The 56,924-nt window shown below is 63.8% G+C and carries 51 protein-coding genes and 1 riboswitch (2 of these 52 cut by a window edge); of the genes, 22 read left to right on the top strand and 29 right to left on the bottom strand.

All coding sequences use genetic code 11. The annotated features are described in order from the left end of the window. A protein-coding gene (locus AC1D10_RS25020) for a VOC family protein (RefSeq protein ID WP_477276591.1) crosses the window boundary here: on the top strand, positions 1-236 show its 3' portion. Its footprint begins 181 nt before the window's first position; 236 of the gene's 417 nt are visible here — the last part of the coding sequence; the start codon falls outside the window, past its left edge; it ends in the stop codon at positions 234-236. 33 nt (positions 237-269) lie between these two features. On the opposite strand, the gene AC1D10_RS25015 is transcribed toward AC1D10_RS25020, so the two are convergent. Then, positions 270-1,520, bottom strand: coding sequence for an NAD(P)/FAD-dependent oxidoreductase (locus tag AC1D10_RS25015; RefSeq protein WP_477276589.1), 1,251 nt, complete (start codon positions 1,518-1,520; stop codon positions 270-272). A 10-nt stretch (positions 1,521-1,530) separates the two neighbouring features. Next, positions 1,531-2,919 (bottom strand): aminotransferase-like domain-containing protein, encoded by a 1,389-nt coding sequence (locus AC1D10_RS25010; protein ID WP_477276587.1) that lies wholly within the window; start codon positions 2,917-2,919, stop codon positions 1,531-1,533. Positions 2,920-3,229: 310 nt separating this feature from the next. Between AC1D10_RS25010 and AC1D10_RS25005 the strand changes: the two genes are divergently transcribed. The 4 genes from AC1D10_RS25005 to AC1D10_RS24990 are packed head-to-tail and all read left to right on the top strand — an operon-like array spanning position 3,230 to position 7,565. Then, the gene (locus tag AC1D10_RS25005; protein ID WP_477276585.1) at positions 3,230-4,393 is read left to right on the top strand and encodes an ABC transporter ATP-binding protein; all 1,164 of its coding nucleotides are present in this window, start codon (positions 3,230-3,232) and stop codon (positions 4,391-4,393) included. A 6-nt stretch (positions 4,394-4,399) separates the two neighbouring features. Continuing rightward, on the top strand, positions 4,400-5,452 hold the full coding sequence (locus tag AC1D10_RS25000) for an ABC transporter substrate-binding protein (RefSeq protein ID WP_477276583.1): 1,053 nt from the start codon (positions 4,400-4,402) through the stop codon (positions 5,450-5,452). A gap of 5 nt (positions 5,453-5,457) precedes the next feature. Continuing rightward, a complete protein-coding gene (locus tag AC1D10_RS24995) occupies positions 5,458-6,735 on the top strand; it encodes an ABC transporter permease (RefSeq protein ID WP_477276581.1) in 1,278 nt (425 codons plus the stop codon). Positions 6,736-6,737: 2 nt separating this feature from the next. Next, positions 6,738-7,565, top strand: coding sequence for an ABC transporter permease (locus AC1D10_RS24990; RefSeq protein ID WP_477276579.1), 828 nt, complete (start codon positions 6,738-6,740; stop codon positions 7,563-7,565). A 156-nt stretch (positions 7,566-7,721) separates the two neighbouring features. Here AC1D10_RS24990 and epmA read toward each other — a convergent pair whose 3' ends face one another. Then, positions 7,722-8,774 carry an EF-P lysine aminoacylase EpmA gene (epmA, locus tag AC1D10_RS24985; protein WP_477276577.1) on the bottom strand — a complete coding sequence of 351 codons (1,053 nt, stop codon included), beginning with the start codon at positions 8,772-8,774 and terminating at the stop codon, positions 7,722-7,724. A 113-nt stretch (positions 8,775-8,887) separates the two neighbouring features. On the opposite strand from epmA, the gene efp reads away from it, so the two are divergent. After that, positions 8,888-9,457, top strand: coding sequence for an elongation factor P (gene efp / locus AC1D10_RS24980; RefSeq protein ID WP_027038615.1), 570 nt, complete (start codon positions 8,888-8,890; stop codon positions 9,455-9,457). 32 nt (positions 9,458-9,489) lie between these two features. Here the strand turns inward: efp and AC1D10_RS24975 are convergent, their stop codons facing one another. Beyond that, positions 9,490-10,392 carry an HNH endonuclease gene (locus AC1D10_RS24975; RefSeq protein ID WP_477276574.1) on the bottom strand — a complete coding sequence of 301 codons (903 nt, stop codon included), beginning with the start codon at positions 10,390-10,392 and terminating at the stop codon, positions 9,490-9,492. 220 nt (positions 10,393-10,612) lie between these two features. On the opposite strand from AC1D10_RS24975, the gene AC1D10_RS24970 reads away from it, so the two are divergent. Then, complete coding sequence (locus tag AC1D10_RS24970) at positions 10,613-11,155, top strand: dihydrofolate reductase family protein (protein ID WP_477276572.1); 543 nt, start codon at positions 10,613-10,615, stop codon at positions 11,153-11,155. Between the two features lie 45 nt (positions 11,156-11,200). On the opposite strand, the gene AC1D10_RS24965 is transcribed toward AC1D10_RS24970, so the two are convergent. The 5 genes from AC1D10_RS24965 to AC1D10_RS24945 form a co-directional block, all read right to left on the bottom strand. Then, positions 11,201-12,070, bottom strand: a complete 870-nt coding sequence (locus AC1D10_RS24965) for a patatin-like phospholipase family protein (protein ID WP_477276570.1) — start codon at positions 12,068-12,070, stop codon at positions 11,201-11,203. Continuing rightward, on the bottom strand, positions 12,067-13,437 hold the full coding sequence (locus tag AC1D10_RS24960; protein ID WP_477276568.1) for a M16 family metallopeptidase: 1,371 nt from the start codon (positions 13,435-13,437) through the stop codon (positions 12,067-12,069). The genes AC1D10_RS24965 and AC1D10_RS24960 overlap by 4 nt, the downstream gene beginning before the upstream one ends. 149 nt (positions 13,438-13,586) lie before the next feature. Continuing rightward, positions 13,587-14,975 carry a M16 family metallopeptidase gene (locus AC1D10_RS24955; protein WP_477276566.1) on the bottom strand — a complete coding sequence of 463 codons (1,389 nt, stop codon included), beginning with the start codon at positions 14,973-14,975 and terminating at the stop codon, positions 13,587-13,589. A gap of 120 nt (positions 14,976-15,095) precedes the next feature. Further along, positions 15,096-15,650, bottom strand: coding sequence for a 16S rRNA (guanine(966)-N(2))-methyltransferase RsmD (rsmD, locus tag AC1D10_RS24950; protein WP_027034651.1), 555 nt, complete (start codon positions 15,648-15,650; stop codon positions 15,096-15,098). Between the two features lie 30 nt (positions 15,651-15,680). Further along, positions 15,681-17,864: a pseudouridine synthase gene (locus AC1D10_RS24945; RefSeq protein WP_477276563.1), complete on the bottom strand. Its 2,184-nt coding sequence runs from the start codon at positions 17,862-17,864 to the stop codon at positions 15,681-15,683. Between the two features lie 241 nt (positions 17,865-18,105). Between AC1D10_RS24945 and AC1D10_RS24940 the strand changes: the two genes are divergently transcribed. After that, positions 18,106-18,555: a nucleoside deaminase gene (locus AC1D10_RS24940; RefSeq protein WP_477276561.1), complete on the top strand. Its 450-nt coding sequence runs from the start codon at positions 18,106-18,108 to the stop codon at positions 18,553-18,555. 39 nt (positions 18,556-18,594) lie between these two features. Here the strand turns inward: AC1D10_RS24940 and AC1D10_RS24935 are convergent, their stop codons facing one another. From AC1D10_RS24935 to AC1D10_RS24925, 3 genes are all read right to left on the bottom strand, one after another. Beyond that, the gene (locus AC1D10_RS24935; RefSeq protein WP_477276559.1) at positions 18,595-19,275 is read right to left on the bottom strand and encodes a hypothetical protein; all 681 of its coding nucleotides are present in this window, start codon (positions 19,273-19,275) and stop codon (positions 18,595-18,597) included. 209 nt (positions 19,276-19,484) lie between these two features. Beyond that, positions 19,485-22,442, bottom strand: coding sequence for an isoleucine--tRNA ligase (gene ileS, locus AC1D10_RS24930; protein ID WP_477276557.1), 2,958 nt, complete (start codon positions 22,440-22,442; stop codon positions 19,485-19,487). Positions 22,443-22,677: 235 nt separating this feature from the next. After that, complete coding sequence (locus tag AC1D10_RS24925) at positions 22,678-23,484, bottom strand: MipA/OmpV family protein (RefSeq protein ID WP_477276555.1); 807 nt, start codon at positions 23,482-23,484, stop codon at positions 22,678-22,680. A 189-nt stretch (positions 23,485-23,673) separates the two neighbouring features. Between AC1D10_RS24925 and AC1D10_RS24920 the strand changes: the two genes are divergently transcribed. Beyond that, the gene (locus AC1D10_RS24920) at positions 23,674-24,228 is read left to right on the top strand and encodes an HdeD family acid-resistance protein (RefSeq protein ID WP_477276553.1); all 555 of its coding nucleotides are present in this window, start codon (positions 23,674-23,676) and stop codon (positions 24,226-24,228) included. A gap of 93 nt (positions 24,229-24,321) precedes the next feature. Here the strand turns inward: AC1D10_RS24920 and AC1D10_RS24915 are convergent, their stop codons facing one another. Both AC1D10_RS24915 and AC1D10_RS24910 read right to left on the bottom strand, forming a co-directional pair. Next, positions 24,322-25,302 (bottom strand): bifunctional riboflavin kinase/FAD synthetase, encoded by a 981-nt coding sequence (locus AC1D10_RS24915; protein ID WP_477276551.1) that lies wholly within the window; start codon positions 25,300-25,302, stop codon positions 24,322-24,324. Positions 25,303-25,308: 6 nt separating this feature from the next. Further along, entirely contained in the window at positions 25,309-26,169 is an 861-nt protein-coding gene (locus tag AC1D10_RS24910; protein WP_477276549.1) for a TIGR01459 family HAD-type hydrolase, read from the bottom strand. A gap of 253 nt (positions 26,170-26,422) precedes the next feature. On the opposite strand from AC1D10_RS24910, the gene AC1D10_RS24905 reads away from it, so the two are divergent. Together AC1D10_RS24905 and AC1D10_RS24900 are read left to right on the top strand one after the other, a co-directional pair. After that, positions 26,423-28,408, top strand: a complete 1,986-nt coding sequence (locus AC1D10_RS24905; protein WP_477276547.1) for a TadE/TadG family type IV pilus assembly protein — start codon at positions 26,423-26,425, stop codon at positions 28,406-28,408. A 132-nt stretch (positions 28,409-28,540) separates the two neighbouring features. After that, entirely contained in the window at positions 28,541-29,173 is a 633-nt protein-coding gene (locus AC1D10_RS24900; RefSeq protein ID WP_477276545.1) for a LysE family translocator, read from the top strand. Positions 29,174-29,204: 31 nt separating this feature from the next. Here AC1D10_RS24900 and AC1D10_RS24895 read toward each other — a convergent pair whose 3' ends face one another. Beyond that, entirely contained in the window at positions 29,205-30,068 is an 864-nt protein-coding gene (locus AC1D10_RS24895) for a dienelactone hydrolase family protein (protein WP_477276543.1), read from the bottom strand. A gap of 123 nt (positions 30,069-30,191) precedes the next feature. Then, positions 30,192-31,016: a DUF2189 domain-containing protein gene (locus tag AC1D10_RS24890; RefSeq protein WP_477276541.1), complete on the bottom strand. Its 825-nt coding sequence runs from the start codon at positions 31,014-31,016 to the stop codon at positions 30,192-30,194. Positions 31,017-31,304: 288 nt separating this feature from the next. Between AC1D10_RS24890 and AC1D10_RS24885 the strand changes: the two genes are divergently transcribed. Continuing rightward, positions 31,305-32,528, top strand: a complete 1,224-nt coding sequence (locus tag AC1D10_RS24885; RefSeq protein ID WP_477276636.1) for a TadE/TadG family type IV pilus assembly protein — start codon at positions 31,305-31,307, stop codon at positions 32,526-32,528. A gap of 314 nt (positions 32,529-32,842) precedes the next feature. Continuing rightward, a complete protein-coding gene (locus AC1D10_RS24880) occupies positions 32,843-33,358 on the top strand; it encodes a CAP domain-containing protein (RefSeq protein WP_477276539.1) in 516 nt (171 codons plus the stop codon). Positions 33,359-33,400: 42 nt separating this feature from the next. Here the strand turns inward: AC1D10_RS24880 and AC1D10_RS24875 are convergent, their stop codons facing one another. The 4 genes from AC1D10_RS24875 to AC1D10_RS24860 form a co-directional block, all read right to left on the bottom strand. Next, positions 33,401-34,438 (bottom strand): isopenicillin N synthase family dioxygenase, encoded by a 1,038-nt coding sequence (locus AC1D10_RS24875; protein WP_477276537.1) that lies wholly within the window; start codon positions 34,436-34,438, stop codon positions 33,401-33,403. Positions 34,439-34,551: 113 nt separating this feature from the next. Continuing rightward, positions 34,552-36,084: a DHA2 family efflux MFS transporter permease subunit gene (locus tag AC1D10_RS24870; RefSeq protein WP_477276535.1), complete on the bottom strand. Its 1,533-nt coding sequence runs from the start codon at positions 36,082-36,084 to the stop codon at positions 34,552-34,554. A gap of 314 nt (positions 36,085-36,398) precedes the next feature. Next, complete coding sequence (locus AC1D10_RS24865) at positions 36,399-37,574, bottom strand: HlyD family secretion protein (protein ID WP_477276533.1); 1,176 nt, start codon at positions 37,572-37,574, stop codon at positions 36,399-36,401. Beyond that, the gene (locus AC1D10_RS24860) at positions 37,571-38,050 is read right to left on the bottom strand and encodes a MarR family winged helix-turn-helix transcriptional regulator (protein WP_027038640.1); all 480 of its coding nucleotides are present in this window, start codon (positions 38,048-38,050) and stop codon (positions 37,571-37,573) included. The genes AC1D10_RS24865 and AC1D10_RS24860 overlap by 4 nt, the downstream gene beginning before the upstream one ends. A 263-nt stretch (positions 38,051-38,313) precedes the next feature. Between AC1D10_RS24860 and AC1D10_RS24855 the strand changes: the two genes are divergently transcribed. Genes AC1D10_RS24855 through AC1D10_RS24830 form a run of 6 tightly spaced genes read left to right on the top strand, consistent with a single transcriptional unit; the run spans position 38,314 to position 44,111 of the window. Next, positions 38,314-38,922 carry a CDP-alcohol phosphatidyltransferase family protein gene (locus tag AC1D10_RS24855; RefSeq protein WP_477276531.1) on the top strand — a complete coding sequence of 203 codons (609 nt, stop codon included), beginning with the start codon at positions 38,314-38,316 and terminating at the stop codon, positions 38,920-38,922. A 39-nt stretch (positions 38,923-38,961) separates the two neighbouring features. Then, entirely contained in the window at positions 38,962-40,746 is a 1,785-nt protein-coding gene (locus AC1D10_RS24850) for a bifunctional alpha/beta hydrolase/class I SAM-dependent methyltransferase (protein ID WP_477276634.1), read from the top strand. A gap of 5 nt (positions 40,747-40,751) precedes the next feature. Then, positions 40,752-42,077: a phosphatase PAP2/dual specificity phosphatase family protein gene (locus AC1D10_RS24845; protein WP_477276529.1), complete on the top strand. Its 1,326-nt coding sequence runs from the start codon at positions 40,752-40,754 to the stop codon at positions 42,075-42,077. Beyond that, on the top strand, positions 42,074-42,517 hold the full coding sequence (locus AC1D10_RS24840; protein WP_477276527.1) for a hypothetical protein: 444 nt from the start codon (positions 42,074-42,076) through the stop codon (positions 42,515-42,517). Before AC1D10_RS24845 ends, AC1D10_RS24840 begins: the two co-directional genes overlap by 4 nt. After that, entirely contained in the window at positions 42,514-43,176 is a 663-nt protein-coding gene (locus AC1D10_RS24835; protein WP_477276525.1) for a lysophospholipid acyltransferase family protein, read from the top strand. Before AC1D10_RS24840 ends, AC1D10_RS24835 begins: the two co-directional genes overlap by 4 nt. Beyond that, positions 43,176-44,111 carry a phosphatidate cytidylyltransferase gene (locus AC1D10_RS24830; protein WP_379106592.1) on the top strand — a complete coding sequence of 312 codons (936 nt, stop codon included), beginning with the start codon at positions 43,176-43,178 and terminating at the stop codon, positions 44,109-44,111. The genes AC1D10_RS24835 and AC1D10_RS24830 overlap by 1 nt, the downstream gene beginning before the upstream one ends. 39 nt (positions 44,112-44,150) lie before the next feature. On the opposite strand, the gene AC1D10_RS24825 is transcribed toward AC1D10_RS24830, so the two are convergent. From AC1D10_RS24825 to AC1D10_RS24810, 4 genes are all read right to left on the bottom strand, one after another. Further along, the gene (locus AC1D10_RS24825) at positions 44,151-45,197 is read right to left on the bottom strand and encodes a FecCD family ABC transporter permease (RefSeq protein WP_477276523.1); all 1,047 of its coding nucleotides are present in this window, start codon (positions 45,195-45,197) and stop codon (positions 44,151-44,153) included. Positions 45,198-45,271: 74 nt separating this feature from the next. Next, the gene (locus tag AC1D10_RS24820; RefSeq protein ID WP_477276521.1) at positions 45,272-46,219 is read right to left on the bottom strand and encodes an ABC transporter substrate-binding protein; all 948 of its coding nucleotides are present in this window, start codon (positions 46,217-46,219) and stop codon (positions 45,272-45,274) included. Between the two features lie 46 nt (positions 46,220-46,265). Next, positions 46,266-47,054 carry an ABC transporter ATP-binding protein gene (locus AC1D10_RS24815; RefSeq protein ID WP_477276519.1) on the bottom strand — a complete coding sequence of 263 codons (789 nt, stop codon included), beginning with the start codon at positions 47,052-47,054 and terminating at the stop codon, positions 46,266-46,268. Further along, a complete protein-coding gene (locus tag AC1D10_RS24810) occupies positions 47,051-47,521 on the bottom strand; it encodes a DUF1636 family protein (RefSeq protein ID WP_477276517.1) in 471 nt (156 codons plus the stop codon). The genes AC1D10_RS24815 and AC1D10_RS24810 overlap by 4 nt, the downstream gene beginning before the upstream one ends. 24 nt (positions 47,522-47,545) lie before the next feature. Further along, positions 47,546-47,752, bottom strand: a riboswitch (cobalamin riboswitch). 283 nt (positions 47,753-48,035) lie between these two features. Here AC1D10_RS24810 and AC1D10_RS24805 point away from each other — a divergent pair. Next, positions 48,036-49,010, top strand: coding sequence for a nucleoside hydrolase (locus tag AC1D10_RS24805; RefSeq protein ID WP_477276515.1), 975 nt, complete (start codon positions 48,036-48,038; stop codon positions 49,008-49,010). Positions 49,011-49,262: 252 nt separating this feature from the next. Here AC1D10_RS24805 and AC1D10_RS24800 read toward each other — a convergent pair whose 3' ends face one another. The 4 genes from AC1D10_RS24800 to AC1D10_RS24785 all read right to left on the bottom strand — a co-directional run bounded on the left by AC1D10_RS24800 (position 49,263) and on the right by AC1D10_RS24785 (position 53,876). Continuing rightward, positions 49,263-50,246: a substrate-binding domain-containing protein gene (locus AC1D10_RS24800; protein WP_477276513.1), complete on the bottom strand. Its 984-nt coding sequence runs from the start codon at positions 50,244-50,246 to the stop codon at positions 49,263-49,265. A 68-nt stretch (positions 50,247-50,314) separates the two neighbouring features. After that, the gene (locus AC1D10_RS24795; RefSeq protein WP_477276511.1) at positions 50,315-51,364 is read right to left on the bottom strand and encodes an ABC transporter permease; all 1,050 of its coding nucleotides are present in this window, start codon (positions 51,362-51,364) and stop codon (positions 50,315-50,317) included. Continuing rightward, a complete protein-coding gene (locus AC1D10_RS24790; RefSeq protein WP_477276509.1) occupies positions 51,364-52,881 on the bottom strand; it encodes a sugar ABC transporter ATP-binding protein in 1,518 nt (505 codons plus the stop codon). Before AC1D10_RS24790 ends, AC1D10_RS24795 begins: the two co-directional genes overlap by 1 nt. Then, entirely contained in the window at positions 52,878-53,876 is a 999-nt protein-coding gene (locus tag AC1D10_RS24785) for a LacI family DNA-binding transcriptional regulator (protein WP_477276507.1), read from the bottom strand. Before AC1D10_RS24785 ends, AC1D10_RS24790 begins: the two co-directional genes overlap by 4 nt. A 466-nt stretch (positions 53,877-54,342) precedes the next feature. On the opposite strand from AC1D10_RS24785, the gene AC1D10_RS24780 reads away from it, so the two are divergent. Together AC1D10_RS24780 and AC1D10_RS24775 are read left to right on the top strand one after the other, a co-directional pair. Further along, the gene (locus AC1D10_RS24780; protein WP_477276505.1) at positions 54,343-55,917 is read left to right on the top strand and encodes an FAD-dependent monooxygenase; all 1,575 of its coding nucleotides are present in this window, start codon (positions 54,343-54,345) and stop codon (positions 55,915-55,917) included. Between the two features lie 126 nt (positions 55,918-56,043). Beyond that, positions 56,044-56,376 (top strand): hypothetical protein, encoded by a 333-nt coding sequence (locus AC1D10_RS24775; protein ID WP_477276503.1) that lies wholly within the window; start codon positions 56,044-56,046, stop codon positions 56,374-56,376. A gap of 17 nt (positions 56,377-56,393) precedes the next feature. Here AC1D10_RS24775 and AC1D10_RS24770 read toward each other — a convergent pair whose 3' ends face one another. After that, positions 56,394-56,924 carry the 3' portion of a tetratricopeptide repeat protein gene (locus AC1D10_RS24770; RefSeq protein WP_477276501.1) on the bottom strand. The gene runs 378 nt beyond the window's last position, so only the last 531 of its 909 coding nucleotides appear in the window; the start codon falls outside the window, past its right edge; the stop codon is at positions 56,394-56,396.

Genomic DNA, 56,924 nt, shown 5'->3' with positions numbered 1-56,924 from the left:
AGGTCGACGGCATCACCGTGCCGATTCCGCATTTCGGCGCCGTGCTCTTGATGCACGACTGGCAGCGACTGGCCACGCGGCTGGAGACGCGCGACGACATCGACTGGCTGGAACGGCCCATGGTCCGCTTCAAGGGCGAGCCTGGCGAACAGGCGACGCTGTTCATCCGCGACCCCTCGGGCAATGCGCTGGAATTCAAGGGCTTTCGCTCGCTGGAGCAGGTATTCGCGCACTAACGGGGACCAGCGATCGGATTCTGATCCGATTGATCAGCTTACGAAACGATCCGCCGCAAAGGGTGCGAGGCGCGCCGGGTCACCGCGCCCGCCGATCAACTCGGCGACCAGACGCGCCGTGATCGGCGCGAGCGTCAGACCGAGATGGCCGTGGCCGAAAGCATGGATCACCCTTGGGCTGCCGCGCGACGAACCGATGACCGGCCGGGAATCCGGCAGAGACGGGCGGAAGCCGAGCCATTCCGATGAAGGTGAGCTGAGCTTGGGAAAGAATTGCCTGACGCCGCGATCGAGTAGCGCGAGCCGGCGTGGATTTGGCGGCGCGGCAAGCCCACCGAGTTCGACCGTGCCGGCGACGCGCAGCCGACCAGCCATCGGGGTCATGTAGAAACCGAGATCGACGGGACAGACAGGCCGGGTCAGCAACGGAGCGTCGGTCCGGAATTCCAAGTGATAGCCACGCTCCGTCTCAAGCGGGACGCTGTCACCGGCCTGCGCGGCCAGTGCGCGCGACCATGCACCGGCGGCGATCACCACCGTACCCGCCTTGATGCCAAAGCCAGGACCGCTGAGCCGGACAGCGCCGGTTTCGACTTGCAGTCCGGTAATTGTCGTTTGCTTCATCGTCGCACCGCGGGCGATCGCTGCGCCGAACAGCCGCAGCATCACCGTCTTCGGATCGGTGACGTTCGTCGAATCCGGGAAGAACAAGCCACGCGTCCCGCTGGTCGGCAGGCCGGGTTCAAGTGTTGCCACCTCATCAGGCGTCAGAATCTCCTGGTGAACACCGAACCCGGCACGCATTGCCCGGCCACCGGCCCCGGCGGCAAAATCGCTTTCGCGGCGATAGAGATAGAGGCAGCCATTGCGGCGCAAAAGATCCTCCAGGCCGGCCTCCGCTTCCATCTCCTCCCAGGCCGGCAAGGCGTCAGCCAGCAGTCCAGCGAGCGCCAGCGCATTGGCGCGGGTGGCAGCCGGCAGCGATTGTCTGACAAAGCTGACCAGCCACGGCGCCAGTTGGAACAGGGCCGGCCAACGCAGCGAAAACGGACTGTCAGGATCGAGCAGCAGCTTCGGCAGCGCGCGCAGCACGGCCGGATTGCCGACCGGCATGCAGGCGTATTCGGCGATCGTGCCCGCATTGCCGAACGAGGCGCCGGAGCCCGGCTCATTGGGATCGATGAGCAGGACTTCGCGCCCCTCAGCAGCAAGGCGGAGCGCCGTCGCCAGCCCGACAACGCCTGCGCCGACCACGGCGATTTCGACCGTTTCTTCTGCTGCCACCGTTGGGTTCCTAAACGAAGCCAGGCAATTGCAAATGGCCGGCTGCAAGCAGTTCGGCCATCATGGTCAGCGCGGTGCGGAGATCGTCCAGCGAGCGGGCGGCACCGACGTTGATCCGCACCCCATGCTGCACCGGTTCGCGGCCGACAGCGAAGGCATCGCCGGGAAGCACGGCCACGCCGCGCTCCAGGCAAGTGCGGGCGAAACCGGCGCCCCGCCAAGGCTCTGGAAGTCGTAGCCAGGCATGGGTCGAAGTGGCGTGGCTCTGGACATCGTAGCGGCCGAGGATTTCGCTCAGCACCGCCTGGCGCTGGCGCAGTTCCTGCTTCTGGGCCTCGATGATGCGGGCGGCCGTGCCTTCTTCGATCAGCCGCGTGCCAATGAGCGCCGTCAACGGACTAATGCTCCAGCAATTGATACGCAAAGCCGCCGCGACCTGGCCGGCTATGGTGCGTGGCGCGATGACGAAGCCGAGCCGCAGACCCGGCGCCAGGCATTTCGACAAGGCGCCGATATGGACGGTCAGTTCGGGCTCGATGCTGGCCAGCGATGGTGGCGAATTGTCGGCCAGCGGGCGATAGACGTCATCCTCGATGATCAGGACGTTGTGGCGCCGGGCGACGGCGACCAGTTCGTGCCGGCGCTGTTCGCTCAGCGTTATGGTCGTCGGATTGTGCAATGTCGGCACCAGGAACACCGCGCGGGGACGAAGCTGAGCGCAGGCGGCTTCGAATGCGTCGGGCCGCATGCCGCCGCGGTCCATGCTGACACCCCTGAGATCCAGCCCATGCACGCGGCACAGCGCGTTGATGCCCTGATAGGTCACCTCGTCGGCGAGCACGACCTCGCCCTGCCTGGTCACCGCGCCGAGCACGCAGTCGAGCCCGTGCTGGGCGCCGGCGGCCAGCACCACCCGGCCGGGATCGCCGTCGCCGGCCACCGGCCGCATCCATTCGGCAATCGCCGCCCTCGCCCATAGCGGCCCCTCGGCCGGATGATAATCCTGCAGCGTCGGGTAACAGCGGTCCTTGGACAGGCGCGGCAGAAGCAGCGCCAGCGCGTCGAGATAGGCGGAGGTTGCCGGCCGGTTGACGGAAAGGTCTATGACACCGGTGTCATCGCTCGGCGCCGAGACGAAGCCCGGCCTCTCGCCGGTGTCGCGGGCAGCAACCGTGGTGCCGCGTCCGGGACGCGCTTCGAGCAGACCGCGCTGCTGCAGCGTCGACAGGGCGCGCGTCACCGTGGTGACGTTGATGCCGAGAGCGCGCGCGATCTCGCGCTGCGGGGGCAGCCGGTCGCCGACGGCGAGCGTGCCAGCAGCGATGCGTTCGGCAATCGCGTCGGCAAGGCGGCGATAGACCGGACCTTCATCCGAGGCGAGCTTGAGGTCTTGAAGCATGCGGCTTTCGGTAGGTTGATACGATCTGGCTACGGCGCATCTAGCATAAGACAACGCTCCGGACAATAGCACTTGTCTGGCCCTTAATTCGAAGTATGGCTGCTTAAAACTCACACAATCGCACAAAAAGACGCTTGACGGGCAAACTTGTCTGCATCTATGGTCTGTTAGACATAGATTGTATGAGCATACAAGTTTGGATAGCCGCCCCTTGAGCGGCCAGCGTTATGCGAGACCCAGACATGCACGGCAAACAACAGCGCGTTTCGACTCGTGGCCCCTGTAGCCGCACAAGAGAAGCCGGCCGGTGATGGCCAAAGCGGCAGCCTTGTCGATCGAAAGCGCGGGGCCCGGCGCGGATGCCGGCCGCCAGGGATTCGTCGAGTTCGTCGATGTCGAGAAATCCTATGACGGTCGTGCCTTCGCGGTGACGCGGCTGAACCTCAGTGTCGCACGCGGTGAGTTCCTCACCCTTCTCGGTCCCTCCGGCTCAGGCAAGACGACGACGCTCAACATGCTTGCCGGTTTCGAGCGGCCGACCAACGGCGTCATCACGCTCGAAGGCCGCTCGGTCGACCGGCTGCCGCCCTATGAGCGCAACATCGGCATGGTGTTCCAGAACTACGCGCTGTTTCCGCACATGAGCGTGGAAGACAACGTCGCCTTCCCACTCTCCGTGCGCAAGATCGGCAAGGCCGACATCGCCGCCCGCGTCAGCCGCGCGCTGGACATGGTGCGGCTCAGGCCGTTCGGCGACCGGCGGCCGGCACAGCTTTCCGGCGGCCAGCAGCAGCGCGTGGCGCTGGCCCGTGCGCTGGTGTTCGAGCCCAGCCTGGTGCTGATGGACGAGCCGCTCGGCGCGCTCGACAAGAAGCTGCGCGAGCACATGCAGCTCGAGATCAAGCAGCTGCACACGATGCTCGGCGTCACCATCGTCTATGTCACGCACGACCAGAGCGAGGCGCTGACGATGTCGGACCGTGTCGCCGTGTTCAACAATGGCGGCATCGCCCAGCTCGGCTCACCCGACGATCTCTACAACACACCGCAGAGCTCGTTCGTTGCGAGTTTCATCGGCGAGAACAACACGCTGGCGGGCAAGGTCGAGCGGGTGATCGGCAAGGAATGCCGCATCGCGCTGGATGGCGGCGGCGCGATCACCGCGCAAGCCATCGGCGTCGCGGACGGTGCTGACTGCCATGTTGCCATCCGCCCCGAGCGGCTCAGCCTCGCGGACGGCGGACACGCAGAAAACAGACTGGCGGCGACGGTCGATGGCCGCATCTATCTCGGCGACCACCAACGGCTGCTGGCCAGGCTCGAAAATGGACAGGTGCTGACCGTCAAGGTCGGCCCGGAAACGACCATGGCGAATGGAGAGCCGGTGATGGTTTCCTGCACGCTCGGTGATTGCCGCGCCTTTCCGGCCGATGCCGGAACGGGCGGATCGAAGTCAAAAACAACAGGGGAGTAAGATCAGATGAAAATCACAAAGACCCGGCTGCTCGCGCTCGCTGCGGCCACCGCCTGGATGGCGATAGGACATGCGGCTGTCGCCGACGAACTGTCGATCATGGCCAGCGGTGGCGCCTGGCAGGACGCGCAACGCAAGGCATGGTTCGAGCCGTTCAGCAAGGAAACCGGAACCAAGATCGTCGAGCAGGAATATCTCGGCGATCTCGGCAAAGTCAAAGCCATGGTCGACACCGGCAACGTGCCGATCGACCTGGTGACGGTGGAGACCGCGACCGTGCTGCAGGGCTGCGACGCAGGCATTCTCGAGCGTCTCGACTATTCCAAGATTGCACCGCGCGAAAAGTTCATCGAAGGGTCGGCACTCGACTGCGGTGTCGGCCTCGACGCCTATGGCGATATCCTGGCTTACGATCCGACCGTGCTGAAGGAAGCTCCGACCTCGGTGCTCGATCTGTTCGACACGAAGAAGTTTCCGGGCAAGCGCGCCATGCGCAAATTCCCGGCGCAGAATCTCGAATGGGCGCTGATGGCCGATGGCGTCGCGCCGGCCGATGTCTACAAGGTGCTGGGAACGCCGGAAGGCGTCGACCGCGCCTTCAAGAAGCTCGACACGATCAAGAAGGACATCGTCTGGTGGGATGCAGGCGCGCAGCCGGCACAGCTTCTCGCCTCGCAGGAAGTGGTGATGACGACGGCCTGGAACGGCCGCATCCAGAACGCCATCGACACCGACAAGAAGCCGTTCAAGATCGTCTGGAACAACCAGATCCTCGAATACGACATGATCGCCATTCCCAAGGGCGCCAAGAACCCGGACCTCGCCTACAAATATCTGGCCTATATCAGCCAGCCTGAAAACAATGCCAAGCTCGCCAGCTATATCACCTATGGGCCGGTGCGGACCGATGCCGCGTCCTTCGTCGCGGCCGATGCGTTGCCGAAATTGCCCAACGCGCCTGACCATCTGGCTGGCGCCTACCTCGTCGCCGACACCGAGTTCTGGGGCGACTATGGCGAGGATCTGGTCAAGCGCTTCAACGCCTGGCTGGCGCAGTAAGCAAAATGTCGGCTCTGGAGCCAACGCATCTCGACCAGTCGCGGGCAATCCGCGACCGGTCAACCACCGGTCCGGCCAAGTCGGTGGCGGCAGCACTGCGGCGCGCCGAATTCGGCGACCGGCTTCGCGCGCTGGCGCTGGCCGCACCGCTGCTGGTGCTGCTGGCGCTGAGCTTCGGCATCCCGATCGTGCTTTTGCTGTCGCGCGCCGTCTACGACCCGACGATTGCCAATGCCCTGCCGCAGACCACCCAGGCACTCGGCGGTTGGAACGGCCAAGGCCTGCCTGACGATGCCGCCTTCGTGGCGCTCGCGGCGGACCTCAGGAGCAGCCAGGCCAAGGGCACTGCATACGAACTCGCCAAGAGCCTGAACGCACGTTTGCCGGGCGCGCGCAGCCAAGTGCTGAAGACAGTGCGCCAATTGGAAAGCGCAGGCGACAAGCCGCCGCTCGAGGTGGTGAAATCCGTGCCGTTCTGGTCGCAGCCCGGCACCTGGCCAGCCATTGCCAACGGCACGCACAGCGTCACCTCGTTCTATCTCATGAGCGCGCTTGATCTGCGCTGGAACAATGATGGTGGCATCGAACGCGTACCGCCCGAACAGGCGATCTTCCTGCAGGTGTTCATGCGGACGTTCTTCGTCGCCGCCGCGGTGACGCTGGCGACGCTGATCCTGGGCTTTCCGCTGGCCTATCTCATCGCCAGCGTGCCAAGAGGCCTTGCCGCCATCCTCATCGTCGCGGTGCTGCTGCCATTCTGGACGTCGATCCTGGTGCGCACAGCCGCCTGGACTGTGCTTTTGCAGAAATTTGGCCTGGTCAACGACCTGCTGTTGTGGCTCGGCGTCGCCGACGCCCGGCTCGACCTGATGTACAGCCGCATCGGCCTGATCATCGCCATGACCCACATCCAGCTGCCGTTCACGCTGCTGCCGATCTACAGCGTCATGCGCACGATCCAGCCTTCGCAGATGAAGGCCGCCTATTCGCTCGGCGCAAAGCCTTTCACCGCCTTCATGCGCGTCTACCTGCCTCAGGTCTTTCCCGGCATCATGGCTGGCTGCCTGCTGACCTTCATCCTGTGCCTCGGCTACTACATAACGCCGGCGCTGATCGGCGGCGCCAGCGACCAGTTGATCAGCAATTTCATCGCCAACTACGTCAATGTCGAGCTGAACTGGGAGATGGCGGCGGCGCTCAGCTTCATCCTGCTCGTCTTCACGCTGGCGCTGTTCGGCATCTTCGCCCGCATCCTCGGCCTCGACCGCTTCAAGCTGGTGTAGCCATGCTCCTGTCTCCCTACCCAACGCTTGGAGAACGCATCCGCATCGGGCTGCTGTGGTTCTGGTGCGGCCTGGTCATCCTGTTCCTGGTGGTGCCGATCCTGATCCCTGTACCGTTGTCGTTCAACAGCGGCACCTTCTTCATCTTTCCGCTGGAGGGGATTTCGACGCGCTGGTACGAGGTCGTCCTCGGTACCCAGCGCTGGCAGGCGGCAATCGGCAACAGCCTGATCGTGGCTTTCGGCACGACGCTGATCGCAACCGTAATGGGCACGCTCACCGCAATCGCGCTGTCCGACGAAAAATTTCCCGGACGCCGCATCGTCATGCCGCTGCTGCTGTCACCGCTGATCGTGCCGGTGGTGATCACCGCCGTCGGCTCGTATCTTTTCTACGCCCGCGTCGGCCTTGCCAGCACCTATGCCGGCATCATCCTGGCGCATACCGCACTTGCCAGCCCCTTCGTGGTCGTCACTGTGGGCGCGAGCCTGACCGGCTTCGACCGCAATCTGATGCGCGCCGCCGCCATCTCCGGGGCGAAACCGGTGACCTCGTTCTTCAGGGTGATGCTGCCGCTGATCCTGCCCGGTGTGCTTTCAGGTGCCGCGTTTGCCTTCGTCACCTCGTTCGACGAGGTGGTCGTCGTGCAGTTCCTGGCCAGCGCCAACCAGCGCACCATGCCGCTCGAAATGTTCATTGGCTTGCGCGAAAAACTATCCCCGGCGATCACCGCCGCGGCAACGCTGATGATGGGGCTTTCCATCGTGCTGCTGGTCGTCGCCAACCTTCTGTCGCGGCGCAGCCAGCGGCGACCGGTTGCAAGCTCTTAGGCCTGGTACACGACCACTCCTCAGAGACAGTTTCGAAATTCGCTCTGGCGAGTCATATGGTGGTGGTTTCGAGAACCGTAGCGCAGCGGACATTTGGTCCGTGAGCAACGGAAGCGCAGAAAACGCCGCTAGATGGTAGAATTTCCAAACAGTCTCTCAGGCGACAGGCGTCCAGATGATATCCTCGATCTTCTGGGCCCCGGTCGCCAGCATCACCAGGCGGTCGAAGCCGAGCGCGATGCCGCTGGCCTGCGGCATGATGGCAAGGGCGGCGAGAAAATCCTCGTCCAGCGGATAGCGCTCGCCATAGATGCGCTCTTTCTCGTCCATCTCGAGGATGAAACGCCGGCGCTGCTCATCGGCATCGGTCAGCTCGCCAAAGCCGTTGGCGAGTTCGACGCCACAGCAATAGAGCTCGAAGCGCTCGGCGACGCGTGGATCCTTGGGGCTCGGCCGCGCCAATGCCGCCTCGGCCAGCGGATATTCGCAAAGGATGGTCGCGCGCCCCTGCCCGAGGAAAGGCTCGATCTTTTCCACCATCACCCGGCTGAACAAATCGGCCCAGCTGTCGTCGGGCGCGGTGCGCAGGCCGGCCCGGGTCAAGGCGGCGTAGAGCGCGTCGCGGTCGGTGGCGCCGTCGGCGGCGACCGTGGCCAGCAGATCGATGCCGGAATAGTGGGTGAAGACATCCGCCACCGTCAGCCGTTCCGGCTCGGCGAACGGATCGCAGTCGCGCCCCCGGAAGGAAAAGCGCTTCGTTCCTGTCCTTGTCGCGGCCAGTTCCAGAAGCGCCGCGCAATCCTGCATCAGGCTCTCATAGGCCTCGCCCACCCGGTACCATTCGAGCATGGTGAATTCAGGATGGTGCAAGGGGCCGCGCTCGCGGTTGCGGTAGACCGGCCCGAGGCTGAAAATGCGCTGCTCGCCGGCGGCAAGCAGCTTCTTGCAGGCGAACTCCGGCGAGGTATGGAGATAGAGCGTCGAGCGCTCGCCGTCCGCCCCGACCACTTCCGTGACGAAAGCCGCCAGATGCGCCTCGTTGCCGGGCGAGACCTGCAGAGCCGCGGTTTCCACCTCGACGAAATCGCGCTGGGCGAACCAGTCGCGCAGGCCGGCCGCGATGGCGTTGCGCAGCATCAGCCGCGGGCGGCGGTCGGCGTGGACATGCGGCGTCCACCAGGGCGAGGCATCGGGCGACGTATCGGTCATGGGGCTCAGATCATATGGAATGGGGCTGGCGGTTGCGGCCAAGATGCGCTAGTTCGCAGCGGACGGCTGCTGAAGCCGATTTGTACCAATCAACCATTTCAGGATTGTAAGCCGTGGTGAAAGTCATCGCCAGTTCGCTCCGCAAAGGCAATGTCGTCGACAAGGACGGCAAGCTTTATGTGATCCTCTTTGCCGAAAACATCCACCCCGGCAAGGGCACGCCGGTGACGCAGCTCGACATGCGCCGCATCGGCGACGGGGTGAAGGTTTCGGAGCGCTACCGCACCACCGAGCAGGTGGAGCGCGCCTATGTGGAAGAGCGCGAGCACACCTTCCTCTATCGCGACGGCGAAGGTTTTCATTTCATGAACCCGGAAAGCTACGACCAGGTGGCGGTGTCGGAAGCCGTGGTCGGCGACATGGCGCCTTACCTCCTGGAAGGCATGGCCGTGCAGGTGTCGCAGTTCAATGGCATTGCCATTTCCCTCGTGCTGCCGCAGCGCGCGACCTTCGAAGTGGTCGAAACCGAGCCGACGACCAAGGGACAGACGGCCTCGTCGTCCTACAAGCCGGCCGTGCTGTCCAACGGCGTGCGCACATTGGTGCCGCCGCACATCGCCCCCGGCACCCGCGTGGTGGTGATGACCGCCGATGGGGCTTATGTGGAGCGGGCGAAGGACTGAGACGCCATCGCTCATTAGCCCTTTGGGCTACATTATTGCTTAAAGCAGTTCTCTCGGTGCCATTGCAGGAAATGAGGGTGTGGGCGTTCGAGTTGTCGACGAGGCGGAAGCGCGCGGCGAGACTTGTTTATGAACCCATGCACGCTGTCGGGGTCGTTGACCTGTCGTGAGATCAGGATTTCCAGATCATCGGACAAGCTGATTAATCCGCGATCGAACATCCAATGCGCAGTGCCGGACAGTGCGATCCCATTGTTTATGACATCAGGTCCGTTCGCCTCGACCGGTCGAATGTGCGCGGCAGAAACCTCTGCCCGGCCACCGCCATTTATCAGCTTGAGACCCGTGATCGCGCAGCGCTCATCATAGGCGCGTAAGACGATACGACGGAAAATGCGGTCGCGCACGATTCGCGACCCGATGTAACTCACACGATCGCGGTTCTGCTCGAACTGAAATGGAGGCTGCTCATCCTGGAAGCCGCCGACAGATGTACCAATCTTATCGACGCGCGGAAGCAACGAGTCGCTCGTGCCTAGACCCAAATCGACAATGCGGTTGAAGTCGCTTCGGCTGAGTGGACGGACCGCCGATTGGGCGCGACCGGAAATCCGCCCTTGGTCGTTGAGTAGGCCGCCCTCAACGAGACCGTCCATCCCGCTAAACGGGACATGATTGGCGAAATCGAGATAGGATCCTGGCTCGATCAATGCGAGGTACATGCCAGGCGCCACAGGGTCTGAAATAACCTGCTGGACTTTGGCTATGGCGAAATAGCCACGGGTGTCATCTACCTTGCTGGGTTCGTAGTAGATGATCCAATCGCCAACACATGCTTCCACACGGCGCAGATATTGGCTCGGAAACTGATATTGCTCAGCGGGGCTGTCATCATAGATCGAATCCGAGCGGTGGATGAAGACCCCAAACCCCATGATCTTCCTGCAATGCGCTCTTGGGAATAACTGCTTGCGATGTACCACCAAAATCCGATCTTGGGGGTTTAGTCCAGGCCGATCGAACTTTTCCCATGGAATCGGTCTTTCGTAAGCTCGCGCTGAAAGCTGCCCTCAGACAAAGCGCCGCGACATTTTTCACGAAGCGTGTCGCAGAAGGCCCATGCGGTTCGTCCTTTGACGGAAGAAGGAGAACGCCATGCGAAAACTTATCGTCACCGAATTCATCAGCGTCGATGGCATTGCCGAGGTCGAGAAGCTGCCCAGTGTGACCTGGAACGACGAGATGAACAGGTTCAAGGAGGACGAGCTTGCCGACAGCGGCACCATGCTTTTGGGGCGCGCAACCTACGAGATCTTTGCTGGCTCATGGCCCAAGGAAACCGGGGATTTTGCCGATCGGTTCAACGCACTGCCAAAATATGTCGCCTCGAACAGCCTGAAGGCGCTCGACTGGAAGCCGGCTGAATTGCTGAAGGGACCCCTGCCGGAAGCGGTGAGGACGCTGAAGCAAGGCAGCGGCGGCAACATCTATGTGCATGGCAGCCTCAGCGTCGCGCAGGAGTTGCTGCGCCACGGCCTGGTCGACCGCGTTAGGCTGCTCAGCTACCCCGGCGCCGTCGGCCAGGGCAAGCCGCTATTCCCCGTCGGCGAGCCAGTGGCGCTCGAGTTGATTTCGGCCAAGCCGTTCAGCAACGGCGTTGTGTCGCTGGAGTATGCGCCGGCGGCGGCGAAGTCGTAGTCGGCTTCCATGCTTGTATGACAACAGCAACGTCGCGCCCGTCCGTCACCCGGCCTTCTTCCCTCGCCGCCCCTTGACGGCAGCGCCATTTCTAGCCTCCACCACCCTCTCCACCTGCCGCTTCAGCTCGTCCTTGATGTCGGCCGTATCGTTCATCAGGGCGTCGATCTTCAGGAAATCGAGGACGCGGTATTTCGAGACTGCCGGGCGGACCAGGATGTCGGGGCGGCTTTGTCTCAGCTTGTTGGCGATGATCGACTGCATCATCAGCTGCGTGGCGCCGAACATCAGGTCGACGGAGGTCGGCTGCTTGCGGTCGGCCTCTTCCGGCGCGCCGACCACGTCGACGCCGATGATGATGTCGGCATCGTTTTCGATCAGGTCGAACGGCACCGGGTTGTAGATGCCGCCGTCGATCAGCAGCCTTCCGTCGCGCGTAACCGGGCGGAACACGGCGGGAATGGCTGCTGAAGCGGCCAGCGCCGAGTGTAGGTCGCCGTCGTCGAAGACGGCCAGCTTGTGACCGAAATAGTCCGTCGCCGTCACCTTGAGCGGGATCTTGAGCTCGGCGAAGGTTTCGGGAATGGCCTCGGGTAGAAAAGCCTTCAGGATGCGCTCGACATTGAACTGGCTGACGCGGATGCCGCCCTGCATGGCTTCGGCGATCGTGCCCGGCCGCGCCCGCCACATGCGGCTCGCCACTTCGGCGCGGCGGCCGAGGATCGAGCGGGCGTAGTGGTGGATGTCCTTGCCGGTCATGCCAGCGGCCATGCCGGCACCCATGATGGCGCCGATCGACGAACCGGCAATAGTCACCGGCCTGATGCCCAGCTCGTCCAGCGCCTCGATTACATGGATATGCGCCAGCCCGCGCGCACCGCCGCCGCCGAAGGCGATGCCGAAGGTCGGGCTCATCCCTTGCCGGCCCCGTCCAGTTTCGGGCCGATGACCATGATCGTCGGCTCAGTCGACAGCAGCTTTTTCGCCGCCGCCTTGACCTGATCGAGCGTCACCGCGTTGATGTAGGCGGCGCGGCGCTGCATGTAGTCGATGCCGAGATCGTCGAGCTGCAGCTCGACCAATGTCGCGGCAATGGAACTCGAAGAGTCCAGATTGTTGATGGCATAGGCACCGACCAGATATTTCTTGGTCGCCGCCAGCTCCGCTTCGGTCGGGCCCTCCTCGGCCAGTTGCTTGACCACGTCGCGAACGATCCCCAGCGTCTCGGCCGCGCGGTCGGAGCGGGTCCCAGTGCTGACGATCAGCGCATTGGAGTGGTCCTGGTTGACCAGCGAGGAGTTGACGCTGTAGGCCAGCCCGCGCTTCTCGCGCACCTCCTGGAACAGGCGCGAGGTGAAGGTGCCGCCGCCAAGGATCTCGTTCATCAGCACGGCGGCAAAGAAATCCGGCGCCTTGCGCTTCACGCCGGGATAGGCCAGCTGCAGCGAGGTCTGCGGCAGATCGTAATCGACCTCGACATGCTGCGCCAGCTTCGGGTCGATATCGGCCACCGGCTTCAGCGCCTGGTTTTGCGGCAGGTCGCCGAACACCTCGTCGAGCTTCTTCTTCAGGGTCTCGGGATCGATGGCGCCGACCACGGCGACATGCAGGCCGCCACGCGCGAACACCGCCTTGTGCAAGGCTTTCAGATCATCCGGGGTGATGGTGGCGATGCTCTGCCTGGTGCCCTGGTCGGAGCGTGAATAGGGATGATCTCCATAGAGTGCGCGCGCCCATTTGTTCTGCGCGACCGTATCGGGATCGTTCTCGCCGGCGATGATGCCGGACAGGATCTGGGCGCGGATGCGGTCGATCGGCAGCTGGTCGAAACGCGGCTCGTTGACAGCCAGCCGCAACAGGTCGAACGCCTCGTCGCGCTGCTCGGCCAGCATGCGCATCGAACCGTAGATGCCGTCACGGCTCTCGTCGAAGCTCATCTCGGCGCCGGCATCGTCGAGCCTGATCTGGAAGGCCTCGCTGTCGAGCGGGCCGGCACCTTCGTCGAACAGGCCGGTCATCAGATTGGCCAGGCCCTCCTTGCCGGCCGGATCCTGCGTCGAGCCGCCGCGGAAGACGAAACGGATGGCGACGACCGGCACGGAATAGTCCTCGACCAGCCAGGCGGTGATGCCTTTTGGCGAGGTGACGGACTGGATGTCCATGGCGCGCGCCGTCAGTGCCGGCAGGATCAGGAAGAGAATGGAGAGAAAGAGCGTTGCGAGGGCGCGCCATGCAGCAATTGTCGGCAGCGACCAATTGCGGAAGTCGGCGCTCCCCCTCACCCAGCCTCCGCTTCGCTCGGCGGACCTCTCGCCGTTGAGGAGAGGAGTTTGCCAACGGTGGCGCCAGCCTCTTCGCCCCAGCGGGGAGAAGGTGGCCGCGAAGTGACGGGATGACGGGGCTGTCTCGCGCATGGGGATCGACTTCATCATCAATTCCCCGCCTGTTGCTGCGGCAGCAGATAGCCGGTCGTCGACCTATCGAGTACCAGATAGCGCGCGGCGACGGCCTTGACCTCGTCGGCGGTGACCTTGCGGATGCGGTCCGGCCATTGCTGGACGTCCTGGACGTTGCCGCCGGTGGCCAGCGTCGAGCCGTAGATGTTGGCCATGGAATCCTGCTTGTCGCGGGCAAAGATCATTGAGCGCACATAGCGGTCCTTTGCCTTCTCCAGCTCCGCTGGTGTGACGCCATCCCTGACGATGCGCGCCACCTCGGCATCGACCGCCGCTTCGACGTCGGCGAGCTTGGCGTCGCCGCGCGGCGCGCCGTAGACGGTGAAATTGGTGTCGTCGAGCATGGTGCCCTGGAAATAGGCGCCGGCGTTGGACGCGATGCCTTGCTGGACGACGAGTGCCTGGTAAAGCCGGCTGCGGTTGCCGCCGCCGAGGATCTCCGCCAGCAGGTCGAGCGCCTCCGCCTCGCCCGGCTTGCCGGAATGATAGGACGGCACCACCCACTGCGTGGAAAAGCTCGGCACGCTGACGCGGGCATCGGAGAGCGTGACCGTGCGCTTGGTGTTCTGCTCCGGTTCAACCGGGCGGATGCGCGGCGGCAGATCGGGGCCACGAGCCACCTTGCCAAAGGTCTTCTCGGCCAGCGCCCGCACCGCATCCGGCTGGATATCGCCGGCCACGATCAGCACGGCGTTGTTGGGCCGGTAGTATTTGTCATAGAAGGCCGTGGCGTCGGTGCGGTTCAGCTGTTGCATCTCCTGCATCCAGCCGATGACCGGAATGCGATAGGGCTGGTTCTGCCATAGCGTCGCATCGACTTCCTCGTCCAGCACCGCCTCCGGACTGTTGTCGATGCGCGAGCGACGCTCCTCGAGGATGACGTCGCGCTCGGTCTTGATGACATCGTCGGTGAGGATGAGGTTGCGCATGCGGTCGGCCTCGAAGCTCATCATCAACTCGAGCGCCGACGGCGCCACCGTCTCGTGGAAGGCAGTGTAGTCGTAGGAGGTGAAGGCGTTGTTGGAGCCGCCGATGTCGGAGATGGCGCGGTCGAACTCGCCGGCGGCATGGTGGGTCGTCGCCTTGAACATCAGATGCTCGAAGAAATGGGCGATGCCGGATTTTCCGGGTGGCTCGTCGGCGCTGCCGATCTTGTACCAGACCATGTGGGTGACGATCGGTGCACGGTGGTCGGGAATGACGACGACCTCCATGCCGTTCTCGAGCAGGAAATCCGTCACCTTGAACGCGTCCGGCATCGTGTTGGACGACACGGCACTGTCGGCCAGCACCGGGCCGGTCATAACGAAAGTAACTGACGTCGCCAGCAGCGTTGCGCGCAGCCATTCAACCCTGGATGTCATCAATGGCTCCGATTTCCTGGCAGGACGATAGGCAAGGTGCTGGCGACAAGCAAAGTGAATTGTTCGTCATGTTGCCGGCAAAGGCGGCGGCAAAGAGGCCGGCCATGGATGCAGGGCGTATCAGGCGGCCTCGATGAAGCGGATGACGGTCTCGCCATAGTTGCGCTCGTCCAGCACGGAAAAGCCGGGGCCCGGCTCGAAGGGCGCCACTGCCGCCTCCTCGACCACGCACAGCGCGCCGGGGCGAAGCCAGCCGCCGGCCCTGGCCGATTGCAGGGCGCGCTCGCCGAGGCCCTTGCCGTAAGGCGGGTCGGCGAAGACGAGGCCGAACGGCGCCAGCGTGCCGGCCTCGCCAAGGCCGGTGGCGTCGCGGCGAAAGATCTTGGTGCGGCCGGTCAGGCCGAACGCCTCGACATTGTCGCGGATCAGGCCACGGCCTTCCGCCGATTCCTCGATGAAGACACCGTAGGAGGCACCGCGCGACAGCGCTTCGAGGCCGAGCGCACCGGTGCCGGCGAACAGGTCGAGCACGCGGGCGCCGTCCAGTTGCTCAGCGAAGCGATGCGCCAGCACGTTGAAGACGGCCTCGCGGGTGCGATCGGTCGTCGGACGAATGGCGCTGCTGCGAGGCGTCGCCAGGGGACGCCCGCGAAACTCACCGCCGACGATCCTCATTATGATGCGGGCCTCATAATAATCCGGGCCTCATCTCGTCCTGGGGCCCTTGGGGCCGCTGCGCGGCCGCTCACCGCCACCGGCGCCGCCGGGACGCTCGCCACGCGGCTTGCCGAACGGCTTTGCGCCGGCCGGTTTGCCATAGGACGGCTTGAACGATGCCTTGCGCGCCTTGGCGTCAGCCGCCTTGGCGGCGTCGGCCTCTGCCCTGCCCTTGCCGATCGGCCGTGCGCCCGGCGCCATCCAGACATTGGCCTTGCGCTGGCCGGGCGGCTCGATCGGCCGCTGCTCGCGCTCGGATTTCTTGCCGCCGCCCGGCTTGCCGCCAAAACCACCGCGCGGCTTGTCACCAAAGCCGCCACGGGGCTTATCGCCAAAGCTGCGTTCGGGCCGCGGGCCACGCTCGCCATAGCTCTTTTCCGGCCCGGCGCCCCTGTCCGGACTTGTCGACAATTTGCCCAGCGCCTCGTCGCGGCTGCCTTCGCGGCGCTTGCGGTTCTTGATCAGCCCGCCCTCGCCAATCGGCCGGCGCTCGCCGTCCCGGGTGAATTTCGGCCGTTCCGGCTCCGGTTCGCGGACTTCGGTGCGCCGCACCGGCTTGTTGGAAAACGGCTTGGTGACCTCGGCGTCGAAATTGGCGCCGGATTCCTCGACCAGACGCTCGCCAAGCTGGTCGCGCAGCACCCTGCCCTTGATCTCCAGCACATGGCCCTCGGCGAGATCGTCGAGCTGGAATGGCCCGTAGGAGATGCGGATCAGTCGCGTCACATCGAGACCGAGCGAACCGAGGATGTTCCTGACTTCGCGGTTCTTGCCTTCGCGCAGGCCGATGGTCAGCCAGGCATTGGTGCCCTGCTCGCGGTCGAGCGTCGCTTCGATGGCGCCGTAGAAAACGCCGTCGACGGCAATGCCTTCACGCAGGCCTGCAAGCGCGCTTTCCTCGACCTTGCCGTGGACGCGCACGCGGTAGCGGCGCAGCCAGCCGGTGGCCGGCAGTTCGAGAACGCGCGACAGGCCGCCATCATTGGTGAGCAGCAGCAGGCCTTCGGTGTTGATGTCGAGGCGACCGATGGTCATCAGCCGCGGCAATTCAGCCGGCAGCACGTCGAAGACGGTCTTGCGGCCCTCGGGATCGCGGTTGGTGGTGACGACGCCGGCCGGCTTGTGGAACAGGAACAGGCGTGTGCGCTCGATCGGCGGGATTTCCATGCCGTCGAGATGGATGATGTCGTCGGGCATGACGTTGAAAGCCGGCGAGGTCAGCGCGCGGCCATTGACCTTGACGCGGCCGGCGGCGATCAGCTCCTCCGCATCGCGGCGCGAAGCAAGGCCGGCACGCGCCAGCCGCTTGGCGATGCGCTCGCCTGCCTCTTCCGTCGCTTCCGCGGAACGCGGACGCGGCTTGAAGCCGGCACCCGATGCCCCTTGCGGCCGATCACTGAAGTCGCGCTTGGGACGGTCGCCACCGAAGTCACGCTTGGGGCGGTCAGCGAAGTCGCGCTTCGGACGATCGCCGGCGTCGCGCGGAGTGCGGTCGCTAAAATCTCGCTTGGGACGGTCGAAACGCTTTTCGCCGCCCTCCGCTGCCGCGGCAGCCGGACGATCGCCACGTGGCGCATAAGGTTTGCGCGGTCCCTCGCGCTTTTCATAGGGCTTGCGCTCACCCTCGGCCGCCATCGGGCGGTCGCCGCGCGGTGCATAGGGCTTGCGCGGGCCCTCGCGCTTTTCATAAGGCTTGCGCTCGCCTTCGGCCGCGATTGGGCGGTCGCCGCGCGGCGCATAAGGCTTGCGCGGGCCTTCGCGCTTTTCATAAGGCTTGCGCTCGCCTTCAGCCGCGATTGGGCGGTCGCCACGCGGCGCATAGGGTTTGCGCGGTCCTTCGCGCTTTTCATACGGCTGGCGCTCACCCTCGGCCGCTATCGGGCGGTCGCCACGCGGTGCGTAGGGCTTGCGTGGGCCCTCGCGCTTCTCAAAAGGCTTGCCTTCGGGACGCGGCCCCTTGCTGAATGGCTTGTCGCCGCCCTTGAAGTCGCGCTTCGGGCGCTCGCCTTCGGCGGCCATCGGCCGGTCCCCGCGCGGCGCATAGGGCTTCTTGGCGCCAAAGGACGGCTTGCCGCCTTTGCTGACGGCGTCGCGGCTGCGCGGTCCCGCGGCTTTCGAGCCGCTCCTGACCGGACCCTTTTTGGGTCGGAATTTCTTGTCGTTGTCGTCCATGTGGCCTTTGTCCGTTTGCGCTGCTACAGCGTGGCGCATCCTTTTGGGCGCGCAACGAACGCTGTAGCACTTTTGATTTGGCGCATGATCATTTCCGAAAACCGAGTCCGATTTTCGGGGTCATGCGCTCAATAACAGGATCACCGGAGTTTGTCAGGGAAAAGTGGACACCGGTTTTCCGGCAAGACAAACGAAAACCAAAAGCCTGGAGTGGCGAGGAGATAATCGGAATGGAGATCGCGTGAAGCGACCGGATTTCATGGCGCTGGCGCTGAAGGAGGCTGAAGCCGCCGCCTTGCGCGGCGAAGTGCCGGTCGGCGCGGTGATCGCCAGTGGCGGCACGGTCGTTGCCAGCGCCGGCAACCGCACCCGCGAGCTTGCCGACCCGACGGCGCATGCCGAGATGCTGGTCATCCGCGAAGCCTGCCGCAAGCTGTCCATCGAACGGCTTACCGGCCACGATCTCTATGTGACGCTGGAGCCGTGCACCATGTGCGCTGGCGCCATTTCCTTCGCCAGGCTGCGTCGGCTCTATTTCGGCGCTGCCGACGACAAGGGCGGCGCGGTGGTCAACGGCGCGCGCTTCTTCGCCTCGCCAACCTGCCACCATGCGCCCGACATCTATCCGGGCATCGGCGAGACCGAAGCGGCCCTGCTGCTCAAAGGATTTTTCCGGGAGCGGCGCGACTGAACCAGGCGCAACGCAAAGAGCAACGAGCGTAACCCGTCTTTACAGGGACGGCAGCCAGTCGAACCAGCCGCTGCCCTTCTTGCCTTCCGCCTCTTTCTTCAGGCGGCGTTCCTTCTTGTACTCGTCCTCGCCAAGCTCGTTCTGCGGCGCGGTGTCGGCGGCGACGCGATACTGCACCGGCGGTTCGCTCAGATATTTGCGGGTGTTCGGGTCGCCCTGCTTGCTGTCGGCAAGACGGCGCTGAATCTCCGCGGCGCGGCCCTTGTCCGAATCCGCCGGAGACCAGCGTGGCGGGTGGCTCGAAGCGGAGTCTTCCATCGCCTTCTTCACCGAAGCCGGATCGGTCTGCACATCGTCGACGATCTCCGACTGGTAGCCCGGATCATTCTGGTGGGCCGTCGCGTCGGCACGCAGGCGGGCGCGGCGCTGCTCTGGCGATTCGGGCCATTCGGCGCTCGCCGTCTCGATGCTGTCCTGCGGCGCCGGCAGCGCTTCCTTCTGGCCTGGCGCCGGCTTCACCAGCGTCGGACGCGGCTTGTAGTCGATCTGTTCCTTGCGCTTGGGCGCGAACGAAAAGGCGCCGGAAATATCGCCAGCCAGCTGTTCGCCGGCGGTCTTGTCGGTGCCATAGGTCGGTGAGCCCATGCAGCCGGACAAGGCCAAGCCCGATGCGACAAGCGGCGCCAGCAGCGCAAGGCGCGCGTTATATCTCTCGGTCATGCCAAAAAGTCCCACTGTAGACAGCCTCTCGATTGCCACCGGCCTTATGTCCGGTCCCCATCGTCCAAGCTCTTGCGACGGAAATCCGGCGACAATTTGTCTTCCGGAGTTTCGCGTGTTTACCTCAACCACTCGTTAAGGGCAACGCGCGGGCGGTTTTCGCCCGCCCGGCGTGGCATTTGTGCACCGATAGTGCCTTTCCGGCCGGCTCAAAGCCGGCCAAGCGCCTTCAACTCGCGCAGCACCGCCGCATCGCGCGCCGAAACGTCGGGAAACGCAGCGTCCTGTCCGACATCGGCGGTGTAACGCCAGGAGCGTGCGCATTTCACCAGGCCGCGGTCCTCCGCCTTCTCGACCACCACGGCGACACCCCTGACGTCGTCGAGCGTGAAGGCGCCGGCCGGCGCGTCGCCATGGGCGATGACCAGATCGCTGGTGATCGCCATCTCGGCCATGTCGACATCGGATATCGCCGCTTCGAGCGCTGCATCGTTTATGGTCACGACCGGCACCGCTTCCAGCGACGAACCGATCACCTTCTGGGCGCGTGCGATCTCCAGCGCGCCGGTGACGACGCGCCGCACCTGGCGCACCTTGCGCCACTTTTCCGCCAGCGCCTCGTTCTTCCAGTCCGCCGGGATATGCGGAAACTGGTCGAGATGCACCGAGACGGCGTCCGGATGACGGTCGAGCCAAGCTTCTTCCATGGTGAAAGGCAGCATCGGCGCCAGCCATTTCACCAGGCAGTCGAAGAGATGCCGCACCACCTGCACCGAGGCCTTGCGCTTCACGCTCGACGGCGCGTCGCAGTAGAGCGCATCCTTGCGGATGTCGAAGTAGAAGGCCGACAGTTCCACCACCATGAAGTCGAGCAGCATGCGGGTGATGCGCTTGAACTCGAAGGCGTCGTAGCCCGAGCGCACGACGTCATCCAGCTCGGCCAGCCGGTGCAGCATCAGCCGCTCCAGCTCCGGCATCTTGTCCAGAGGCACCTCTTCGCCATCGTCATGGGCAAGCGTGCCCAGCATCCAGCGGATGGTGTTGCGCAGCTTGCGGTAGGCGTCGATATTGGTCTGCAGCACGTTCTTGCCGAGCCGCTGGTCTTCCCAATAGTCCGTCGTCACCACCCACAAACGCAGGATGTCGGCGCCTGACTGCTTGATGACGTCCTGCGGCACGACGGTGTTGCCGAGCGACTTCGACATCTTGCGGCCGTCTTCGTCCATGGTGAAGCCATGGGTGACGACGGTGTCGTAAGGCGCCCTGCCCCTGGTGCCGCAGCTTTCGAGCAGCGAGGAGTGGAACCAGCCGCGATGCTGGTCGGAGCCTTCGAGATAGACATCGGCCGGCCATTTGAGATCCGGACGATCCTCCAGCGTGAAGGCGTGCGTCGAGCCCGAATCGAACCATACGTCGAGGATGTCCATCACCTGCTTCCACTTGGATGCATCGTGATTGCCGAGGAAGCGTTCCTTGGCGCCGGCGGCGAACCAGGCATCGGCGCCCTCCTGTTCGAAGGCGTCCATGATGCGCTGGTTGACCGCCTCGTCCTTGAGCACATTGCCGTCGGCATCGGCAAAGACGGCGATCGGTACGCCCCAGGCGCGCTGGCGCGACAGCACCCAGTCAGGGCGCTCCTCGATCATGGCGCGGATGCGGTTCTGGCCGGCGGCGGGCACGAAACGGGTGTCGTCGATCGCCTTCAGCGCGCGGCTGCGCAACGTCGAGCCGTCGCCGAGGTCCTTGTCCATGTAAACAAACCACTGCGGCGTATTGCGGAAGATGATCGGTTTTTTGGACCGCCAGGAATGCGGGTAGCTGTGCTTCAGGCGGCCTCGCGCGAACAGCGCGTTGCGCTTGATCAGTTCGTCGATCACAGCCTGGTTGGCGTTGCCCTTTTTGCCGTTGTCGTCGATGACGCGTGCGGCTCCGCCCTCGCGATCCGGACCTAAACCCGGCGCGTCCTTGGTGAAGAAGCCGCCATCGTCGACGGTGAACGGGATGGCGCTGTCGATGCCGCGGGCGCGCAAGTCCGCCGCCGCATCCATCCAGGCGTCAAAGTCCTCGCGGCCGTGGCCAGGCGCAGTGTGGACGAAGCCGGTGCCGGCATCGTCGGTGACATGGTCACCGGCGAGCATCGGCACGGGGAACTCATAGCCTCCGCCAAAGCCCTTGAACGGGTGCGAAAGCGTAAGACTTCCAAGCTCTTCCGCAGAAACACTGCGAATGCGATTCAAGGTTACCTTGGCCTTGGCAGAGGATTCGTCGGCCAGCGCATCGGCGAAGATGAGCTTTTCGCCCGGCTGCGGGCCGAACGCATTCTCGGCCGCCGTCACCTCGTAGAGGCCATAGCCGATGCGTGGTGAGTAGTTGACCGCGCGGTTGCCCGGGATCGTCCACGGCGTGGTCGTCCAGATGACGACGTGCGCCTGCAACAGGTCCAGCGCCCCCTCTGTCAGTTTGGGCTCGCCATCATCGACAGGCCGCACCAGGCTGACGATGGGAAACTTCACCCAGATCGTGTCGGACTCATAGTCCTGGTACTCGACCTCGGCTTCGGCAAGTGCCGTGCGCTCGACGACGCTCCACATCACCGGCTTGGAGCCGCGATAGAGCTGGCCCGACATGGCGAACTTCAGCAGTTCGCCGGCGATGCGCGCCTCGGCATGGAAAGCCATCGTCGTGTAGGGATTCTTGAAGTCGCCGATGACGCCGAGCCGCTGGAACTCGCCGCCCTGCACCGTGATCCAGTGCGCGGCGAACTCGCGGCATTCCTTGCGGAACTCGTTGACCGGAACCTCGTCCTTGTTCTTGCCCTTGGCGCGATACTGCTCCTCGATCTTCCATTCGATCGGCAGGCCGTGGCAGTCCCAGCCCGGCACGTAGTTCGAGTCATAGCCGCGCATCTGGAACGAGCGGGTGATGACGTCCTTGAGGATCTTGTTCAGCGCATGGCCGATATGGATATTGCCGTTGGCGTAGGGCGGGCCGTCATGCAGCACGTATTTGGTGCGGCCGGCCGCGCTCTCGCGAAGCTTGCGGTAAAGGTCCATGTCCTGCCAGCGCTGGACCAGCAGCGGCTCCTTCTCGGGCAAGCCGGCGCGCATCGGAAAATCCGTCTGCGGCAAATAAAGCGTCTTGGAATAGTCGATTGTCTGGTCGGTCATCGGTCTGCCATGTGCATTGCCCGGCGGCGAAGGGCTCGGGCGTTGAACTATCATGATTTGGAAAAAGCGCGAGAGGCCGCGCGCAAGATTCCCGGCGGCTCCGGCGGCGCTCAGGCCGCCCGGAACACCGGGCCGGTAATTCGTATCGTCAGCGCGTGAAGGCGCGAAAAGCTCGTCATTGGTGGGCTTTTAGCGGAGATAGGCGCAGGAATAAAGCGTCTCTCGTTCGATTCCGCTACATCGTGAAGTCGAAACGGTAGCTGGTCGACACGCCGATCATGAACTGGTTGCGGTCGCCGCGTTCCCTGACCAGGCTGGAATCGGCCGCCGGTCCCATCAGGCGTGAATATTCGCCGAACAGGCTGGCGGTCATCGGTTCGGTCACCTTCCAGGTTATGGCTCCGCCAAGACCGGTCGATTTCAGGCCGCCACCGGGATGATATTCGTCGAGGCCCGAGGCGACGGCCTCCTGGGCGTCGACGCCATAATAGGCGTCAAAGTAGTCGGCCGAGGCGAATGAAACGCGCGGCCCGCCCGAAATCCGGACAGCTGGCGTAATGTCATAGAACGCGTCGGCGGTGATGTCGGCGACAAAGCCGTTGTGGGCACGAATGCCGTGGCGCAGTTCGGCACGGGCGCGTAGCCAATCGGTCGGATAGAATTCGAAGAAGCCGCCGACCTCCCCGCCCCAGCGAACCGGATCGAGGCCCTTCAGTTCATCGGCATTGTCATCGTCACGGGAAAACAGGAACTTGCCGGTCAGACCGGCGCGAACGCCGCCATCATCGACCAGCGCCAGCGAGATGTTGTCGTTGCGCGAGGTGAAGCGGGCCGCCGGTCCGGCCTTGCCCAGAGAGATGATCGGCGAGGCGCTGAGCAGGTACTTCTTGCCGCCCTCGAAATTCGGCGCCACCATGCCGGTGGCACCAACGGTCAAATACCAGTCGCCGGACAGCCACCTGCCCTCGCCCGCATTGGCGACACCCGCGCCGCCCAGCAGCGCAGCGGCCAACACCACAGAGATTTTCCCGACCGGACTCATGGCTACTCCACTAACACAAACGCGCACGCTTACCGATGAAAGCTTTGACGGTGGTTTGGTAAAATTTGGTTTAAGCGCGAGACATCCGATTGCGGTTATCCCGCCGTGGTCATCGGCTGGACGTTGGCAGGCGCCGGGACTAACCTCCACCTGGCAGTAACCCGCAGCCCTTTTATGGAGACCGCGACAATGACCCTGCACGGCGACGCCTTGAGAACCGCGATTGAACAGACGCGGACAAAATGGGGATGGTTCGTCGCGCTCGGCGTTCTGCTGCTCATCTTCGGCGGCATTGCCTTCGGCAATCTGTTCGTTGCCACCGTGGCTTCGGTCTATGTCGTGGGATGGCTGATGTTGATGGCCGGCGTCATCGAGATCGTGCATGCCTTCGGCGTCAAGACCTGGAGCCGCTTCTTCTACTGGCTGCTCAGCGGGCTGCTTTATGCCGTCGCCGGATTTTTCGCCTTCGACAATCCGCTGCTTGCCTCTGCGGTATTGACGTTCCTGCTGGCGATCGCCCTCGTGGCGTCCGGCGCGCTCAGGGCCTGGGTCGGCTACAGCCACCGGCCGGAACGCGGCTGGGGCTGGATCGTCGCGGCCGGTGTCATCAGCGCGCTTGCCGGTCTGATCATCGCCATGGGCTGGCCGGTCAACAGCCTGTGGGTGCTCGGATTGTTTCTGGCGATCGACCTGATCTTCCAGGGGTGGACCTTCATCGCCGTCGGCCTGGCACTGAAAAAGTAGAGTCTTGCCTGAGCATGATCTTGTCCGAAGGTCAGCCAAGCAAGCGCAGGAACCACCTTTTGCAGGCCGGCCTCGCCTGAATATCGACAGACCCTAGAACGCCATGGCCGTGTCGAGGTCGGACAGCGGCCTGACGCCGGCAAGCAGCGCACGCGCCTCGGCTTCGTCGCGCTTCATCTGCGCGACCAGCGCGTCGAGCCCTTCGAACTTCACCTCGGGGCGCAGGAAACCGAAGAAGGAAACCTGGCAGACCTCGCCATAGAGGTCGCCCGAAAAATCAAAGACAAAGGTTTCCAGCAGCTGTGCGCCATTGTCGTCGACGGTCGGGCGGCGGCCGAAGCTGGCGACACCGTCGCGAAGCGTGCCGTCGGCGCGACGAAAGCGGACGGCATAGATACCCTCTTTCAGGGCAACTTCCCCGGAAAGCCTCATATTCGCGGTTGGAAAGCCAAGCGTGCGGCCGAGCTGCTGGCCGCCAACAACCTCGCTTTCGACGGTGAAGCGATAGCCGAGCAATCCGGCGGCCTCGGCCACCTCGCCCTCGCTCAGCAGACCGCGGATGCGGCTCGACGACACCACCTCGGCGCCCTCGTCACGAAAGGCGTCGACGAGGGTGACGCCGAAGCCGTGGCGCTCGCCGGCCGCCATCAGGTAGGCCGGACCGCCTTGACGGTCCTTGCCGAAATGGAAATCGAACCCGGTCACGGCATGGGTAATGCCGAGGTTTCGCTCCAGCACATCGGTAACGAATGCTTCCGCTGATAGCGAGGCGAAGTCGCGCGTGAACGGCTGCTCGACGAGCGCGGCAAAGCCCAGCAACGACAGCAGCCGCGCCTTCATCGGCGGCGGCGTCAGCACGAACAACGGCATATCGGGCCTGAAGACCTTCCGCGGATGCGGTTCGAATGTCAGCACCAGGGCCGGCACTCCGCGCCGCCCGGCCTCGGCCAGGGCCCGCTCGAGCACCGCCTGATGACCGCGATGGACGCCGTCGAAATTGCCGATCGCCACCACGCCGCCACGCAAATCGGCGGGCAGCGGCGCGGTTGCCAAAATGTGCTGGAAGGCTGCCATCGTCACCTACCGCAGTCTGGGAATGACAGCCACCGGACGATACCCATGCTTTTCCAGGAAGGTCGCCAGCCTTGCCGGATTCGGTTGCAATGCATCGCCATACTCGCGTGCATGGATGCCGCCGGACACATAGAGAACGTCGAAACCATTGTCGACCGCACCCTTCACGTCGGTCATGATGCCGTCGCCGATGGCCAGCACCTGCGAACGCTCAGTTGGCCGGCCAAGAATCTCCGCAATCTCCTTCATCGCGACGTTGTAGATCGGCGTGTGAGGTTTCCCGGCGACCAATGTGCGGCCGCCGAGCTGGGCATAGTCGCGTGCCAGCGCGCCGGCACACCAGATGATGCGTTCGCCGCGCTCGACCACGATATCGGGATTTGCACAGATGAAGGGCAGGTTCCTGGCGCGCAAGCGCCGCAGAAGCTCCGTGTAGTCCTCGGGCTTCTCGACCTCGTCATCGAAGAGACCGGTGCAGACGACGCCGGACGCCTCGAATTCCTCGACGATCTCGACGTCGAGACCGTCATAGAGCGTGAAATCGCGGTCGGCGCCGATATGGAAAATCTTGCGCGGGCCCTCGGCGATCAGGTCGCGGGTCACATCGCCTGATGTGACGACACGGTCGTAGGCTGATGGCGGAACGCCGATCGCGTTCATCTGCGCCACGACATCGGCACTTCTACGCGGCGAATTGGTGATCAGGACGACGGGGATGTCTGCGTCTCGAGCCCTCGCCAGCGCCGAGGCCGCGACAGGAAAGTGGCTCTCGCCATTGTGCACCACACCCCAGACATCGCACAGGATTGCCGAATAGGCCTTCGACACGTCTTCGAGCGAGCCGATGATTTCAGGCGAATCCGCCATGCCGTTTCCTTCAGTCATGATCATTGCGAGCACCGCGGCCGACGGTTCGCCGCAGCCGGTTCGGATTAGCCGAACCGCTCCGGCCTGTCACCAGCTTTCGCCGGACACCCAGATATCGTCAGCTTCGCCGGATTGGTTAGCGGTTGGTGAAGCGCGGGCCAGGCAATCGAGCGGTTTCCCAAACCCGTCCTTCAGCGTTTTATGGAAAGTTGGCGTTTGATCAGGAATCCGCCGGCGGGGGCCGCACCAAGACATGTATGAACTCTGGCGTCGCTTCTGCCGCGACAAACGCGGCAACTATGCTCTTATGACGGTCGTTGCCATGGTTCCGCTGATGGGCGGCCTGGCAATGGCGGTCGACTTCACCGAGATGAACCGTCAAAAACAGACTGTGTCGAATGCGCTCGACGCCGCCAACTTCGCCACGGCCCGACGGCTGACGGAAGGTGCGACCGACGATCAGTTGAAAGCCTATGCGCTCAACTTCTTCAACGCCAATCTCAACAACGTCAACCCCGCCAACACGACGCTCAATGTCACCTTGCCGAGCAACACCAGCGGCGGCGGCTTGCTCAAGATGAGCGCGCGGCTTGACTACAAGCCCTATTTCTATCCTGTCTTCGGCCAGCTCATCGGCAAATCCCAAACCGACGCGAACCGGAGGATCAGCTTCGACGTCAGCTCGGAAGTGCGGCTGAAGAACACTCTGGAAGTTGCCCTGGTGCTCGACAATTCCGGATCGATGACCAAGACCGGAACGGGCTCCGGACAGAAGCGCATCGATCTCCTCAAAAGTGCGGCTAAACAGCTGGTCGACACGCTCGCCCAGCAAGCTGCAATGATCAAGCAGCTCGACAAGCCGGTACAGTTCGGCCTCGTGCCGTTTGCCGCGTCGGTGAATGTCGGTCCCGGCAACGGCAACGCATCGTGGATGGACACGGAGGGCCTGTCGCCGGTATCGAACGAGAACTTCGACTGGTCGACGCTGAACACAGCCAACAAATACGCCCAGCAGACCAGCGGCATCTGGTACAAGCGCGGCTCCGGATGGGGTGCCGATGAAGGCCAGATGCTGACCCGGTTTTCGCTCTACCGCGACATGAAGGTCGTCACCAATCACGAGCGTGTCACCAACAGCAAGCGCGTGGTGTGCGACGAATACTACTCGAACAACACCTGCAAACGAAACCATGACGAGTACGACTACATCGATTCCTATGGCCCGTTCGCCAGTTGGCAGGGCTGTGTCGAGGCCCGGCCCTACCCCTACAATGTCAACGACGCGCCGCCATCCGGCGGCTCAGCGAACACCGGCATAGGGGTCGGCGATCCGGCGACGATGTTCGTGCCGATGTTCGCCCCGGACGAACCCGGCAATCATTGGAAGCTCACCCAGGATCCCGATGAGGCTACGCCGACAACCTATGGCGCCGTGAACAGCTGGTGGAATGACGACCCGACGAGCAGCACCGGCCAATCCCGGCTGCGCAACATGAGCAAGTACTATATGCCCCGGCCGATGAGTGCACCGGCGCTGCCGTCCGGCACTGGCCCGAACTACAGTTGCACCACCAATCCGATCACGGCACTGACCGATGTCAGCATCGATGCGGGGCTCACCTCGATCAAGGCCGCGATCGACCTGATGCAGCCGAACGGCGGCACCAATGTTCCCGAGGGCATGGCCTGGGGTTGGCGGGTGGTTTCGAGCGGCGAGCCGTTCACGCAAGGACGCCCGGAAACGGAGAGAGGCAACGACAAGGTCCTGATCGTGCTGACCGACGGCGCCAATACCTACTACACGCCTTCGTCGCTCAACTATTCCGACCCTGCCGACTCGAAATCGACCTATGCGTCCTACGGCTATCTCCAGCCCGGTTACAACGGCACTTCGGTCGGCCGCCTGTTTCTGGGCACATCGAGCGCCATTGGCCAGTTCGACTATTCGAACGGCAACTACACGAGTGCGCTCAACGAGCAGATGGCGACGCTTTGCAACAACGCCAAGGCAGCCAACATCATGGTGATGACGGTGGCGCTCGACCTGTCCACGACCAACACCAGCGATCAGGCGGCGATCGCGGCGCTGAAATCCTGCTCGTCGAACTCGCGCTTCCGCAAGGATCCGACGGACGCAAGCAAGCCTGCCAAACTGTTCTGGAATGCCACCGGCGCCACCCTGTCGAACGATTTCAAGGAAATCGGCAACGAATTGTCGAACCTGCGCGTCGTCAGCTGATCCGAAGGCACTGGCAGCCCTCTGGCGCAACGGCTGGCGGCGCCATGCCCTTGCGCGCGCCTGCCGGGACAGGCACATGTTGGCCGCTCGTGGGATTGTGCATCCATTTCGCGGTGCGTGGGGAACGAACACATGCCCGAAACCGCCAATCATCTCGCCTTCGCGCTGGTCTGCCTCGGCATGGTGCTGACGCCGGGCCCCAACATGATCTACCTGATCTCGCGTTCCCTGTTGCAGGGGCCGAAGGCGGGGCTGATCTCGCTTAGTGGCGTTGCGCTCGGCTTTCTCTTCTATGTGCTGGCGGCGGCATTCGGCATCACCGCGCTGCTGCTCGCCGTGCCCTATGCCTATGACGCACTGCGCTTTGCCGGTACGCTCTATCTCCTGTGGCTCGCGTGGCAAGCGGTGAAGCCGGGTGGGCGCTCGCCGTTCCAGGTGCGTGAACTGCCGAGCGACCGGCCGCGCAAGCTGTTCGCCATGGGGCTGATGACCAATCTGCTCAATCCGAAGGTCGCGGTGCTCTATCTGTCGCTGCTGCCGCAGTTCATCAGCCCCGGCAAGGGCCATGTCCTGTCGCAGCTTCTGGTGCTCGGTGCGACGCAGATATCGATCAGCCTCAGCGTCAATGCCATCATCGCGGTGACGGCGGGCTCGATCGCCACATTCCTCGCCGGACGGCCATTGTGGCTGGTCATCCAGCGCTGGATGATGGGCACCGTGCTGACGGCACTTGCGCTCAAGATGGCGACCGACGCGCAGCGTTGAGATCGAAAGGGCAAGACGGCGATCACCGCTGTCAGCCGCCGAAGACTTCTTTCAGAAATGCATGAGAGTCGCGGATCGATTGATCCGCTGCAGCCGCATTGTACTCAATCCGGTGACCATAGGCCTCGATGCCAGTCTTGAATTCCGGCGAGTCAAATGCATGACGAGCACCGGGGTAGACGTCAAGCTGCACGGCGCTTCCCTTGCCGCTGCGCTGCGCCATCATCTCCTGGCATTTCTTGGCGGGGCTGAAATCGTCAAGCTCGCCAGCAAGAATCAAGGTCGGGACTGCCATGTCGCCATTCGCTACGGAACAATTCGGATAGTAGGCAATCGCTGCCTTGAATTTGCGCTCCATAAGCCGCTCGGCGCCACCAAGTTGCACGGCCTCGAGCGTTGCGATCCCGCCGGCGGAGAACCCCATCAACGCGATGCGCGACGAGTCGACAAAGCTGTATTTTGACAGGAATTCCAGAGCGCCGTAGGCGTCATAGACGCGATCAGCAAGGAGGCCATTACAGGTATCATGAATGCCGCGCGTGCTGAAGCTGTCGACAACGAGGACGACGTATCCCCAAGAAGACAATCGTTCGGGCCAGAGTTCCTTTGCACTCGGGAACATGCCCGCGCATCCGTGGAGAAGGACGATAGCTGGGAACGGTCCTTCACCCGGCGGCCGCGTCAAATACCCGTTCAATGGCGTGCCGGGGAAAGCTTTGAGCACTTGCCCGTTTTGTTGCGCAATGCGTTCGTGAAACGGCGTCGGCCTCACAGCCGCGCTTTCAAATTGCACCGGCTGGTCGGCGCTTGCCAGCGCGATATCGAGATAGCCAGCAATGCCAAGGCAGATCAGCCAGACAGGTTTTTTGAGCAATCCCAGCGGTTTGCACGCCATGGCTCAGTCTCGGTCACTTGGTCATTGAGAGCGCCCGACAACCGGACGTCTCGGGTTTTGTCAGGCGCTCTTTGTCAGGCGCTCCAGGGCGTGCTCATCGGCGGCCAGAACCAGACGGCTTCGTTACATCGGTCGCCGGATTTGCTGTACCCGCTCCGGCTCCACCACCTTGCGGTAGAGATGCCAGGTGGCATGGCCGAGCACCGGCATGACCACGGCGAGCCCGGCAAACAGCGGGATCGAACCGATCACCAGCAGCACGGCGACCATCAGCCCCCACAAGGCCATTTGCAGCGGGTTTGCCATCACCGCGCGCGCCGAGGTCTCGATTGCCGAAACGGCGCCGACATCGCGGTCCAGCAACAGCGGAAAGGCAACCACCGTGGTGGCAAGCACAACCACGGCGAAGACAAAACCGGCGGCGTTGCCGGCGAGGATCAGCGTCCAGCCCTTGCCGGTGGTCAGCACCTCGCGGACAAAGCTGCCGATCGATGCCGGCGGCTGGTCGCCGAACAAGGCGATGTAGATCGACTGCGCGGTGTAGAGCCACAACAAGAACAGCGCCACCAGCATGATACCGATCACCGCGATCGACGGGATCGCCGGCGAACGGCGCACGTCGAGTGCATGCCGCCAGGAGGTGTTCATGCCGAGTTCGCGCCGGCGGCTGATCTCGTAAAGGCCGAGGGCCGCAAACGGCCCGACCAGGGCGAAGCCAGACATCAGGGGATAGATGAGCTGGATGGCGTTGGCGCCGGACGTCCATCGCGTCAGGATCAGGCCGACAACGGGGTAGATCAGGCAAAGAAACACGTAGTGCGACGGTTTTGCCCAGAAATCCTCGGCGCCGAGGCGCAACGCGTCCCTGAGATCCGCCGTGGTGATGTGGCGCACCGTGGGCTGCACGTGCATTCCGCGTGCGTCCGCCATGACATGAAAGCCGGCCATAACCTTCCTCCCGTGTGTCGGGGCGGTCACCGCCTGGATGGCCGCCCATAGCTGCCACTTCAAGAACGAAGTCACGATAACAGATTTGGCGCTGGCTGTCGTCGCGTCAATGGCTTGGAGCAGTTCCTCGATGTGCTCCCTGTCGCCTCTCATATGCCCTGCCTTTGCAGGCTTTCGGTTGGCCAACCATTGCACTGCATTTTAGCAATTCACATTTTAGCATTTACTGAAATGTGGCGTAGAGACCCCTGGCGTATCGCTTGGCTTTACAAGTTTTGGCGAGGGGCGATGTCACTATTGAGAGGCTTCTGGTCTTCGGAGCGCGGCAACTTTGCCATGGCGACCGTCGTAGCGACGATACCGATGATACTTGGCGTGGCCGGCGCCATGGATCTTGTCGGCACGAACCATGACGCCTCGCAACTACAGAATTCCCTGGACGCGGCGGGGCTGGCCATCGGCACGAAGTTCTCTCCCGATATGACTGCTGGCGATGTTCGGCAGCTTGGGCTGCAGTTCTTCGCCGCAAACTTGAGCGCGGCCGACCAGCAGGAATATTCGGGCAGTGTCTCCGCATTCGCGGCAACGGCCAGCGGCAGCCCAAGCGCCTACTTTATCTCGCTGTCGTCCAGCATAAGCCGCCCAAGCTTCATCGGCAGCGCGGCCCCCTGGCAGGCCTACCGCACGGCCTCGGTCAAGATAAAACCTGGCGCACAGGCCTGCGTGCTGGCGCTCGATCCGCATGCGTCCGCCGCCGTGAACCTGCAGGGCTCGACCAATGTTTCGATGGACAGTTGCGTGATCGCGGCGAACTCGGACGCATCCGATGCCGTCAACAGGGGCGGCTCCGCACAGGTTTCAGCGGGCTGCGTCTCAACCGTCGGCGGCACGAGCGGGCTCTTGCCACCCAGCGCCAATCTCACCTGCGGAACGCCGCACGAACATCAATACGCGTCTTTTGATCCACTGGCTGACGTCATTCCTCCTCCCTACACAATGTGTTTGCCGGTCCCAAACGGCAAAACCTACACGCTGTCGCCCGGCACTTACTGCGACAAGACATTGTCGGGGGATATCACGCTTGATCCAGGCGTCTACATCATGCGCGGCACCACCATCAAGCCGGGGGGGAACGGCAGCCTGACTGGCCAGGGCGTGACCATATTCCTCATGGAAAGCTCGAATATCTACATCAATGCCAACCAGACGGTGAACCTATCCCCGCCCAGCAGCGGCGCTTATGCCGGCATCACCATTTTTCAGGATCACGGGAATACGTCCGCCTTGACGCTGAATGGCGGCGCAAGTTCCGCACTCAGCGGTTTCATCTACGCACCGGACGCGCCGATTTCCTACGCCGGCAACTCTGATATGAGCGGCCAGGGCGACTGTCTCAGGCTTGTCGGCATGACGGTGCAGATGACCGGAAACTCATCCGTCAAGTCGGACTGCGCGGCGGCGCTTGGAAATCGGGCAATGTATGCCGACCGGATGATCACTCTGGTGAAATGACAGCCGCCTCCCACGTTTCGACCTAACGGCTCGGCGGAGCCGGCCGCTCACACGTCTCGATCGACACGTTGGCTGTGGACACTGAGGCGCATCAGTCGGATGCCAAGGCGACTAGGGCGGACGCAAACACGTCACGCTGCCGCTTCGCTTTATTCGTCACAACCCAAGCCCTCCAATGACGGGCCATCCAAGAATAGCCGGCCACGTGTAGTAAATCACCTTCCGACCAGCACAACGGCTCCGATCGCTGCGCAGCTTGCAATTCTCGCCGTCCTGCCCGGCAAAAGCCATGTTCGCGCGTATTTCAGATGGGCATGACCATTGCCAAAATCGAAACCCATCCGATTCCGAATCTGAACAGGCGAATGCTGCTGAAAGGCCTCGGCCTCGCGGCACTGGCCGGGCTCGCCGCCTGCAGCACCATTTCGCTGCCGACCGGCGACGGCGCCGGCGTCTCCTCATCCGCCACCGGCACGCTGGCCAATATCCGCGCCTCGGCGGGACTAGCGCCGCTGGTCGCCGACCCGCAACTCGAGCAGGCCGCCTTGCAGCAGGCCGGCTACATGGCGCAGCGCCGCCGCATGAGCCACACCACCGGCTGGGGCAAGGATTTCGCCTCGCGCGTCAAGGACAATCGCATCGCAGGCGCGGCCGCCGAGAACATCGCCGAAGGCCGCTTCGACCAGCAGAAACTTTTCGACATCTGGGTTCATTCGCCCGGCCATCGCCGCAACATGCTCGACCAGCGCTTCACCCGCTTTGGCCTCGCCTATGCGCGCGACGGCCGCGACAGCGCCATCCGCTACTGGAGCCTTGTGCTCGGGAAATAACTCGGGAAATGAGAAGCGTCCCGGTATCCGCACGCAGGCGCCCTATTTGGTCGTCGCCTTGAACTTCGCCATGAGATAGGGGCCGGACAGAACCGGCTCGTATTTCGCCGCCTCGCCATCGGCAAGGCATACATCCAGAACCTTGATCTCGGCGTGCCAGTTCGGCTGATGGAAGAAAGCCATGGACTGGCGCCGGTCCTTGCTGCCCTCTTCCGCCGGGGGCCCCTCTTTTGCGGCCGGCCCTTCTTTTGCCGCTGGCCCTTCTTTTACCGCTGGATTGACCACGCGGTGCACGGTGGAAACCCAGCGATCGTTGGTCCAGCGCGCCATCAAGTCGCCGATGTTGATGACGAACGCTCCCGGTATCGGCGGCACTTCAGTCCACGCGCCGTCCGGGGTGATGATCTCGAGGCCGCGCGATCCGGCCTGCGGCAACAAGATGGTGAGGCTGCCGTAATCCGTGTGAGCACCGGCACGGATCTGGCCGGGCTTCGGTGCAGCATGCTGTTCGGGATAGTTGAGAGCCCGCAGAGCGCTGATCGGCGCATCGAGGAAGCTGTCGAAATAGTTTTCGGGCAAGCCGAGCGCCGTAGCGAAAACACGCATGATGCGCACGGCCAGATCCTCGAGCGCCGCATAGTAGGCCTTCCAGGCCTCGACGAAGCCGTCAGGCGCTTGCGGCCAGATGGTCCGCGCGTAGCAGAAGGCCAGTGCTTGCGGGTCGTTCATGCCTTGCGGCACGCGGAGCGGTCCGCCGTTGAAGCTCTCCTTCAGGTCCGGCGGCGTGTCGACATTGCGCGATTTGGCCAACGCTTCGAGCTCCGGTCCGAGGTAGCCGTAGGGATAGCCTTTGTAAGGCGCCTTCGAGCGCTGCTTTTCCTCCGGCGACAGGTCGAAGAAAGCGCGCGCCTTCGACCATGCCGCGTCGATCACGGCCTGGGGAATTCCATGGTTGGTAACGGCCAGAAAGCCGGTACTGCGGCAGATGCGGTCGACGTCGGCGCCGAGCGCTTTTTTCTTCTCGGCGTCGGCGCTTTCGAACCGCCCGAGATCGAAAACCGGGAATGCAGGCTTTTGCATCGCTATCGTCTCCAGCCTCGGCACTGCCCAGGACGAACACGATAGTCCCTGAGCCTAGCAATGTTGGCTAGAGGACATTGCGCTGGAAGGGCAATGCCAGCGCCTCTGGCAGCTCAGTCCATGTGTGCGGCTGGTGCGCCACCGACCGGCGCCTGTTTTGGCTTGCGGAGCAGGAAAACAAACGGAATGGAAATCAGGGTCATTACCATGAGGATTTTGAAGTCATTGACGTAGGAGATCATCATCGCCTGCAGATTGACCATACGATCAACCTCCGAAAGCGCCATTGGATCGCCGCTTGCGGCCGCCGGCGAGACCGCCCACAGATTGGGGTTGAACGGATTGATAAACGCCGAAAGCTCGGTGTGATTGACCTGGGTGTTGCGCACCATCAGAACCGTCACCACCGACACGCCGATGGACGAGCCAAGATTCCGCACCAGGCTGAACAAGGCCGTGGCATCCGTGCGGAAGCGCACGTCAAGCGTGGCGAAGGCCACAGTCGACAGCGGCACGAACACCATTCCCATTCCCAGGCCCTGGATGACGCCGGAGCTGATGATCAGCCAGTTGTCCATCTGCGGCGTGAAGCTGGACATTGTGTAGAGTGATTGCGCGGTCAGCAGAAAGCCGATGACGACGAGGATCCTGGCGTCGATCTTGCTCATGAGCCGCCCGACGACCAGCATCGAAATCATCGTGCCGACACCACGTGGCCCAAGGACAACGCCAATGGTGATGGTCGGATAGCCGAAGATGGTCGACAGCATTGGCGGCAGCAGCGACATGCTCGCCAGGATGAGCACACCCATGACGAAGATAAACGCCAGCCCGGTGACGAAATTGCGGTCGAGGAATATCTTGGGATCGATGAAGGGATGTTCGGCCGTCACCGTGTGGATGATGAACACCCAGAAGCCGGTCAGCGAAAGACCAAGCTCGATCCAGATCTCATTCGAGGAAAACCAGTCGACCTCGCCGCCGCGATCGAGCAGCAACTGAAGCGCCCCGACGCCGAGCGATATCATGGCGAAGCCGAAGAAATCGAAACCGCGCACCCGCCGAGCAACAGCCGGCAAATAGGCGGCCATGCCGAGGAAGGCGACAATGCCGACCGGCAGGTTGATGAAGAACACCCAGCGCCAGTTGAAATTCTCGGTCAGCCAGCCACCGAGCGTCGGGCCCAGAATTGGCCCCAGCATGATGCCGGCGCCCCAGATGGCCATCGCCTGGCCATGCCGTTCCCTGGGGTTGATGTCGAGCAGGAAGGTCTGCGACAACGGCACGATCGCGGCGCCGAACACGCCTTGCATCAGCCGGAAGAACACTATGCTCTCCAGGCTCCAGGCGATGCCGCACAGCATCGAGAACAGCGTGAAGCCGACCACCGCCGTCAGGAACAGTTCCTTGCGGCCGAAGCGGTCGGCCAGCCAGCCGGTGACCGGCGTCATGATGGCGGCGGCAACAATGTAGGACGTCAGCACCCAGTTGATGTTGTCCGGGGAGGCACCGAGATCGCCGGTCATGGTCGGCAGCGCGACGTTGGCGATGGTCGTGTCGAGCGCCTGCATGATCGTCGCCAGCATGAGCGCGACCGTGATCAGGCCACGATGCGGCACTTCTTTGAATGGTTCGGGCGTGCTCATGATGCGGAACTTCCGGCAGGTAACAAAATCGTGTACGGTGGGTTTCCGGGCGGCAAAGCCTTCCGTTGAGAGACCCTCATCGCGGTGGGACGCGATTTGTCGATGTGGGGGTTACATCGACCGAAAGTCTCGATTGAGCGGATGCCTGCCGCCCGGAAACATGAGGACCGACGGGTCCGTGTCGAAGATTTCAGATCTCGATCAAGCCGCGACGCGGCTCGGTCCAAACGCTGATCCTCCTCACCCCTCCCATCAGACCAATCCCCTAGTACTCGCTTCCACCCGCTTGGTTCCCCCACGGGCTTCCGCCGATTTTACTTCGCTGCCTCGCCAGCCGTGGCGTGGCCAAATATGGCGGGAAACCCGCGCGCCACGCCGGTATCGACCGTAACGGTCGCGCTCATGCCGGTGCGCAACGCCATCTTGGCGTCGGCATCGGTCAACTCCAGGCGCACCGGAATGCGTTGCGTGACCTTGACCCAGTTGCCGGTGGCGTTCTGGGCCGGCAGCAGCGAGAACTCTGCACCCGTGCCGGCGCCGATCGCCTTGACCGTCGCCTTGAAGGTGCGCCCCGGATAGGTGTCGACCACGATCTCGGCCTTCTGGCCCGATATCATGTGGGTCAGCTGGGTTTCCTTGAAATTGGCTTCGATCCAGGTGTCGCCCGTCTCGACCAGCGAAAACAGCGGCGTGCCGGAACCGACATACTGACCGACCTTGAACGATGAGGCCTGGCTGACGACGCCATCAGCCGGCGCCTTGACCGTGGTCTGCTCCAGATCGTAGGCCGCCTTGTCGCGCGCCGCGAGCGCGGCCATCACGGTCGGGTGCTTGTCGGTCTCGATGTCGGGATTGCCGCCAAGTGCTGCCTTGGCGCTGATGATGCCTTGCTCGGCAACGGCCAGCTGCTGCTTGGCCTTGTCGAGATCGTTCTTGGCCTGGTCCAGCGACGACTTGGCGTTGATGCCCTTCTGGGCAAGGTCGGCAGCGCGGTCGAACTGCGACTGGGCGAAGGCAACCTCACTGGCACCGGACTTTTGCTGAGCCATCGACTGGCCATAAGCGGCACGCAGTTGCTCGACATTGAGACGCGCGCCCGCCACCGCCGCGTCGGCCTGGGCCAGTGCGATCCGGTAGGGCTCCGGGTCGATGGCAAACAGCACATCACCCTGCTTGACCAGTTGGTTGTCGGCAATATCGACCTGAACGATGCGGCCCGCCGTGTCGGAAGCGATCGACACCTTGGCCTGCTGCAGATTGGCGTTTTCCGTCTCCTGGTAGCGGCCGCCGGTAACCCAGACGTAACCGCCGCCGATAGCCAGTGCCGCAGGCAGCGCAAGCATCAGCAAAGAGCGGCCCAGCCGTCTCTTTTTCTTCACCGGGGCCGGCTGCACCGGAGGAGCAACCGCCAGCGGGGCCGTGGCCGGCTGCGCCGGCGCTTCCATTTCCAGCTCGGTCACCTTCTCGTCTATCTTGGCTGCGGCGTTCATGCTGCTGCGCCCTCTGTATTCTTGACTTTTTCAATGGACGGCGTCTCGTCGTCAGTCAGGTTGCGGACCATCGCCTCTAGCCCCTCGATGAGGACACGACGGGCTTCCGGCTTCACGCCGACCAGCGATTCCTCATAGACTTCTCCGGCAATGCTCTTGATCACGGCGTAGGCGTCGCTCGCCTTGGGCGTCAGGAAGATCATGCGGACGCGGCGATCGGCGGCGTCGGAGCGACGCTCGATCCAGCCACCCTCCTCCATGCGGTCGACCAGACGCGACACGCTGATCGGCTCGATTTCGAGAAGTTCGGCCAGCCGCGCCTGCGCGACACCGTCTTCCTTGGCAACGCGGACCAGAAGCCGCCATTGCGCCGAAGAAAGCCCCAAACCACTGGCCCTCGCCTCGAAGCGCTTGCGCATCAGGCGCTGCACGTCGTGGATCAAGAAGCCCAATCTGTCTATGCCATCAGAAACCATGAGCGGCATATATAATAAGCGTGCTTATTATTCAAGATGCTCGTCGCACCGGAAGCCGGCAAATGTTCATGACAGGTCTGCTGCGCAATCATGGTTAGCGATTGGTAAACGCCTGGGCGGCGGCCATGGCAGTCTGCATGACCCATCCACCGTATCAGGATGCGCGCACTGGAGAGGCGCGGTACCGGCCGCAGCAGTCTATGCTCTGGTCGCGTGTGACATATTGATGTACAGCCGCAGATCAGGATCGGGGGATCAACGAAATGCCGACGCTTTACGCTCTCAAGCCGGCTTTCCAGGGAAGGCTGCGACCGCTGGTCAACCGGCTGGCGGCAATCGGGGTCACCGCAAACAGCATAACCATCCTGGCAGCCCTGATGTCGATCGCGACCGGAACGGCCATCGCGATGTTGCATGAGTGGCGCTCGCTTCTGCTTTTGATTCCCGTGGTGATGTTCGTGCGCATGGCGCTGAACGCCGTCGATGGCATGCTGGCGCGGGAGCACGGGCAGGCCTCGACGCTTGGCATGTACCTGAACGAGCTTTGCGACGTCGTTTCGGACCTTGCGCTGATCCTGCCGTTCGCCGCCTTCCCACAGTTCAGCCCATGGGGCGTCGTCGCCTTTGCCATCTCAGCTGTGCTGGCCGAGTTTGCCGGTGTGCTCGGCATCGCCGCCAGGATCGGGCGAAACTATGCCGGGCCGTTCGGCAAGAGCGATCGGGCGCTGGCGCTTGGCGTGGTCGCCGTGCTGTGCGCCACCGGGCTCTGGCCGGCATCCATCGCGCCGCTTGTGTTTCCGGCCATGGCAACGCTTTCGCTGTTGACCGCCATAAACCGGATACGCGCCGGCCTTATTGGCAGCGCCAGTTGAGCATCGACGCTCGCCATGCCGCCAGAGGGAAAGACCATGATGCACGAGCCGATCGCCACCGCGACTGCCGGAAGCCTTGAGCGGCAAGCGCAAGAGCGTGTCTTCCGCAGCCATGACGGGACGGAGATCTTCTACCGGTTCTGGCCGGCAGCTTCCGCCGATGCCAAGGGCGCGGTGGTGCTCTTCCACCGCGGCCACGAGCATGGCGGTCGCATGGCCCATCTCGTCGACGAACTGCAGATGCCGGACCACGCCTTCTATGCTTGGGATGCCCGCGGCAATGGCCGCTCGTCCGGCGAGCGCGGCTATGCCCCTTCCTTTTCTGCCCTGGTTCGCGACATCGACTGCTTCATGCGCGAGATCGCCGCCAGGGACGGCTTCACCACGCAGGATGTCGCGCTGATCGCGCAATCCTTCGGCGCCGTGCTCGCCGCCGCCTGGGTGCACGACTATGCGCCCAAGCTGCGTGCCATGGTGCTGGCCTCACCGGCCTTTTCGGTCAAACTCTACGTGCCCTTGGCCAAGGAAGGCATCGCGTTCTGGCAGAAGCTCAAGGGCCGCTTCTTCGTCAATTCCTACGTCAAAGCGAAGTTCCTGACCCATGATCCCGTGCGCATCGCCTCCTTCGAGAGCGATCCGCTGATCACGCGGCCGATCGCCTCCAACATCCTGGTCGAGCTCTACCAGCACGCGGCGCGCATCGTTGCGGACGCCCGCGCCATCACCGTGCCGACGCAGCTTCTGCTTTCGGGGAGCGACTGGGTGGTGCGCCATGGCCCGCAGCACGAGTTCTTCGTCAATCTCGGCAGCCGCACCAAGGAGCGCCATGTGTTGCCGGGTTTCTTCCACGACACGCTGGGCGAGCGCGACCGGGCGCAGGCTCTCGACCTGATCCGTCCGTTCCTGGCCAAGCAGTTCGCCGCACCGGATGCGCCGGTCGACCTGACACAGGCGGATATCGCCGGCTACACGCGCGACGAGGCGGACAGGCTTGCCTCGCCGCTCGATCTGCTGTCGCCCAAAGGCCTCTATTGGGCATTCAGCCGCGCCTCCATCCGCATGGGCGCCTGGGTCTCGTCGGGTATGAAGGCGGGCATCACCACCGGCTTCGATTCCGGCTCGACGCTGGACTACGTCTACGAGAACGACGCGAGGGGCCTTACAGCTCTTGGCCGCATCGTCGACCGCATCTTCCTGGAAGCCATCGGCTGGCGCGGCATCCGCCAGCGCAAGCTGCATCTCGAGGAGCTGATCGCCTCTTGCCTGGCGACGCTGAAGGCCGCCGGCCGGCCGTCGCACATTCTCGACATCGCCGCCGGCCACGGCCGCTACGTTCTCGATGCCATCGTGAAGAGCCCGGACCGGCCGACAAGCGTGCGCCTGCAGGATTATTCCGACCTCAATGTCCAGCTTGGCCGCAAGCTGATCGCCGCGCGGCAGTTGCCGGCCAGCGTCTCGTTCCAGCGCGCCGACGCCTTCGATGCCGACATGCTCGCCTCGATCGATCCGGCGCCCGATCTCGCCATCGTTTCCGGCCTCTACGAGCTGTTTTCAGACAACGCCATGATCGCCCGCTCGCTCGGCGGGCTTGCCCATGCCATGCAACCGGGCGGCCTGCTGCTCTACACCAACCAGCCGTGGCATCCGCAGCTCGAGATGATCGCCCGCAGCCTGACCTCGCATCGCGGCGGCCAGGCCTGGGTCATGCGCCGGCGCACGCAAGGCGAGATGGACCAGCTCGTCGAAGCCGCCGGTTTCGACAAGCTCGACCAGCGCATCGACCAATGGGGCATCTTCACCGTCTCGGTCGCAAGGCGCCGCTGAACAGGATGGTGTCATCGCTTGCATCCACGGTGCGCACTGAGCCTTACAGCCGGGTGGTGGTCAGGGCAGCCCTTTGGCTGGCCTTCCTGGCGCCGTTCTTCTACCTCTCCTACGGCTTCGCCAACTGGCTGGCATCGCGGCGCGACGATGTCGGCAGCATCGTGTTCTCCTGGGAGCACAGCATCCCCTTCCTCGCCTGGACCATCGTGCCCTATTGGTCGATCAACCTGTTCTACGGACTGTCGCTGCTGCTCAACGACAGCAGGCAAGGCGTCGACCGCCTGGCCGGGCGCTATCTCACCGCGCAGATCGTCGCCGTCGCCTGCTTCATCCTGTTCCCGCTGACCGCGACGTTCGTGCGGCCTGCAACGACCGGCCTGCCCGGCTTCCTGTTTGCCGTGCTTGGCGGTTTCGACAAACCGTTCAACCAGGCGCCCTCGCTGCACATCGCTCTGCTGGTGATCATCTGGGACCACTGGCGCCACCGGCTCGGCGGCCTCCTCCTGCCGCTCTGGCATGGCTGGTGCTTCCTGATCGGCGCTTCGGTGCTGACGACCTGGCAACATCATTTCATCGACATCCCGACCGGCGCGCTGCTCGGATTTTTCGCCCTGTGGCTGTTTCCGCGCACCGGCGCGTTGCCGTTTTCAGGCGCTCGGCTGACCGGCGATGCGAAAGCGCGCCGGCTGGCGCTGTCCTATGCGCTGGGCGCCGTCCTTGCGCTGGCCGGCGCCGCGCTCGGCGCCTTGTTGTCCGCCACAGCCCTCTTCCTGCTTTGGCCGGCGCTGGCGCTGGCTATCGTCGCCTTCGCCTATGCCGGAGCCGGTGAAAAGGTGTTCCAGAAGACTGCGGACGGCCATGTGTCCCTGGCAAGCCGCGTCCTGCTTTGGCCCTACCGGCTGGGCGCTGGTGTGAATGCCGCGATTTGGACGCGCAAGCTGCCGCCGCGCGTCGCCGTCAGTGATGGCGTCTTTCTCGGCCGCTTTCCGACGGCAAGCGAGGCCAACGGCTTTGGCACGGTCATCGACCTTGCCGCCGAACTTGAAAAGCCGGCGGGAACGGACTGCCGCTGGATCAGCTTTCCGATGACTGATCTCTTGCCGCCGCCGGTGACAGTGCAGCAGCAGGCAGCGAGAGCGCTGGAAAGCGCGCGCCGCGACGGCACAGTGCTGGTCTGCTGCGCGCTCGGTTTCCAACGCAGCGCAGGCGTTGTCGCCGAATGGCTGGTGGCGACCGGCAGAGCCAGGACGCCGACGCTTGCCCGCGAGATGCTGATGGCCACCGGCCGACCGATTCATCTCGCCGAGGCTACGGAGCGGGCGGCGTCATGACGGGCAATGCCTACCAGGAACGCGCCGATCGCTTCGCCCGCATGCTGATGCAGCAGGCCGCATGGCCGGCTGCGGTTGTGGTGACCGCCAGTATTCTTGTGCCCCTCGCTGCTTCGGCGCGCGGCGCTTTCGAGACTTTGCGCGCGGCCATCCCACTGTCGATCTCGGCCGCCAGCGCGGTTGCGGTGCTGGCGCTGTCGGCGCTTCTGGTGTTCGACGCGCTGTTGTTCCGGCTGATGGCCAGCCACAATGACGAGGCTTCCGGTGGTGCCGCGGTGGATGACATACTGAAGCGCATGCGCCTGAAACCTTCGCCGTCCACGACACGCCCGCTCGATGATCGCATGGCCGGTACCCGTCGCTTGCTGTTCAAACAGCGCGCAGCCCTGGCCCTGTTTGCCGCAGCGCTCCTGACGGCGGGGTTTTGGGCGCCGCGATGAACAAGCTTTCGCTCAAGACCTTCACCTTGCTGCAGACGGCAACCTCCGTTGGCCTCTCGGCGCTGGCCTGGGTGGTGACCGGGGTGCGTCCGATCTGGAATGGCAGCCTGCCATCCGACCGGCAGCGCATCTATTTCGCCAATCACACCAGCCATGGCGACTTCATCCTGCTGTCGGCCTGCCTGAGCGAAAAGGAGCGCGCGATCACCCACGCGGTTGCTGCCGGCGAGTACTGGGGAAAGTCGCGGCTGCGCCGCTTCATCGCCGAGGACATGCTGTCGTCAGTGCTCATCAACCGGCAATGGACGAGACCTGAAGAAAACCCGATCGAGATCATGCTCTCGGTTCTCGACCAAGGCCATTCGCTGATTCTGTTTCCCGAGGGCACCCGCAACATGACCGAGGAGCCGCTGCTGGCCTTCCGCTCCGGGCTCTACAATCTGTCGATGGCGCGGCCTGAGGTCGAGCTGATCCCGTGCTGGATCGAGAACATGTCGCGCGTGCTGCCCAAGGGCCAGTTCCTGCCGGTGCCGCTGCTGTGCCGCGTCGTCTTCGGCGCACCGGTGGCGGTGGCCCCGGGCGAAGAACGCCGCGCCTTTCTCGAGCGCGCCCACGCCACGCTGCTGGCGCTCAACCCGCGTCCCGAGCGAGACGATTGATGCGCCACGAGATTTCCATTCTGATCATCGGCCTGCTCGCGGTGCTGACCACCGCCAGCATCATCGCCGCCATACTTTCAGCGCGGGCGCCCAAGCCGCTCAGTTCAACGCTGGTCAATCTCACGCAGCGCATCAACGCCTGGTGGGTGATGGTGGCGCTGATGACGGTCGCCTTCTTCTTCGGCCGCTACGGCATGACCATCCTGTTCGCGCTGATTTCGTTCGCGGCGCTGCGCGAATTCGTAACGCTGACGCATACAAGCCGCAGCGACCATTGGGTACTGCTCGGCATGTTCGGCATCATCATACCGTTTCAATACTGGCTGGTGTGGACCGCCTGGTACGGGCTCTTCGTCATCTTCATTCCGGTCTACTGCTTCCTGCTGATGCCGGCCATCACCGCGCTGCATGGCGACACCGAGCGCTTTCTCGAGCGGATCGCCGCGCAGCAATGGGCGGTGATGATCTCGGTCTATTGCGTCAGCCATGTTCCGGCGCTGCTGACCCTCAATGTTCCGGGCTTTGAAGGCCGCACCCTGTTGCTGATCGCCTTCCTGATCATCGTCGTGCAAGGCAGCGACGTGCTGCAGTACATCTTTGGCAAGCTCTTCGGAAAACACCGTTTTTCGCCGAACGTCTCGCCGTCGAAAACCTGGGAAGGTCTGATCGGCGGACTGGTGTCGGCGAGCCTGCTCGGCGCGCTGTTGTCCTTCGTGACACCTTTCTCGCCATTGCAGGCGGCAGCCGTGGCCTTCATCGCCTGCTCGATGGGTTTTCTGGGCGGGCTGGTCGCCTCGGCGATCAAGCGCGACCAGGGCGTCAAGGACTGGGGCCACCTGATCGAGGGCCATGGCGGCATGATGGACCGCACCGACAGCCTGGTCTTCGCTGCCCCGGTTTTCTTTCACATCGTGCGCTATTTCTGGACGGTCTGAGGCGGGAACTCTTGCCCAGCGCGATCGGGCCCACCGCGATCAGAGCCGGTTGCGGATGAGCATGGTGACGACGAAGAACGCTCCGACTGAGCTGGTGATGATGCCGATCGGCAGTTCCTGCGGCGGCAGCAAGGTTCGGGCGAGAAGATCGCTTACCAGCAACAGCACCGCGCCGAAGACCGCGCAGCCGGCAACCAGCCGCAGATGCAAAGGACCCGCCAGCGGCCGCGACAGATGCGGGATCATCAGCCCGACGAAGCCGATGACGCCGGCGACCGAGACCAGGATCGCCGTCGCGAACGCGGCGACGAGGAAGGTCATCCTGCGCATCCGCGCCACCGGCACACCAAGGCTTTCGGCGGCATTTTCGCCGGCCAGGAAAGCATCGAGCCGGCGGTGGTTCCATAGCGCATAGGCCAGGATGGTGCCCGCACCCAGCGCGCCGAGCCAGATGTTGTCCCAGCGCGCCAGGCCGAGCCCGCCCATCGTCCAGAACAGCACCGAGTGGGCGGCGCGCTGATCGCCGGCAAAGACCAGGTAGTTGGTCAAGGCGGTGAACATGAACGACACGGCAAGGCCGGCGAGGATCAGCCGCTCCGGCCCTTGCCCCCTCACCCGCGCAACCAGAAGCAGAACAACGCCGGCAGCCAATATGCCGCCGGTGAAGGCCGCGACCGGCAACGTCCAGATGCCAAAACTGTCGCCGAAGACGGTGATGACGGAAACCGCGCCGGCAGCTGCGCCGGAAGACAGGCCGAACAGGAACGGATCGGCCAGATCATTGCGGGTCACCGTCTGCAGCAGCGCACCGACGACGCCCAGGCCAGCGCCGACGCAGATGGCCAGGATCGTGCGCGGCAGCCGCAGGTCGACGACGATCTTGCCGACCGGGCCGGACACGTCGTGCCCACCCAGCCCAATTGCATGGCCGAGCGAAGCCACGACGTCCGTCAACGGGATCAGCGTCGAGCCATAGGCGATCGACAGCAAGGCGAGCGCGGCGATCGCCGCCGCTCCCGCCATCATGGCGAGTGCGAATGCCTTGTGCCGCAAGCCTGGAAATGCGTCGCGTCCATCAGGGCTCATGCGACGCACTTCCCAGATCTTTTCTTCATGCATGTCGTTGGCAAAAACCGCGGCGCATTTTTGGGCGACATGCCTCAAAATGCTTCCGGATGCATCGCCTTGGCGATCTTGTCGATCGCTTCGATGTTGGCGGGCCCAGGCGTCAGCTCGGCATAGCGCAGGGCGACAAAACGCTCGTTCTTGACCGCGTCCGTTTCTTTCATCGCCGGATGCGCCTTCAGGAAATCGAGCAGTTTCTTGTAGCCGCCGCCGTCCTGGTAGTCGAGCAGGATGAGGAATTGCGGGTTGCGAGAGGCCACCGTTTCCCAGTCCGTGTTGCCCCAGCTGGTGTCCATGTCGGCCATGATGTTGTCACCGCCAGCGGCAGTGATCATGGCGCTGGGGATGGCGAACTTGCCCGCGGTAAAGGGTTTGTCCTCGCCGGAATCATAGAGGAACACCCGCGTGCCCTTGCGGTCGCCGACCTTGGCGGTGATGTCGGCGAGCTGCGTCTTCCAGCCCGAAACGAGCTTTTGCGCCTCAGCCTCCTTGCCAAAAATCTTGCCCAGCTTTTCGACGTCGCCATAGAGCAGGTCCATCGAGGCGGCAGGGCGGTTCTTGTCGAGATGGACGCAGCTTTCCGTCAGAACCAGCGTCTTGATGCCATGCGGGGCAAGCGTGTCGGGCGTCACTTCGCCGCCCGGCTTCATGCCGTAGTACCAGCCGGCGAAGAAGAAATCGGGCTCGACCGCGACGAGGTTTTCAAGCGTCGGATATTTGGGGGCGAGTTCAGGGATCGAGCCCTGCTCGGCCTTGAATTCGGGACCGACCTTGTACCATCCGGTGATGCCGGTCAGGCCGACGATCGACGGCTGCAGTTTCAGCGCAAAAGTCATCTCGGCCATGTTGAGGTCATGGATGACGGCACGCTTCGGCGGCGCGTCGAAGGTCAGCGGTTTGCCGCAGCTGTCGACGGTCACAGGGAAGGCGAAGGCTGTCGAGGCCAGCAGCGAGAAGACAAGCGAAAAGGCGAGGCGTTTCAAGGTAAGTGCTCCTTTGTTGAACAGGGATTGGGCGGAACGGCTTCGATCAGGATGGCGGCGCGGCGCGGTTCGGCACCTCGAACACCGTCAGTTCGCGGTCTTCGGTCGGATGGCGCAGACGAAAGACGTCGACGCCGAAAATCTCGCGGATCAGCTGTTGGGTCAGCGCTTCGCGCGGCGCGGCGAACGCTTGCAGGCGGGCATTGTTCATCACCGCGACCCTGGTGGCGAAGGGGGCCACCAGGGCCAGATCGTGCAGCACCGCGATCACCGTCATGCCGAAGCCGGCCACGAGTTCGAGCAGTTCGCCACGGGCGCGCGGGTCGAGGTGGTTGGTGGGCTCGTCGAGGAACAGAATTTTTGGCTCCTGCGCGATGGCGCGCGCCAGCTGGGCGCGCTGGCGCTCGCCCCCCGACAGCGAGCCGATGGTGCGGCCAAGCAGCGGCAGCAGGCCGGTCCGGCGCAGCGCGTCGACGACAATGTCGCGTTCGTCGCTCCTGCGCCTCAGCCCGGCGTGCGGAACCCGGCCAAGCTCGACATAGTCGATCACCGCCAGCCGCGGATCGGGCTGGTCGGTCTGGCCGACCACGGCGATATGCAGTGCCCGCTCGGCGGCCGAAATCCTGTCCAGCCGGCGCCCGCCAAGCTTCACCTCGCCGGAACTTGGCCGCAGCATGCCCGACAGCATGCGCAGCAGCGTCGTCTTGCCGGCGCCGTTGGGGCCGATGATGGCGAGGCGATCGCTCGCGGCCACCGACAGGCTGACCGCATGGACCAGATCCCGGCCATTCGCCATGGCACTGAGGTCACGCGCTTCGAGAACCGGCGCTGTCATCGGCTGTTTCCCGCCGGATTCTCCGGACCCGGGATGCGGGCCAGCGTCTTGCCGGCCAATCCCGCCGGGCGCTGTCCCGAATTGCACCAGCCATCGGCGAGCGAAGCATAGAGCTTGGCGAATCGCACGAGATCGCCGACATCGGCCTGCGCATCGATGGAGCCGAAGAGATAGGCAGCCTTGCCCGATGCCTGGAAGGCAACCGTCAAGGGCCGTGCACAGCCGGCCATGCAAGACACGCCCTCGACCGTGAAGCCATGCGCCACGGCGGGTTCATGGTGGGCCGAGAGCCGGGAACGCAAATCGGAGCACAAATTTTCACCCGACCTGATCCCTGTCGGGACGTCGCGGCAAAGCGTGCAGACAATAATGCGGTGAATACGATCTGTAGCGCCGTCCAACTTTCCGTCTTTCTCGATTGGCGACGGAAGGATGTTGGCGTATCGGCCGACAAGACCGACGTCCACGTCTCCTCCCGGCACACCCCGTCCGGTCAACTCATGCTGATGGCAGGTCTCCTGGCTCGCGGGTCGTTGCGCCATCCTGCCTTCCCAGCCTTGCCGGCCAGTGGCATTTACGGATTTTGCTCGCCGCTTACAGTTGCGGGGGCAGCCACGGCCTCGACCCTTTGGGATCTCACCGTGTTCCCTTTTCACCCCTTGCCTTGCGGCCAGGGGACCATCACCGGGCCAGCGTAGATTTCCATCGATCGCATCGCAACGGTTTTTTGCGACGTCGCGGCTCCATCCAAATGTAATAACATTACGTTTGAAGCGATATTCCGCGACGATGTCAACTCCACTTGTGCGCAACACGGCGGCGGCAGGTGGCAGCTGCTCGAAATGGGCTCGCCACCGGAGGTAGAAGGTGGCCGGGGGGCCGAGCGAGTTGGCACTACGGTTGCCGAGGGCGAGAACCTTGACGGCGCAAGCGGCGGCAGTCTGTAGTCGCGGCAGGCTCGGCCGACAGAGGAGGTGCCATATGGAAAAGATCATCCTGGACTGCGACCCAGGGCATGATGACGCTATCGCCATCCTGCTGGCGGCAGGCAATCCGAAGATCGATCTCCTCGGTATCACCACGGTTTCGGGCAACCACAATGTCGAGAACACCACGCGCAATGCGCTTTCCGTATGCACCGCCTATGGCATCAAGGTACCGGTGGCGAAGGGCTCTCCCGGCCCGCTCCTCATCGATCAGGTGCTGGCCGTCGAGATCCACGGCGAGACCGGGCTCGACGGCCCCGTACTGCCGCCCGCCTCGTTCGAGCTCGACAAGCGGCACGCCGTCGACTTCATCATCGACACCGTCATGGCGCATGAGCCGAAGACGATCACGCTGGTGCCGGTCGGTCCCTACACCAACATCGCGCTTGCCGTGCGCAAGGATCCGCGCATCGTCGAGCGGGTGAAATCGGTCATCGCAATGGGCGGCAGTTTTACCAGGGGCAACATCACGCCCGCGGCGGAGTTCAACGTCTATGCCGACCCGGAAGCAGCCTCCGTGGTGTTCCGGGCCAACTGGGACGTCACCATGGTGGGGCTCGACCTGACGCATCAAGCGCTCGCCACCACGGGGCTTCAGGACCGGGTGCGCGCGGTAGGCGGCCCGATCGCCAAGTTCATCCTCGATATCTGGGAGTTCATCGCGACGACGCATGGTGGCCTCCTGCAGATCGAGTATCCCGCCGTGCATGACGCATGCTGCGTCGCGGCCATGATCGACCCGACCGTCTTCACCACCGAGAAGGCCGATATCCGCGTCGAGCTTGCCGGCCGGTGGACCAAAGGCATGACGGTCTGCAATTTCGAGAAGATGGGCGGCATGCACCATTTCGGCGGCACGGCGAGCGAGCAGGTCGACTTCCGCCACACCGTGGCGATGAAGCTCGACCATCAAAAATTCTGCGATTTGATAGTGGATGCGCTGGAGCGTCTAACCAAGAACAAGGCGTGACCCGCACCTTCGCGACGATACGGTAGGCAGCAAGAGACACCTGGGCGTGCCTCGGGCCAATCGGCGGGAAGGTAGGTCACACGGCCACTTGCGCTACGCGTGCCAACGATGTCTGCTTTGAGGAAGCGGTAAAACTGATCTCTGCAACTGTCATGAGGCGCGAAGCAGCCATTCCTTGCAGGATTAGTGCCCCAGAACACAACAAGGCCCCGCGGGGGGCCTTGTCATATCCAACCTTGGTGGCTGGCTCCCTCACTTCCCCATCATCTGCTTGGCATTTTCCGCCGTGATCGCCGTCGTCTCCACTGTCACTGTCGGCTCCACCGAAGTGGCGCAATCGAGCAGAATCTTCTTCGACATCTCGATCGCTTCCTTGGCACCGGTCGGATAGGTGAAGGTCGCCGCCCAGTCGCCTTTCGCTACCGCTTCGATGCCGCCGGCAGGTCCCGGCAAGCCATCGGTGCCGATGATCTTGACGTCCTTGCCGGCACCTTTGGCGGCAAGCAGCGCGCCGGCCGCCATCATGTCGTTGCTGGCATAAAGCACCTTGATGTCGGGATGCGCCTGCAGCATGGCCGAGAAGGCGGTCTGGGCTTTGTCCGGCACCCAGTCGGCGGCCTGCTCGGCCACGATCTGGATCTTGGCATTCTCCTTGACGCCGTCCTTGAAGCCGTTAAGCCGCTCGACCGCGGGCGTCGAACTCGGCAATCCCTGGAGCACCGCTGCTTCGCCGCCGTCGGGCAGCAAGGTCTTGGCGGTATACTTGCCCGCCTCGAGCGCGATCTTGTAATTGTCGCCGCCGATGAAGGCGGTGTACTCCTTGCCCGGATCGCCGACCGTCTTGCGATCGAGTTCGATGACCGGGATGCCGGCATCCATGGCGCGTTTGACCGCCGGCGTCAGCGGTGCCGCCTCGAAGGGCGAGATCAGCAGGATGTCGACCTTCTGGGTGATGAAATTGTCGACCTGCGAGGTCTGCGTGTTGACGTTGCCGGCGCCGTCGGCGATCTGCAGCGTGAAGCCCGGAACTTCCTTGGCCGCCGCCTCCAGCTCCTCGTTGACGTGCTGACGATAGGGTTCGGCATTGTTCGCCTGCGAAAAGCCGATGATGAACTGGCCGTCCTTGGCGCAGGCCTTGACCATCGGGTCGGCAGCCTGTGCGGCTCCCGCGATGCACAGGCCAGCGCCTGCCAGAAGCGCGACTTTCAGGGCACGCCTTTGTCTTGTGGTTTCCATACTCACTCTCCTCCTCGTCGGGCCGGGGGCCAGACCTTGGTTGACTTCCACTTGCTGCCGCATTCCTCCTAACGACCCAAACCCTCGCGGCGGCGAACGAGGGATTGAAGCACTGCCGCCAGCACAATGATCGCAGCGGTCGCGAGCAGCTGCATGGCGGGGGTGATGTTGTTGAGCTGAAGGATGTTGGCGAGTGCGCCCAGCATAATGGTGCCGGCGACCGTGCCAACCATCGAGCCGGCGCCGCCGAACAGGCTGGTGCCACCGATGACCACGGCTGCAATCGCGGTCAGCTCGTAGCCCATACCGTCATTGGCACTGCCAAAATTGAACTGACCGGCATGCACGATGCCGGCCAGTGCGGCGGCAAAGCCGGTGATGGCGTAGACCGATATCTTGACCATCGACACCGGCACGCCGGAAATGCGCGCCGCGCGCTCGTTGCCACCGACGGCAAAGACATAGCGGCCGAAGCGCGTCGTGTTGAGCACGATCGTTGCGATTGCCGCAAAGACGATGAACACGATCGTCGCCACCGGCACAGTGTTGTTGAACAGCCGCTCACCCAGCACCGCGAACACCGGTGGCGCCAGCCCCGGCCCGTCGCCATAGGAAATGTTGATGTACTGATTGCCCGAGACGACCAGTGCCAGCCCCCGCGCCGCCTGCAGGCCGGCGAGCGTCACGATAAACGGCTCGAGCCGGAAACGGCTGGAGATGGTGCCCTGGATGGCGCCGAAGACGATGCCCATCACGAGTACGGCCAGGATGGTAGGAATGAGTCCGAAGCCGCCCGAGATCATCATCGATGCGGTGACGACGCTGGAGAGCCCAAGCACCGCGCCGACAGAAAGGTCGATGCCGGCGGTAATGATGACGAAGGTCATGCCGATGGCGATGATGCCGGTCTCGGACACGGCGCGAACGATGTTGGCGATGTTGTCGGGGTTGAGGAATAGGATTTCGCCATGCCGGCGCGGCGAGAAGATGACGCCGCCGATCGCCACAACGACAAGGCCGATCAGGCTCTGGAAGCGCACTACAAAGGCTAACGGATCGCGATGCACCGGTGCCGCGGCCACCGGCCTGCCTGTCGCCGAAATCTTCTGCTCAGACATCAGGCCTCCCTGCCATTTGCCGCGTTAAGCACTGTGTGCTCGTCGACGCCGCCGATGAATTCCGCCACATTGCGTCCCTGGCGCAGCACCACGATGCGGTCGCACAGGCCGATCAGCTCCGGCATCTCGCTGGAAGCGACCAGAATACCGAGGCCCTGCGCCGCCAGATGCCGCAGCCGCGTGTAGATCTCGCCCTTGGCGCCGACATCGACACCGCGCGTGGGCTCGTCGAGCAGCAGCAGTCGGGGGTTGCCGAGGATCTCCTTGGCCAGTACCACCTTCTGCTGATTGCCGCCCGAAAGCGCGCCGACGGCGATGTCGGGATTCTTCGGCCTGATATCGAACTGGCCGAAAGACTGCTTCACGGCATCCGCCTGCCGGCGCGCCGACATCAGCCCGAGGGGTGAGATGCGCCGGATCACCGACATCACCAGGTTGAGGCCCACCGCCATCCTCAGCATCAGGCCGCTGCCGCGCCGATCGTCGGTGACGAAGGCGATGCCGGCGTCGCGTGCGGCTTTGATGGAATCGAGCTTCACCGGGCGGCCGTCGACCGCGACATCGCCCTCCCAGCGGCCGGCAAGGCCGGTGCCGTAGAGCGCACTCAACAACTCGGTACGCCCTGCCCCCATGATGCCGGCCAGCCCGACGATTTCGCCCGCCTTGACGTCGAGTGAGATGCTTGTCGGCGGCTGCCATCCAGCGCTTTCATGGGCGAGCCTGAAGCTCGCATCGCGCAGGCTGAGCAGTGTCTTGCCAGCCTCCCTGGCGCGTTCGGGAAAAAGCTCATCCAGCGGTCGCCCGACCAGAAGGCGCACCAGCTCGGCCTGCGGCGCGTGCGGCTGCGTGATGCCGGCGACACGACCATCGCGCATCACCGTCACCCGATCGGCGATTTGCGGCACCTCCTCAAGGCGATGGGAGATATAGACGATGCCAACGCCGCTCGCGGCGAGCTTGCGCATGATGTCGAACAGCCTCTCGACCTCGCCCACCGTCAAAGCCGCGGTCGGCTCGTCCATGATCAGCACGCGCGAGGCGTAGGACAGCGCTTTGACGATCGCCACCACCTGGCGCTGGCCGATCGACAGGTTCGCCACCATGCTGGCGGGATCAATGGCAAGCTCTATGGCCTCGAGCCGCTTGCGGGCCTCGCTGCGCATTGCCGGCACGTCGAGGAAGCCGCCCGGCCGCATCAGTTCGCGGCCGAGGAAGAGGTTGGCCGCCACGTCGAGCGTCGGCACAAGGTCGAGCTCCTGGAAAATGGTGGCAATGCCGGCCGCCTGCGCTTCACGCGGGTTGTTGAAGCGCACCGGCTTGCCGTCGATCTGGATGGTGCCCTCGTCCGGCGCATAGACACCCGACAACAGGTTCATGAGGGTCGACTTGCCAGCGCCGTTTTCGCCGAGCAGGGCGTGGATCTCGCCGGACTTGAGGTCGAAGTCGACGCCACGCAGCGCCTGGACGCCGCCGAAGCGCTTGACCGCGCCGGTGACCGACAGCAGCGGCGCACTCATGCCGGCCTCGCGCAGGACAGACGGACCTGCAGCGCGGCTTGCAGCCGCACTGCCTGCGGCTCCAGACCGCTGGATGCGATGCGGGCGCAGAGCAAGGCAGCCGCCTGCCGTCCGATCTCGGTACAGGGCTGCGCGACAAGCGTCAGCCGCGGCTCGAAGCAGTCGGCCCATTCGAAATCATCGAAGCCGGCAAGCGAAAGGTCCGTCGGTATCGAGAGGCCTCGTTCGCGGATCGCCCGCACCGCTCCGATTGTCGTCATGTTGTTGCCGGTGACCAATGCCGTAGGCGGCGAAGGCAATGACAGGATGGCGTGGGTCGATGCCGTTGCGCTCGCCGTATCGACGTTCTCCGGCGAGACATAGTTCGGCAGGCACTCAAGTCCATTGGCGGCCAGCGACATGTGAAAAGCACCGATGCGTTCGCGCGTCGTCGCCAGACCCGGCTGGCCGGAGATGTAGCCGATGCGTTTGTGGCCGAAGGAGGCTACGTGATCGATCAGTGCGCGCATCGACGACTGGTTCTCGACGCCGATCTGGTCGAAGCGGTCGTCTGCGAAGCGGTCGATGAGCACGCACGGCAGCTTCTTCTCCGCCAGATAATCGATGGCCCGCTGCGGCGCGCCCGACGGCGCCAGGATGACGCCGTCGACCCGCCGCTGGTGGAAGGCGCGCACCACCGAAAGCTCGCGGTCGGGATCCTCCTGCGTGTCAGAGAGGAAGACCATGAGGCCAAGGCGCGCGCATTCAGCCTCCACCGCGCAGATGATATCGGTGAAATAGGGGTTGGAAATCGCCGAGATCGCCAGGCCGACGCTGTTGGTCGAGGCCACTTTCAACGACCGCGCCAGCTCGTTGGGCTGATAACCCATCGCGGCGATCGCATCATTGATGAGCTGCGCCTTCTGCGGCGAGACAAAGCGGGTGCGGTTGATAACATGCGAAACGGTCGAAACCGACACGCCGGCGCGGCGCGCGACCTCAGCCATTGTCGGCATGGCGACTCAAACGGAGTGCTGGCAAGCGCTCCTCCCTGATGATGCGTTCCAGTCCACTCTCATTGGCTTTGGTGGATTTTGGAGGATCATAGGACCATCGAAACGTTTGCGCAATCGCTTCGATAGCCTTTCCCTGCCCAATTCTCGTCGCCCCCGGGCGTATTGCCGGAACGGCCGATCACCTTCGTTTCGATCTTGCTCGACGCGCATTCGATGAAACTGACCAGGGTATCGCTTGGCGCTGTCAAGCAACGCTCTTCCGAGGCTCGTCCACTCAAGGCAACAGTCCCGGCCCGCCGTGCCGGGATCCTTGCCGCGCCGATAGCGGTGGCGGCGCCCGCACAAGCAGACGACGAACTCAACCAAACATCGGAAAATTTTCAGAAACGAATCGGGATTTTTCGGCCCCGAAATCGCAAGACCATGCGGCTGGCGAAAAAGTCCGCACTGTTCAAGGAGAAGAAAAATGAGCATGTCAAAGACCAAGGTCCTCATTGCAGGTGCCGGGCCGACCGGGCTGACGCTCGCGCTCTGGTTGGCGCGGCTCGGCGTGCCGGTCCGCATCTTCGACAAGGCGTCCGCTCCGGGCGAAACCTCGCGTGCGCTGGCCGTCCAGGCACGTACGCTGGAGTTTCATCGCCAGATCGGGATCGTCGAAGACGTGCTCGCCGCCGGCGTGCGGATCGAACAGCTCACAGTGCACACGCCGGCCGGTATAGCAGCCAGGCTGCCGCTGGCCGACTTCGGCCGCGGTATCAGCCCCTACCCGTTCGCTTTCGCGTTGCCGCAAGACATCCACGAGCGCGTGCTGATCGCGCACCTGGAACGTGCCGGCATCGAGGTCGAGCGCGACACGGAGCTGGTCGCCTTCGAGGACAGGGGCGATGCTGTCGTCGCTACCTTGAATAGGGACGGCCGCACGGAAACGGTCAGTGCCGCCTACCTGGCCGGTTGCGACGGCGCTCGCAGCGCCGTGCGCCACGGGCTGAACCTCGGCTTTCCCGGCGGCACCTACGAACAGTCCTTCTACGTCGCCGACGTCGACGGTCTCGGCGACGTCACACGCAATGGCATGGACACTGTCATCAGCGCCTATGGCTTCGCGATCGTCATGCCGGTCCGGCAATCGGGCTCCCTGCGGCTGATCGGCATCGTGCCGAAAGCGCATGAGGCCGACGAGTCGATCACCTTCGAGACGATCCGCGCCGATGTCGAGCGTGACACCGGCGTCAAGGTCCATCAGGTCAACTGGTTCTCGACCTACCGCGTCCATCATCGAGTCGCCGAGCATTTCCGCATCGGCCGGGTGTTCCTCGCCGGCGATGCTGGCCACATCCACAGCCCGGCTGGCGGCCAGGGCATGAATACCGGCATGGGCGATGCGGTTAACCTCGCCTGGAAACTGGCCGCCGTGGTGCAGGGGCGCGCCGACCAGCGCCTGCTCGACAGCTACGAGCCGGAGCGCATCGCTTTTGCCCGCAAGCTGATCGACAGCACCGACCAGGCGTTTCGGGTCGCCACCAGCCGCTCGCGGCTGGTCGGGCTGTTCCGCCGCTACCTGATGCCGAAGATTCTGCGCATAGCGCTCGGGACGACGGCGGGATCGCGCGCGTTTTTCGGGCTGATTTCGCAGACCCGCATCCGCTACCGCGAAAGTCCGATCAGCAGCGGCAAGGCGGGTAAGATCGAGGGTGGCGACCGCCTGCCATATGTCGCCGGCACCAGGGACGACAATTTCGAGCCGCTGCGATCGCTGGATTGGCAGGTGCATGTCTATGGCGAACTCAATGCCGAGTTCCGGGCGATGCTTGCGCCCGCCGGCATCCCAATCCATGCCTTCGCCTGGTCGGACATGGCCAAGGCCGCTGGTCTGCAGCGCGACGGCGCCTATCTGGTGAGGCCGGACGGCCATGTCGCGCTGGCCTCGCCGGTCCAGGAGGCAGCCTCCTTCCAGCGGTACATCGCAGGCCTCGCCATCAGGCCGCGGATCGCCGAGCGCGCGCCCTATCACATCTCGGGCACCATGCACAGCCTGGCTTGAAATGCCCAGCGTCGGCCGGATGGCCAGTCCCTATCAACAATGCCTGCCAGCCGGCCATCCCAAGGGCGCGCGCATTTCGCGCGTACTGAAAAGACGTTTCATCATGACCAAATCAGGAGAGATAAAATGCCTATCAAATCCGTGAAGAAAATCAGCCTGATCGCCACGGCGGCCGCAATTGGCCTCGCCGCCGTCGAGATCATCGGCAGCACCGTGCCGGCGCTGTCGCTCGTCAGCCAGGCCGAAGCGCGTATCGGTCAGCCCTGGACGCCCCGCAGTGCCGCAGGTGTTGCGCGGCGGACCACAGCATGGCGCGTGCTGAGACACACCACGGCTTGGGTCGCCACACTGCCGACAGGCTGCGTGCGTACCAAGATCAACGGCTTCGATGTCTGGCGTTGCGGCGGCATCTACTACCGGGCCTATCAGGGCCGCTATATCGTGGTGGTCGTCGATTGACCGGCCTCGGACGTGGTCTAGCCGAGGGCGAGCCTGACGCCTTCGGCGAGATGCTCCGCATCGGCCTTGTTCTCAAACGGCACGCCGCGCAGCGCATAGTCGATCGGCGAAAACGGATCGCCCGTCTCGATGAGGGCGATCTGCCGCCGTGCCCGTTCCAAGTCGCCTATCTGGGCATAGCAGGCTGCCAGCCTGGTGCGTATCCAGGGTGCCGGACGCGTAGCCAGCTCCAGCGCTTCCGCCGCCTGCCGGTATTCCCCCATCATGTAGAGCGCCAGAGCCCGGTCAAACTGGTACCAGTGCGGGTGCAAGGGATCGATGCGGATGCCGCGCGCCAGCCACGTCAGCGCATCGAGCGGCCGGCCGCGCATGGTGAGCAGCATGCCCATCTGCTCGATGCAGTCGGCATCGTAGGGATTGAGCTGCAGCGCGATACGCATGTGATGCTCGGCCGCTTCATGGTCGCGCATATACAGCCTGATCAATGACTGCACACGATGGCCGGTCGGCTGGTCCGGCGACAACGCCAGGCCCTTGTCGGCGAGGTC

This window comes from Mesorhizobium sp. P2_A8, assembly GCF_056404935.1.
This window is presented reverse-complemented; position numbering and strand designations above follow the sequence as displayed.

Bases quoted from the DNA above. Each gene is read 5' to 3' on its own strand.
- AC1D10_RS24880 (WP_477276539.1), top strand. From the start codon at position 32,843: ATGACCATTGCCAAAATCGAAACCCATCCGATTCCGAATCTGAACAGG.
- ileS (WP_477276557.1), bottom strand. From the start codon at position 22,442: ATGACCGACCAGACAATCGACTATTCCAAGACGCTTTATTTGCCGCAG.
- rsmD (WP_027034651.1), bottom strand. From the start codon at position 15,650: ATGAGGATCGTCGGCGGTGAGTTTCGCGGGCGTCCCCTGGCGACGCCT.
- AC1D10_RS24990 (WP_477276579.1), top strand. From the start codon at position 6,738: ATGCTCCTGTCTCCCTACCCAACGCTTGGAGAACGCATCCGCATCGGG.
- AC1D10_RS24870 (WP_477276535.1), bottom strand. From the start codon at position 36,084: ATGAGCACGCCCGAACCATTCAAAGAAGTGCCGCATCGTGGCCTGATC.
- AC1D10_RS24785 (WP_477276507.1), bottom strand. From the start codon at position 53,876: ATGCCGACAATGGCTGAGGTCGCGCGCCGCGCCGGCGTGTCGGTTTCG.
- AC1D10_RS24860 (WP_027038640.1), bottom strand. From the start codon at position 38,050: ATGGTTTCTGATGGCATAGACAGATTGGGCTTCTTGATCCACGACGTG.
- AC1D10_RS24945 (WP_477276563.1), bottom strand. From the start codon at position 17,864: ATGGACGACAACGACAAGAAATTCCGACCCAAAAAGGGTCCGGTCAGG.
- AC1D10_RS25005 (WP_477276585.1), top strand. From the start codon at position 3,230: ATGGCCAAAGCGGCAGCCTTGTCGATCGAAAGCGCGGGGCCCGGCGCG.
- AC1D10_RS25000 (WP_477276583.1), top strand. From the start codon at position 4,400: ATGAAAATCACAAAGACCCGGCTGCTCGCGCTCGCTGCGGCCACCGCC.
- AC1D10_RS24830 (WP_379106592.1), top strand. From the start codon at position 43,176: ATGCGCCACGAGATTTCCATTCTGATCATCGGCCTGCTCGCGGTGCTG.
- AC1D10_RS24840 (WP_477276527.1), top strand. From the start codon at position 42,074: ATGACGGGCAATGCCTACCAGGAACGCGCCGATCGCTTCGCCCGCATG.
- AC1D10_RS25010 (WP_477276587.1), bottom strand. From the start codon at position 2,919: ATGCTTCAAGACCTCAAGCTCGCCTCGGATGAAGGTCCGGTCTATCGC.
- AC1D10_RS24910 (WP_477276549.1), bottom strand. From the start codon at position 26,169: ATGGCGGATTCGCCTGAAATCATCGGCTCGCTCGAAGACGTGTCGAAG.
- AC1D10_RS24955 (WP_477276566.1), bottom strand. From the start codon at position 14,975: ATGACATCCAGGGTTGAATGGCTGCGCGCAACGCTGCTGGCGACGTCA.
- AC1D10_RS24850 (WP_477276634.1), top strand. From the start codon at position 38,962: ATGCACGAGCCGATCGCCACCGCGACTGCCGGAAGCCTTGAGCGGCAA.
- AC1D10_RS24865 (WP_477276533.1), bottom strand. From the start codon at position 37,574: ATGAACGCCGCAGCCAAGATAGACGAGAAGGTGACCGAGCTGGAAATG.
- AC1D10_RS24800 (WP_477276513.1), bottom strand. From the start codon at position 50,246: ATGGAAACCACAAGACAAAGGCGTGCCCTGAAAGTCGCGCTTCTGGCA.
- AC1D10_RS24795 (WP_477276511.1), bottom strand. From the start codon at position 51,364: ATGTCTGAGCAGAAGATTTCGGCGACAGGCAGGCCGGTGGCCGCGGCA.
- AC1D10_RS24845 (WP_477276529.1), top strand. From the start codon at position 40,752: ATGGTGTCATCGCTTGCATCCACGGTGCGCACTGAGCCTTACAGCCGG.
- AC1D10_RS24925 (WP_477276555.1), bottom strand. From the start codon at position 23,484: ATGAGTCCGGTCGGGAAAATCTCTGTGGTGTTGGCCGCTGCGCTGCTG.
- AC1D10_RS24890 (WP_477276541.1), bottom strand. From the start codon at position 31,016: ATGGCCGGCTTTCATGTCATGGCGGACGCACGCGGAATGCACGTGCAG.
- AC1D10_RS24975 (WP_477276574.1), bottom strand. From the start codon at position 10,392: ATGGGGTTTGGGGTCTTCATCCACCGCTCGGATTCGATCTATGATGAC.
- AC1D10_RS24900 (WP_477276545.1), top strand. From the start codon at position 28,541: ATGCCCGAAACCGCCAATCATCTCGCCTTCGCGCTGGTCTGCCTCGGC.
- AC1D10_RS24970 (WP_477276572.1), top strand. From the start codon at position 10,613: ATGCGAAAACTTATCGTCACCGAATTCATCAGCGTCGATGGCATTGCC.
- AC1D10_RS24915 (WP_477276551.1), bottom strand. From the start codon at position 25,302: ATGGCAGCCTTCCAGCACATTTTGGCAACCGCGCCGCTGCCCGCCGAT.
- AC1D10_RS24775 (WP_477276503.1), top strand. From the start codon at position 56,044: ATGCCTATCAAATCCGTGAAGAAAATCAGCCTGATCGCCACGGCGGCC.
- AC1D10_RS24935 (WP_477276559.1), bottom strand. From the start codon at position 19,275: ATGACCGAGAGATATAACGCGCGCCTTGCGCTGCTGGCGCCGCTTGTC.
- AC1D10_RS24920 (WP_477276553.1), top strand. From the start codon at position 23,674: ATGACCCTGCACGGCGACGCCTTGAGAACCGCGATTGAACAGACGCGG.
- AC1D10_RS24995 (WP_477276581.1), top strand. From the start codon at position 5,458: ATGTCGGCTCTGGAGCCAACGCATCTCGACCAGTCGCGGGCAATCCGC.
- AC1D10_RS24855 (WP_477276531.1), top strand. From the start codon at position 38,314: ATGCCGACGCTTTACGCTCTCAAGCCGGCTTTCCAGGGAAGGCTGCGA.
- AC1D10_RS24895 (WP_477276543.1), bottom strand. From the start codon at position 30,068: ATGGCGTGCAAACCGCTGGGATTGCTCAAAAAACCTGTCTGGCTGATC.
- AC1D10_RS24965 (WP_477276570.1), bottom strand. From the start codon at position 12,070: ATGAGCCCGACCTTCGGCATCGCCTTCGGCGGCGGCGGTGCGCGCGGG.
- AC1D10_RS24885 (WP_477276636.1), top strand. From the start codon at position 31,305: ATGTCACTATTGAGAGGCTTCTGGTCTTCGGAGCGCGGCAACTTTGCC.
- AC1D10_RS24805 (WP_477276515.1), top strand. From the start codon at position 48,036: ATGGAAAAGATCATCCTGGACTGCGACCCAGGGCATGATGACGCTATC.
- AC1D10_RS24835 (WP_477276525.1), top strand. From the start codon at position 42,514: ATGAACAAGCTTTCGCTCAAGACCTTCACCTTGCTGCAGACGGCAACC.
- epmA (WP_477276577.1), bottom strand. From the start codon at position 8,774: ATGACCGATACGTCGCCCGATGCCTCGCCCTGGTGGACGCCGCATGTC.
- AC1D10_RS24875 (WP_477276537.1), bottom strand. From the start codon at position 34,438: ATGCAAAAGCCTGCATTCCCGGTTTTCGATCTCGGGCGGTTCGAAAGC.
- AC1D10_RS24790 (WP_477276509.1), bottom strand. From the start codon at position 52,881: ATGAGTGCGCCGCTGCTGTCGGTCACCGGCGCGGTCAAGCGCTTCGGC.
- AC1D10_RS24815 (WP_477276519.1), bottom strand. From the start codon at position 47,054: ATGACAGCGCCGGTTCTCGAAGCGCGTGACCTCAGTGCCATGGCGAAT.
- AC1D10_RS24905 (WP_477276547.1), top strand. From the start codon at position 26,423: ATGTATGAACTCTGGCGTCGCTTCTGCCGCGACAAACGCGGCAACTAT.
- AC1D10_RS24780 (WP_477276505.1), top strand. From the start codon at position 54,343: ATGAGCATGTCAAAGACCAAGGTCCTCATTGCAGGTGCCGGGCCGACC.
- AC1D10_RS24825 (WP_477276523.1), bottom strand. From the start codon at position 45,197: ATGAGCCCTGATGGACGCGACGCATTTCCAGGCTTGCGGCACAAGGCA.